The sequence below is a fragment of the Luteibacter sp. HAY1-4A genome (assembly GCF_056755355.1).
On the sequence record NZ_JBNDHZ010000016.1, the window covers coordinates 1 to 56,542 of the forward strand.

Consider the following 56,542-nt stretch of genomic DNA (forward strand, 5'->3'; position numbering starts at 1 on the left):
CCCCGCCGCCGCCCAGACGCACATCGAAGTGCAGGGCGGCCGGAGCTACATGAACAGCTACGGCACCAATGCCTTTTTCGCGGAGGCGGTGTTCGCCCCGCAGCCCCTGGGGCAAAGCCGCTTCACCTGGTCGCCGGACGTTTCCATCGGCTACATCAAGGGACGCGACATCGCCCGCTACAGCAACTCCCATCCGGACGTGACGGACAACCTCTGGATAGGTGCCGCGGGCGCCCGGCTCCACTACGGCAGCGAAGGCGACTGGTACCAGCCGTTCTTCTTCAGCTTCCAGGTGGCGGGCGTCGCCGGCGGACGCACCCAGGCACTGTCGAGCGGCTACGAATTCGTCAGCACCCTCGGCTGGCAGTACAAGAACGTGAGCTTCCAGGTCCGCCACATCTCGAACGGCAGCTTCAAGGAGCCGAACCGCGGCGAGACCATGGCCCTGGTGGGTATCGGCTTCGATATCTGAAGAGCGGGCATTTCCAAGGAAAAGTGGCTCGGGATTTGCCGAGCGCTGCGTCCGACCCTTTAGAGAGAACCTGTTCCCTGACAGACATTTGTCAACGATGCCGTTAACATCGGTCTCCAACAAGGTGACGCGTCGGAAATAGCCGTGAATCCTCGGGCGGCGTGAGGGCAGTTGGCCACACGCCGCTCCTGTCGCTGCACAGCTCGATTTTCGGAAAAATGTCATGGGAATGAGCACAACTCAGCTTTCGGCGCTCTCCCGCCTCTTCTCATCTTCAGTTCTCAAGGAGCTGGCGACTCGAGGTCGTTCACCGAGCTTCGCAAGTTTGCTCGAAACCTCCGGACTGGCTCGGAGCGGCGAGTGTCACCTGAACACCGTTGCGGCAATTTTTGAACTGGCGTTCGCTAAGCTGAGGCGAGCGGGCCTTCGAAATGAGTATGTATACCGGTCTGCGCTGGTCCGGAATATTCTTCTCGGACGACACACGCTTTCTTCCGCGAGCGCTCTCAACGAATTTCGTGCAGGGTCTAGCAAGATCGACTTAGCTATATTGAACGGGACCTCGACTGCATACGAAATCAAATCAGAGCGCGATTCACTTTCACGCCTTGCTATTCAAGTCGCGGACTATCAGAAAGTTTTCGCCCGAACCTACGTAATCGCTTGCGCAACTCATGTATCGAGCATTGAGAGCATTGTGCCGCAAGATGTCGGCATCATGTGTCTCACTCGTTGGAATCGAATTTCAATACTTCGCCAAGCGCAAGACAACTCGGAGCGGCTTTGTTCGGCAACGATGCTTGAGTCCATCCGGGTAGACGAAGCCAAGGAGATTTTGCGCAACTTAAGCATTGATGTTCCCGAGGTGCCGAATACAGTTATCCGTTCAGTTCTTCGCGCGAAATTTAAGCAAATCAGTCCTATAGATGTTCATTCGGAAATGGTCTGCGTCCTGAAGAGGACGAGAAGCCTATCCGCCCTGGATAGGTTTGTCGCAAGCCTGCCTCCAGCACTCCACACGGCAGCACTTTCAATTCCGTTCCGATCAGCGGACCGCGGCCGGCTTGTTGCTGCCCTCCAAACACCACTCAGTATCGCCACGACTTGGGCATAGGACGATATGTACCATCCGTACTTTAGAGGGAAGCAGTACGAGTTGATCACCATTCGGGAAACTGCGGAAGTCCTAGCATCATCGGGTTTTGTGCCGATCATTGAACCCGTGCGTGAGGCGCTAAGCGGCCTGTCAAAAGCACTGGAAGCGATTTGTGAAGCCGACGGTAACGCTATTGTCGTCGTCAATCCGGATTACGGCGACCATTCCAATAGCGGAGCGGAGATCACAGCGCTTCTTCAGAAAGAGTTCCTACAGCGCAAACCCATTGCTGCAGGGATTTTGCTGAAGAGTTCGATGACAGTCGATGACGCAGTAGCGCTCTATGACCAGCACGTCGATCACAATCCGGCATTAATTCACGCTGGGTTCTCTGACGGCAAGGGACTTGCAGAATCTCTTAGATCGCGTAACGAACCTGCAAAACATGTTTTTATCGAGAATGCCTGCGGGAAGTTGTATCGGCGGCATTTCGCCGAGGCCCCGGAGCGGATACTTATTCGTGACGGTTTCACCCGAAGGAAAAACGCTCTCTATGAGCCAGTAGAGCACTTCTCTGACCTTCATCGGACGTACCCTGAAGAGGCAGCCACTGGATTCGGCGATTTTCTGATCGTCGGAGATGACTTCGTAGAAGGCGGTGGCCCTGCATACGCTGTCGCCATCCATCTAACGTTTATTGATCCTACTCAGGATGAGACAATGAACGTATATCATTTTGTCTCCACCGATAAAGACACGCCCACGGATGCTCCCGGGAAATTCAAACAGGCCTTGACGAAGTTGATCGAGAAGCTCGATAGCGGAGACTCTCACCTTTACGAGGGCCCGGCGATAGAGGAATTTCGGGTACTTCATGCTCGAGGACACTTTCCTGGACTTGGATACGTCAAGAAGCTATCGATGAACCACCACATCGAGACCCTGTCTAACTACCTCTCGTGAGATGGAACTATGCGAGCGATGTGCTGTGCGGAGTGTTTCGGTGATCGGCTCCTGCGCCTGTGGATTATTCCGTCGCGAAGCCAGAATAGAGGTGTCTGCTCATATTGCAACGCGGTAGACGTAGACCTAATCGAGCCCGGCCAATTAATAAACGAGTTTCAAGTTCTCCTAGGAGTCTATGAGACTGACCCGCATGGCCGACTGCTGGTGGACTGGCTGAAGGATGACTGGGGAATCTTCCCGCAATTTGATAGCGCACACTCTAAAGAATTGCTTACTGAGATCCTGAACGATGGTGAGATAGTAAGGAAGAAGTTCTCAAGGTCTCCTGCCTATGAAAGTCAGGCGCTCGCACGATGGGAAACGCTTCGCGAAGAGCTCTTGCATACCAATCGCTATTTTCTTGAGAAGGGAATTGACACGGATCGGTTGGAACAACTTCTGTCACACCTCGTGAGTGGCGAGCTTCCTCCTGTCTGGTATCGCGCGAGGATCACATCCGATGGCTTACCATTCAACATTGAGAATATGGGCGCGCCCCCTGCGACCCAAGCGTCATACGGACGAGCGAACCCCGCTGGAATTCCCTATCTCTATCTCGGTTCATTGCCACGAACTGCTGTAGCCGAGATTCGCCCTCATACGGGCGAACGCGCCTGCGTGGCGGAATTCCGGCTTGACGGCCCTATCAAAGCAATAGACCTGCGGAATCCGCGGGAGTTTGTTTCACCATTCGCTCTTGAAGACGCGGGTGCTGTTGGGCAACTCCTGGCTGATATTCCCTTCCTTGAACGGCTTGGTGAAGAATTGACGCGTCCGGTGCTACCCCGGGCTGCAGCTATCGACTACATCCCAAGTCAGTACCTTTGCGAGTTCATTAAGAAGAGCCGATACGACGGCGTGATCTATCGCAGCTCGGTAAGCAGCGGTATGAATCTAGCTCTCTTTGAGCCGGGGCTTGCGACAGGCGGGAACGTGGATATCTACGATGTAGATCGAGTTTCAGTTGAAATCACTCAAGTGTCCTGAGATCAACCGGAACGGAACGACCAATCGTCGCCATTGGTCGTCCACCGACGCATGCGCGTTTCGAGTTTCGAGGGTCTCGGCAGATTGCCTCGCCGCCATAGCGGCTACAGAGCGCCCACGCGCTTACCTCGTGCCCGCTAAGGCCGATACCGTTCGAACTCAAGGCGTATGAAACGTGACGAGGGCAGCTGTCTGCCTAGCGAGATCGAAACCCAAGGTACCCAGCGGTGTCATGTCATTCCCATTGGTGCTCAGTTGTGGACTGTCGCCTTTCTGAGCGGCAATCGAGACATGACGCACTCAGTAACTGAAACGCGGTCAGTCACAAAAGGTGATATGACAACACGCCATGCAGCTGACAACACGAAACCTCACCGTCCGATGCCGGCAGCTGTCCCCCTCGCCGCGATGTCTGGAGTCGAGGGCGACCGGGCGGACAAGGCCCGCAGGGGGCCGGCCTGGATGGCCGGCCGTCTTCGCCGAGGCATGGATGCCGAGTCGAAGACCCCCGCCCGGACGCCCGGGTCCGCCGCGGCGCCAGCCATAAGACACTGAGCCGCGTAGCGGCTCCTCCTTCCGCAAGGAACGACGCAAGTCTTCGCGGCGAGGGGGACGGCTGCCGGCTTCCAAGCCACGCAACAGGCGCCGCGCGCGAGGCTGACAGGCGAGCCTACCCTACGAAGCGGAAATACCACGAAACATTCCGCAACGACGACAGCGCGCACTCCCCGGAATTCCGCGAAGAACAAAAAAAGCCGGCAACGCCGGCTTTTTTTTTCAGTGACCGGACGCCGCCGGCCCTGCCTTCGCGGCGAATGGCGGTTTCGCCAGCCACACCACGAAGATCAGTGCCATGAATACGTAGCCCAGCACGTGGAAGACCTCGTTGAAGGAGATCTGGTAGCCCTGCTGCGTGATCATCTGGTTCACCGCCGCTGCCGCGTACTGCGAGTCGCCCTGGCCGATCTGGGTGAGTGCCTGCTGTGCGGTCGGGTTGAACGGCGTGATGTTCTCCGCCAGCCGTTCGTGATGCACGATCGCGCGGTGGTCCCACATGAACGTGGTGATCGAGGCCGCGAAGCTGCCGCCCAGGGTGCGCAGGAAGGTGGCCAGGCCGGAACCAGCCGCGATCTCGCGCGGTTGCAGGTCGGACAGCAGGATCGTCAGCACCGGCATGAAGAACAACGCCACGCCCAGGCCCTGGATCAGCTGCACCATCGCCACGCTGTAGAAGTCGATGTCGAGGAAGAAATCCGAGCGCATGAAGCAGGTGGCGCCCATGACGATGAACGCGCCCGAGGCCAGCAGCCGCAAGTCGAACTTGTGCGCGTAGCGGCCCACGAACGGCGTGAGGATCACCGGCAGGATACCCAGCGGCGCCGCGGCGAAACCGGCCCATGTGGAGGTGTAGCCGACGTTCCGTTGCAGCCACTGCGGCACGAGCAGGCCGATGGCGAAGAACGCCGCGTAGGCCAGCACCAGGCATAGCGTGCCCATGGCGAAGTTCCGATGCCGGAACAGCTTCAGGTTGACGATCGGATCCTTGTCGGTGAGCTCCCAGATCAGGAACACAGCGAGGCCCACTGCCGCGATGATCGCGGTGACGACGATGAAGGTGGAATTGAACCAGTCCTCGTCATTGCCCTTGTCGAGCACCACCTGCAACGCGCCCACACCGATGATCAGCGTGATGAGGCCCACGTAGTCGACCTTCGGCCGCTCGGTCGTTTCCGGTCTTCCCTTCATCTGGTTCGCCACGACGAAGCTGGCGAAGATGCCGATCGGCACATTGATGAAGAAGATCCACGGCCAGGCGTAGTTGTCGGTGATCCAGCCACCCAGGATCGGTCCGGCGATCGGGGCCACCACGGTGACCATCGCCAGCAACGCCAGCGCCATGCCGCGTTTCGCGGGTGGATAGATGGAGATCAGCAGGCTCTGCGTGATCGGGTACATCGGACCCGCCACCGCGCCCTGGATGGCGCGGAACAGGATGAGCATGCTCATGCTCTGCGCGATGCCGCAGAGGAAGGAGGCGAGCGAGAACAACAGGGTTGCCCACACGAACAGCTTCGTCTCGCCGAAACGGCGGGTGAGGAAGCCGGTGAGCGGCAGCGCGATGGCGTTGCTCACCGCGAACGACGTGATGACCCAGGTGCTCTGGTTGGAACTGACGCCAAGGTTGCCCGCGATGGTGGGCAGCGAGACGTTCGCGATCGTGGTGTCCAGCACCTGCATGAAGGTCGCGAGCGAGAGGCCGACCGTGGACAGCGCCAGGTTCGGCGGTCGAAATTCGGTGCTCATGGAAAAACCTGATCGTTGGAGGACGGGGCGGGAGCGAACGACGGACGCGGCATGGACCGCGCCCGTCGCATGCGCTTACTTCGGCGCCTTTTCCTGCTCGCCCGCACCCGACGACGCGTTGTCGTGGATGACGCGCGCGATTTCATCGTCGACGCCGGCGAGGCGGTTGTCGTATACGTCCGTGGAGAACTCCGGCTTGCTGGGCGCCTGCTGTGCGAGCAGGGCACCGCCCTGGTCATGCAGCGACACCGTCACCTTGGTGGACAGGCCGAGGCGCAGCGGCTTCTCGTCGAGCTGCTTCGGATCGGTGAAGACCACGCGCACCGGAACGCGCTGCACGATCTTGATCCAGTTGCCCGTGGCGTTCTGCGCCGGCAGCAGGGAGAACGCGCTGCCGCTGCCCACGCCAAGGCTGCGGATCTTTCCCTTGTACACAACGTTGCCGCCATACACGTCGGCGGTGACGTCCACCGGCTGGCCGATGCGCATGTGGGTCAGCTGCGTTTCCTTGAAGTTCGCGTCGATCCATACCTCGTGCAGGGGCACCACGGCCATCAGGGCGGCGCCGGGCTGCACGCGCTGGCCGAGCTGCACGCTGCGCTTGGCGACATAACCGTCCACCGGCGCAAGGATCTCGGTGCGCGCCTTGTCCAGGTACGCGGAGCGCAGCTTCGCCGCGGCGGCACGTACGTCGGGATGCGAGGCTACCACGGTGTCGTCCACCAGCACCTTGCTCGTGCTGTAGGCCTGCTTCGCGGAAGCCAGGCTGCTTTCCGCCGAGGTGAGTGTGTCGAGCGCGTGGGACAATTCCTCGGCCGAGATGGCGCCGGACTTGGCAAGGTCGCGGCGACGGTTGTAGTCGGCCCGGGCGCGGTCCACGGCGGTCTGGCGCACGGCCACGTCCGCTTGTGCGGAGCTTACGTTGTTGTAGAGGCCGCGCACGCGGCGCACGGTGTTCGCGAGTTCGGCGCGTGCGCTCAGGATGGCGATCTGGGCGTCGCTGTCGTCCAGCTTCACCAGCACGTCGCCCTTGTGCACGAGGTCGCCGTCGTCGGCCGTGATGGACAGGACGGTGGCCGCGATCTGCGGCGTGATCTGCACGACGTTGCCGTTGACGTAGGCGTCGTCGGTGTCCTCATACCAGCGGCCGTCCACGAAATACCAGACGGTCCAGCCGATGCCGGCCAGGACAAGGATCAGGACGAGAAGCTTGAGGAAGAAGCCGCGACGGCTCTTCGGTGGCGGCGCCACGACGGTGCCGGCAGGGGCGGTGGTTTCTTGGGACATCGTTAGTGCCTCGGGATGTTTTTCTTAGTTGTTCGCCGGCGTGGCGGCGGCGACCGGCTGGTCGCCCGCCTCGGGGCGGAAGCCGCCACCGAGCGCCTGGATGAGTTGGACGGACGTGTCGACCTGTTGCGCACGCAACTCGGCCATCCGCTGTTCGGCAAGAAGCAGTTGCTGGCGCACCACCAACGATTCGAGGTAGCTGCCCACGCCGGCCTTGTAGCGCTGCTGCGACAGGTCGTATGCCTGCTGCGCGGCATCCGTCGCGCGCTGCTGTGCCGCGATCTGGGTGGCGAGCGAGTCGAGGCCGGACAGGTCGTCGGCCACTTCGTTGAGCGCACCCACGAGGACCTTGTTGTACTGCGCCACGGCGAGGTCGTACTCGGCGTCCTTGCCGGCGAGGTTGGCGCGCAGTCGGCCGCCATCGAAGATCGGCAGGCTGAAGGCGGGCAGCACCTGCCAGAAGCGCGCCCGCGAGGCGAACAGGTTCTCGGACCCGCCGGCAACCTGCGCGGCGAGGATGCCGAGGCTCACGTTGGGCAGGAACTCCGTCTTCGCGGCGGCGATGTTCTTCGAAGCCGCTTCCACGCGCCAGCGGGCGGCGACGAGGTCGGCGCGATGGCCGAGCAGGTCGGCCGGCAGGTTGGCCGGTACGGCGACGGCCGACGGCGCCAGCACCGCGGGCCGCGCGATGTCCAGGCCGCGGTCGGGACCCTTGCCCAGCAGCACGCTGAGCGCGCTGCGGGCGCTGTCGATGGCGCGCTGCGCCACCGCCATCTCGCGCTCCGCCGTGGCCACTTCGGTATCGGACTGCTTCACCTGTATCTGGTTGTCCACGCCGGCGGCGACGCGCTGGCGGGTCAGGTCGCGCGAGGCGAGGCTGCGGTCCAGCTCGGCTTTCGCCACATCCAGCTGGGTGAACGCATAGCCCAACTGGACGTAGGCGCGCGCGACGTTGGTCGACAACTCGATGCGCGCGGCACGCGCATCGATTTCACTGGCACGCTGCGAGCCCACGGCGGCTTCCCACGCATCGCGCTTGCCGCCCCAGAGATCGATGTCCCAGCTGAAATTGCCGTAGCCGTACTTCGTCCAGCTGAAATGGTTGCCCAGCGGCGCGGGGAACAACGTGCCGGGCAGGTGCGCGCCGGCCACGCCGCCGCCCACGGCCAGGGTGGGATCGCGCGCCGCGTCGGCCGCGCCGCTTTGCGCCTGCGCCTGACGCACGCGCGCGTCGGCGGCGGCGAGATCCGGGTTGTCCTTCAGCGCTTCCTCGATCAGGGAGGACAGCTGGCTGTCACCCAGCCCTGTCCACCAGTCGGACGCGGGCCAGTTGGCCGGCGACACCTGGCCCTTGGCCAGGCTGCGTTCGGCATGAAGGTTGGCGGGGTCGGCGAGCTGGCCCTGCGGCTCCAGTCCGCGGCTGGTGACACAGCCGGAAAGGATCAGCGCGGCCCCGACGGCCGCCACAAGAGTGTGCAGACGCATGAGTTTTTGCCTCGACGGTAAGGTCAGTCTTTTTCGCGGAGCGCGGTGAGTACGCGTTCCAGGTAGTCGTGCAGCCGTTCGCGCTCTTCGGCCGACAGGCTGCGCTGCGCGCGCTCCAGCGTCGCGACGTTGCTTTCGTGCAGGTGCCGCCACAGGGCTTCGCCGGCCTCGGTCAGTTCGATGCGCAGCGCACGGCGGTCCTGTGCGTGCGGCTGGCGGCGCAGGTATCCCTTGGTCTCGAGCTGGTCGAGCTGGCGGGTCATGGCGCCCCCGTCCAGGTCGACGGCCCGGGCCAGTTCCGAGGCGGACATCGGACCCATCATCGCCAGGCGTTTCAGCACGTGGAACTGGGTGAACTTGAGGTCCGCACCCTGCGCGGCGAGGTCGGACTCGATGGCCCGCACGATCTCACCGCGGACCATGCCGATCAGGGCGCCAAGGCTGTCTCGGCCGTCAGTGGGGCATACGCTCTGGTTCATGACGCATATTCTATTGCCCTCAGTATAGTTGTCAAGGCAAATATGCGCTGGGCAGATAGTTTCAGGTCAGGAAGCGGCGTCCTCGTCGGCCAGGAGGGCGGCGAGGGCTGGATCGCGGATAGCGAAAAGCTCGAGGACGCCCAGCGCCTTGAGGGTCGGCAATTGCGCAAGCAGGCGCGGTTCGAGGACCCGGAGCTGCTCTTCCGGCGTGCCCGGGTCCAGCATCGCGTGCGCGCAAGCGACGAAGGTGACGAGGGCGTCGCCTGCCTGCCGGCCGCCGTCGAGGTCGTTGTAGTCATTGGTGACGAGACGGATCATGGGGAATCTCCGGCGTCGAGGTCCCGGTCGCGGCGAGGGAACGCCACGGGCGGGACATTTGTTTGGGAGTGCAAATGTTAGCCATGGATGCTATCGGCCTGATATCGTCACCGGGCCAACTTATGTCGAGAAATGGCCAAATGCTGGACGATGCCCTGCACGCCGTACTGGAGAGCGCCGACGGTCCGCCCCTTGTTGCCTACGAGGCGACGGGCGAAATTCCGCTCGCCGAAACCGACTGGCACAGCCACGTCCGCGGGCAGTTCTTCTACGTGGAGCAGGGGCTGGTCATCAGCCGCACCGAGCACGGCTCCTGGCTGTTGCCCCCGCACCGCGCCGGCTGGATGCCACCGGGCGAAATGCATACGGTGAGCATCGCGGGACCTACCCGTGCCTGGGGCGTGTTCATCGCACCCTGCGCGGCCGAGGGACTTCCCGATCGTCCCTGCGTCGTCGGTGTGAGCGACCTGTTTCGCGCCATCGTGAAACGCGCGGCGACCTGGCCCATCGACAGTGAGCCGCAGCCGGAGAAGGATCGCCTTCTTGCGGTCCTCCTGGACGAAATGCGCCGTGCGCCCGTGGAAGAACTGCACCTGCCCATGCCGGTCGATCGCCGCCTGCGTCGCATCGCCATGGCGATGTTCGAGCGGCCCGACGACACGCGCGGAATCGACGAGTGGGCAAGCTGGGCGGGCATGTCCGTGCGTACGCTCACGCGCCTTTTCCGCCAGGAAACCCAGTGCAGCGTGGCCCAGTGGCGGCAGCAGGCGAGACTGACCTGCGCGCTGGAACGGCTGGCGGAAGGCGAGCCGGTATCGGTGGTGGCGGATGCGCTGGGCTATGCCTCGCCGAGCGCGTTCGTCGCGATGTTCCGCAAGGCCTTCGGCGACTCGCCGGGACGCTACCTGGCGCGCCAGGCGGTCGGCGCGTGAATCATATCGGCTTGCACATCCACAGGGTCTCGAACGTATAGGCATCGCCGCTATGCCGTTCGACGACGTCCATGGCGATGCGCCCGTATTGCCACTCGCCATGTGTGCCGGGTGAGTTCACGTCGTAGCAGGCGCGTTCCTTTTCGAAGGTGCCCGTATGCGGGTGGGTCAGCGCATGTTCCTCGTTGCGGCATTGCAGCCATGCCTCGTGATAGCTGGGCAGTACGCGCTCGCCGGCGACGAAGCGATCGTTGGCGCACCGCAGGTCGGTGGAAGCCGGCGGCTCGGACGTGGCGATGAGAGACGCGATGAGGATGGATGGCAGACGGTGCACGCGGCGCTCCTGGTTCGAGTGAGCGGGCGAGGCTGCGCAAGCACATCGCGGAAGGGAATCGGACTTGTCTTAGAAATGCCGTCCGTTGGCGGTGCTGTGACCGGGATCACGTCTTCTTGCAGCGCGATGAAGCGAGCGTGACGGACGAAAACGTTTGCGGCGGAATCAGGAGGCAGGGAAGCGGTAGCCCACGCCCGGCTCCGTTTTGAGCCAACGCGGAGACGAGGGGTCGTCACCCAGCTTCTGCCGCAGCTTTCCCATCACGATGCGGAGGTAATGGGTGTCCTGCGCATGCGTCGCGCCCCACACCTCGCGGAGGATCTGCTGCTGACCGACCACGCGACCGGCGTGGCGCACGAGCAGCGACAGCACCGCGAACTCCTTTCGCGTCAGGGCAACGGCGCTGCCGTCGAGGAACACTTCGCGGCGCGCGACGTCGATGGACAGCGAGCCGTCGTCGTAACGCACCGCGGCGCCGGCTTCGCCGCCTTTCGCTCCCGTGCGCAGCAGCACGCGCAGGCGCGCCATGAGCTCCTGGATGCCGAACGGCTTGGTCACGTAATCGTTGGCACCCCGGTCCAGTGCCTTCACCTTCTCGCCCTCCGCATCGCGCACCGAGAGCATCAGCACCGGCACCTCGCTCCAGGCGCGCAGTTCGCGCAACACGTCGTGGCCTTCCATGTCGGGCAGGCCGATGTCGAGGATCACCACGTCGGGCGACTGCGTGGCCGCGAGGCCCAGGCCTTCCTGGCCGCTGGCGGCGAGGAGTACCTGGTAGCCCTCGGCGCGCAGGCCGATGTCGAGGAACCGGCGGATCTGCACTTCGTCGTCGATCACGAGCACGCGCGGCGCGATGGAATTCATGGAGTGTCGTCGGGCGGCGCCGGCAAGGGCAGCGAAACCCGGATGGTGGTGCCAGCGCCCGCCTGGGGCAAGGCCTGCACGCTGCCGCCGTGCGCACCGATCATGCCGCGGCAGATGGCGAGCCCGAGCCCGGTGCCCTGCTTGCCGCGGTCGCCGCGCGCCACCGAATGGAACATGTCGAAGATCCGCTCGCGCTCGTCCTCGGGAATACCCGGTCCCCGGTCGCTCACGTCCACCAGCAGGTGCCCGGGCTCGGCACGGACCACGACACGCACGGGTTCGTCCGGCGGGGAGAAGCGCGCGGCGTTCTCGAGAATGTTGAACAGGGCTTGCTCGATCAAGGCGGGATGGACATGCAGGAGCACCGTACCGGGTGGCAGCTGCATGTCGACGCGCGTGGCGGGAAACTGCTTGCGCATGCGCGCCACCGCCGCGGCGGCGATTTCACCGGCGTCCACCCAGTCGCGCTTGAGCGTCAGCGCACCGTGGCCCAGACGCGTCATATCCAGCAGGTTCTGGATGTAGCGGTCGAGGCGGCGGCCTTCGCCCAGGATGGCCTCGAGCAGTTCGCGCCGCTCGTCTTCGGGCAGCTGCTTCTCGTAGTCGAGCAAGGTGCCGGCCGAACCGATCATCGACGCCAGCGGCGACCGCAGGTCGTGCGAGACCGACGACAGCAGGGCATTGCGCAGCCGCTCGGTCTCGCCTTCCACGCGCGCACCCTCCAGTTCCGCGGCCAGACGCGCACGTTCCAGCGCCTGGCCGATGTCCTGCACCATCGCGAGCGCCATGCCGCGGCGGTCCGCATCCGGCTCGCCGGGCGCGTCCGGGAAGCGCAGGGCCACCACGCCCGCACGCTGGGTCTCGTTGCCCAGCGGCAACATCCAGCTCGACGCGCCATGCAGCGTGTCGGTGAAGCGACCGGCGGGTTCCGCATGCGCGTCGCTCCAATCGGCGGCAGCGGCATCCTGCGTCGACAGTGCGAACGGTTCCGGTGCCGAAGCGACCGGCACCAGCGCACCCGCGGCGTCGCGCGCGAGCACGCTCGCCTGCGCATCCAGTGCGCGTGCCAGCGCACGCGCACCCACCTCGCGAATGGCGGCGGCGTCCGCCGCGGTGGCCAGTTGCTGGCCCAGGGTCACCAGGGCGCGACCACGCACCTGGGCCGCCCGTAGCGAAGCCACCTGTCCGGCCAGCCGCGTCGCCAGCCGACTGCACACCAGCGCCGCCGCGAGGAACAACACCACGGCCAGCACGTCGTCCGCATTGGCGATGACGAGCGTGTAGCGCGGTGGCGCGAAGAAGAAGTTGTAGCCGAGGAAGCAGAGCAGCGCCGTGTAGACCGCCACAGCCATGCGTGTGCGCACCGCCACGAACAGCACGGCGGTGAGGAAGATGAGCGACAGGTTGGCGACGGAAAGGAAACGGTCGGCCACGAAGGACAGCGCCATCGCCACGGCGGTAGCGGCCGTGGCCATGGCGTAGTCGCGGCGCGAACCCTTCGCGTCCCCGGCACGGAGCCTTCGGCGCGCGCTGGCCCGCTCCAGCGGCGTGGCGACGATGGTCAGTTCCAGGTGTGCGCCGCGACGAAGGAGTTGCTGGGTCAGGGACAAGCCAAGGCGTCTCGCGATGGGACGCTCGCGCGTGCGTCCCACGATGATCTGGCCCACGCCTTCGCGGTCGGCCCAGGCCAGCAGTTCGTCCGCGACGGCATGGCCGCGCAGCACGACACCTTCGCCGCCAAGGCGGCGGGCGAGACGCAAGGCCGCGTCCACGCGCTCGCGGCGCGCGCCGTCGGTGCCCCCGCGGTCGACATGGACGACGCTCCAGGGTGCGCCGCGGCGCTCGGCGATGCGCCGCGTGATGCGCACGAGGTATTCACTCTGCGCGGCACCGTCGATCGCCGCCACGACGCGGCGGCGAACGGGCATGGCATCGCCACGCGCGAGCATGGATTCGCGCAGGTCGCTTTCCACGTGCGCAGCAACCGTTTCCACCGCGAGCTCGCGCAGCGCGGCGAGATTGGTGGGCGAGAAGAACGCTTCCAGGGCGACGGCCGCCGTTTCGGGAACGTAGATCTTGCCCTGGCGCAGGCGCGCGATGAGCTCGCGCGGCGGCAGGTCGACCAGCACGATGTCCCGGGCGCGATCGAGGAACGCGTCAGGCACGGTTTCGCGCACGGCCACGCCGGTGATGCGGCGCACCTGGTCGTTGAGGCTTTCCAGGTGCTGCACGTTCATCGCCGTGTACACCTCGATGCCGGCGTCGAGCAGCTCGGCGATGTCCTGCCAGCGGTAGGCATGACGTCCGCCGGGAAGGTTGGTATGCGCCAATTCGTCGACGAGGATCACCGCGGGCTTGCGGGCCAGTGCGGCCTCCAGGTCGAATTCCTGGAAAGTGCGCCCGGCATAGTGCACCGACCGCGTCGGCAGTACCTCGACGCCGTCGAGCAGCGCCGCGGTCTCCGCCCGGCCATGCGTTTCCGCCAAGCCCACCACCGCGTCCACGCCCTGCCCGCGCAGTTCGCGCGCGGCCGAGAGCATGGCGTACGTCTTGCCGACCCCGGGAGAGGCGCCGAGGAAAATCTTCAGGCGCTGGCCGTCCTCGTCCTTCGCCGCGTTGAGCAGCGCATCGGCACGGGCATCGCGGTCGTTGTTCATGAAGGATGGCCGATGGGCTGAAGGATCATTGTAGGAGCCGCCATGGCGGCGAGGAAACGCGCGTGGTGGCGTCATCGCTTCGTTGGCTTCTCGCCGCTATAGCGGCTCCCACAGGGTGCGGGCATCAGTGGCGAGTGTCGTCGAGTGCCAGGTTCAGTTCCAGCACGTTCACGCGCGCCTCGCCCAGCACGCCGAACTGGCGGCCTTTGGTATGGGCATCGACGAGCGCCTGCACGGCGGACGTATCCATGCCGCGGGCGCGTGCCACGCGACCGACCTGGTAGCGCGCCGCCGCCGGGCTGATCTCCGGGTCGAGGCCGCTGCCGGAAGCGGTGACCAGTTCCACCGGCACCGGCCCCGGGTTTTGCGGGTCGGCAGCATGCAGGGCGGCGATCCGCTTCTTCGCCGCGTCGCCGAGGGCGGGATTGGTCGGGCCCTGGTTCGAGCCGCCCGACGAGGCGCCGTTATACGGGTCCGGTGACGTGGCCGAAGGCCGGCTCCAGAAGTAGCGTGGCTCGTCGAACGACTGGCCGATCAGCGAGGAACCGACGGCTCGCCCGCCGGATTGGACCAGGCTTCCGTTCGCCTCGTGCGGGAAGACCGCCTGGGCGGCGCCGGTGACGAGCAGCGGATAGGCCACGCCGGTGATGACGGTCAGGCCGAGGAACAGAACAACGGCCTGGCGAAGAAGGGATGTCATGACGTACTCCTCAGAACGTGCCCTGGACCATGACGAGGCCGCGTGTACCGCCCACGTCGCGGGTGTCGGTCGCGTCGGTATAGCTGGACACGTGGCCGTAATAGCGGTTGTTGGTCGCGCGAGTGACACCGGCACTCACCGACCAGTGCGCGTCGATCGCGTACTTCACGGTGGCCGAGGCGTCGGTGTAGTTCACGTCGCGAACGCCGTACGCCGTCGGCACGGCAAGCGACGCGGTGTAGTGGGTGTGGCCTGCATGGAGCGCGAGCGACCATGCATCGGACAACGTAAACGTGGCGTCGAGCTGGATGTAGCCGGTGCCGCGACTATCGCCGTCATAACCTTGCTCGCGGTCCGCGCCGAAGTAGTCCGTCAACGACCGGTTGTATTTCAGCGTGACGTTGCGCCACGAAATCGCGGCGTTGGCCTCCACCGTATTGAAGGAGCGGCCGCGGTACCCCGCGGCCTGGTCGAGGTTGGCGCCGGGATACACATACCCGTAGATACCCGCGCGCCATGACCAGTCGTCGTCGATGGGCCGGCCGAAGCTTGCGTAGAGGTCGAGTTCCATCGAACCGCCCGCGTAGCTGCGGTCGCTGACGCTTGACGCCCATGCGCCGGCGGCGAAGCCGTTCGCGCAGGCATAGTCGGCCCCGCCCTGGATGGCCGGGTGGCCCCAGGTCTGGGTGAGGCCGCGAAACATGTAGTCCGACACGATAGCCACATTGCCCGTGACGGGCGGCGCATCGGCCGCATGGACGGCGGTGGAGAGGATGAGAGGAAAGGCGGCCGCGCAGGCCGCGAACAGGAAGGTCTTCATGGAATGGTCGTGTGCGTTCATGCCAGTCCGACGAGGACCAGCAGCATGTCGATGAGCTTGATGCCGGCGAAGGGCGCGACGATGCCGCCCAGGCCGTACACCAGCAGGTTGCGGCGGAGGAGCGCGGCCGCGCCGAGCGCGCGATACGCCACGCCCTTGAGCGCCAGCGGAATGAGGAAGACGATGATCAGCGCGTTGAAGATCACGGCCGACAGGATGGCACTCTGGGGGGTGGCCAGGTGCATGACATTCAGCGTGTTGAGCGCGGGATACATCGTCGCGAACGCCGCCGGGATGATCGCGAAGTACTTGGCGATGTCGTTCGAGATCGAGAACGTGGTGAGCGCACCGCGCGTGATCAACATCTGCTTGCCGATGCCGACGACCTCGATCAGCTTCGTCGGGTTCGAGTCGAGGTCGACCATGTTGCCGGCCTCTTTCGCGGCCTGCGTGCCGCTGTTCATCGCCACCGCCACGTCGGCCTGGGCCAGCGCCGGCGCATCGTTGGTGCCGTCGCCGCACATCGCCACCAGGCGGTTCTCGGCCTGCATGTCGCGGATCAGCTTCAGCTTAGCCTCGGGCGTGGCCTCGGCGAGGAAATCGTCCACGCCGGCCTCCGCGGCGATGGCCGCCGCGGTGAGCGGGTTGTCGCCGGTGATCATCACCGTGCGGATGCCCATGCGGCGCATCTCGGCGAAACGTTCCTTGATGCCGTCCTTCACGATGTCCTTGAGTTCGATGACGCCGAGAGTCAGCGCGCCGTCCACGACGATGAGCGGCGTGGCACCGCGGCGCGCCACGTCCTCGGCCATGCGCTTCACCATCGGCGGCATGTGGCTGTCCTGCGCGTCTAGATAGCGCTCCACGGCGTCGATGGCACCCTTGCGGATGTGCCGCGTGCCGGCGTCCACGCCGCTCATGCGCGTCTGCGCGGTGAACGGCACGAAGGTGGCCTCCTTGTCGCGGCGATGCCCGTGCACGCCGAACTTCGCTTCCGCGAGCACGACGATGCTGCGGCCTTCCGGCGTTTCGTCCGCACGGGAAGCAAGGTCGGCGGCCTCGGCCAACTCGCGTTCCTCGATGCCGGGCGCGGCGTGGAACGCGACGGCCTGGCGGTTGCCGAGCGTGATGGTGCCGGTCTTGTCGAGCAGCAGCACGTCCACGTCGCCCGCGGCTTCCACGGCACGTCCGGAAGTGGCGATGACGTTCGCCCGGATCATCCGGTCCATGCCCGCGATGCCGATGGCCGAAAGCAGGGCGCCGATGGTGGTGGGAATGAGGCACACCAGCAATGCCACCAGCACGGTAAGCGTGATCGGGCTGCCGCTGCCAGCCGCCTGCACGCTGTAGATCGAGTAGGGCAGGAGCGTCGCGCAGGCCAGCAGGAAGATCAGCGTGAACTTCGCCAACAGGATGGTGAGGGCGATTTCGTTCGGTGTCTTGCGGCGCGACGCGCCTTCCACCATCGAGATCATGCGGTCGAGGAAGCTGTCGCCGGGATTGCTGGTGATGCGCACCACCAGCCAGTCGGAAAGCACGCGCGTCCCACCCGTCACGGCGCTGCGGTCGCCGCCGGCCTCGCGGATCACCGGAGCCGATTCGCCGGTGATGGCGCTTTCGTCGACGCTTGCCGCACCGATCACGATCTCGCCGTCGCCCGGCACGATGTCGCCCGCCTCCACGAGCACGTGGTGGCCGCTGCGCAGTTCGCTCGAGGGGGTGAAGACGATCTGCGCGTCGTGCCGCGGCGCCGTGAGCTTCTTCGCGGCCACGTCGCGGCGCGAACCGCGCAGCGCGTCGGCCTGGGCCTTGCCGCGTCCTTCGGCCAGGGCTTCGGCGAAGTTGGCGAACAGCAGCGTGAACCAGAGCCACAGGGTCACCCAGAAGATGAAGCCCGTGGGCGCCTCGCCGTGGCCGGCCAGCGCCTGCACCCAGAGCAGGGTGGTCAGGACGCTGCACACGAACACGACGAACATCACCGGGTTGCGGAACTGCGTCCGCGGATCGAGTTTACGGAACGCGTCGACGAGGGCGCGCGTCACCATCGCGCGGTCGAATCCGCGCGCGGCATGGGCATGGGAGGTCATGGATCAGTGCCCCGTGAGAGACGAGAGGTGCTCGACGATGGGCCCGAGGGCCAGCGCCGGGAGGAAGGTGAGCGCGCCGACGACGATGACGACGCAGGTGAGCAGCGTGACGAACAGCGGCGTGTGCGTGGGCAGGGTGCCCGCGGAGGGCGGCACATGGCCCTTCGCCGCCAGCGACCCGGCCATGGCCAGCATGGCGATGGCGAGCGGGAAGCGGGCCAGGAACATGCACACGGCGAGCAGCACGTTCCAGAAGGGCGTGTTCGCCGAGAGGCCGCCGAACGCACTGCCGTTGTTGTTGGACGCGGAACTGACCGCGTACAGGATCTCGCTGAAGCCGTGCGCCCCCGGATTCGCTATACCCGCGACGCCGGCGGGAGTCATCACCGCGATGGCGGTGCACACCACCACGAGGGCGCAGGGGATGAGCACGGCCAGGCTGGCCATCTTCATCTCGTGCGCCTCGATCTTCTTGCCGAGGTATTCGGGTGTGCGCCCGACCATCAATCCGGCGATGAATACCGCGACCACGGCGAACGCCAGCATGCCGTAGAGACCGGAACCCACGCCACCGAAGACCACTTCGCCCAGTTGCATCAGCCACATGGGGACGAGCCCGCCGAGCGGCGTGAGCGAGTCGTGCATCGCGTTCACCGCACCGCAGGACGCGGCGGTGGTGATGGCGGCGAACAGGCCGGACGAGGCGATGCCGAAGCGCGTTTCCTTGCCTTCCATGTTGCCGCCCGCTTGCAGGGCGCTGCCGTGGGCATCGATGGCCAGGCCATGCAAGGCGGGATTGCCTGCCTGCTCGGCGGCGACGAGGCCGACCGCGAGCGGGACGAAGATCACGAGTATCGTGGCGAGGATCGCCCAACCCTGGCGACGGTCGCCCACCATGCGTCCGAACGTGTAGCAGAGGGCTCCGGGAATCAGGAAGATCGCGATCATCTCCACGAAGTTGGAGAACGGCGTGGGGTTCTCGAACGGGTGGGCGGAATTGGCGTTGAAGAAGCCGCCGCCGTTCGTGCCCAGCATCTTGATGGCCACCTGCGATGCCGCAGGGCCCATCGGCAGGGTTTGCTTCCCATGCGCCAGCGTCGACACGTCGAGGTAAGGGGCAATGTTCTGCACCACACCCTGCGACACCAGCAGCAGCGCGATGACGATCGAGAAGGGCAACAGCACGTAGAGCGTGGCACGGGTCATGTCGACCCAGAAATTGCCCACGGCCGACGCACCGCGGCGCGCGAAGCCGCGGACCACCGCGATGAGCACCGCGATACCCGTCGCCGCCGACAGGAAGTTCTGCACCGCGAGGCCGAGCGCCTGGGTGAGGTAGCTCATGGTGGACTCACCCGCGTAGCCCTGCCAGTTCGTGTTGGTGGCGAAGCTGACGGCGGTGTTCATGGCCGAGTCCGGCGTCACGGCCGCGAAATGCTGCGGGTTCAGCGGCAACCACTGCTGCGTGCGCTGGAGCAGGTAGACGAAGGCCACGCCGGCCACGTTGAACACCAGCATCGCCATGGCGTAGCGTTTCCAGCCCATGTCCTCATCGGCACGAATGCCCGCGAGGCGGTACAGCAACCGCTCCGCTCCGCCACCGAAGCGGGTGACGCGGTTCGGCTCGTCGGCGAAGACGAGGGCCATGTACTGGCCCATCGGCTTCACCAGTGCAAGCAGCACGACGAGGAAGAAGCCGATCTGGAGGAAGTCGTTCGTGGTCATTCGAACCACTCCGGCTTCAGCAGGGCCACGCACAGGTAGCCCGTGAGGGCCACGGCGATGGCCGCGGCAACGATATAGGCAAGGGTCATGGCGGCGTCCTCAGCGGCGACCCAGCCGGTCGCAGATCATGAGGAAGCCGATCGTCATGGCAGTGAGCACGACGACTAGGAGAACGTAGAGGATTTCCACGGTTGCGCACCATCGGGAAGGACGGTGCGCATTGTTCGCCCGGGGCGATATTTACGGCGTAAGGCGGCGGGGCGCCGGCGTAACGTTTCCGTAAATTCTTATCGGGTGGAGGCGGGCTCCAGCCGCTCGCGGAACAGCTCGTCGATCCGGCGGTACTCGTCGTACCAGGAGTCCGCATGCACGAACCCGTGCCGTTCCATCGGATACAGGGACATCCAGAAATTCTTCTTGTGCAGTTCGATGAAGCGCTGGTAGAGGCGGATGGAGTCGCTGGCAAGCACGTTGTCGTCGATCAGGCCGTGCTCGATGAGCAGCGGATCGGCCAGCGCCTCGGCGTAATGGATGGGCGAGCTGGTCTTGTACGCCTCGGGATCCAGCTGCGGATCGTTGAGGATGTTCGACGTGTACTCGTGGTTGTAGCTGGTCCAGTCGGTGACCGGGCGCAACGCGGCACCCGCGGCGAATTCGCCGGGTGCGCGCAGCAAGGCCATCAAGGTCATGAACCCGCCGTAGCTCCCGCCGTACATACCGACGCGCTTCGGGTCCACGCCATGGTTCGCCACCAGCCACGCCTTGCCGTCGAGCAGGTCGTCCAGTTCAGGGTGGCCCATCTGCCGGTAGATCGCGGTGCGCCAGTCGCGGCCGTAGCCCTTCGAGGCGCGGTAGTCCATGTCGAGAACGACATACCCGCGCTGGACGAGCAGGTTGTGGAACATCTGCTCGCGGAAGTACGCCGGATACGAGAGGTGCACGTTCTGCAGGTAGCCCGCGCCGTGCACGAAGATCACCGCAGGACGCGAGGCGGCCGCGGCCGCGTCGGCCGGGCCGTAGAACTTCGCCCAGATCGTGCCCGCGCCATGCCTGGACGGCACCTGGACGATCTTCGGCGCGATCCACTCGCGATCCTTGAACGCCGGCTTGCGCGTGTCCGTGAGCTCGCGAGCCGCCGAGCCGTCCACGCCGACGGTCGCAAGCTGCGACGGCACGTACGGCGAAGAATGCAGTACCGCGAGGCGGGTGCCGTCGGGCGACAACGCGAAGTCGTCCAGGCCTTCGAAGGTCGTAACACGTGTTAGCGCCCCGCCCTGCGCCGGCACCGAGTAGATGTCGTAGCTGTACGGCGCTACCTTGTTCGTACGCACGTAGAAGCGCGAGCCGTCGGAGCTCAGCACCGGGTGGTCCACTTCGAAGCGGCCCGAAGTGAGTGCCTTCGCCTTACCTCCCAAGGGACGAACGTAAAGCTGCGCGAAGCCGGACTCCTCGCTCAGGTACCACAGCGTACGGCCGTCGCGGAGCCAGCCGAAGTCGTTGCCATCCCAGTTGATCCATGCCTTGTCGGAGAGGCGATGCTGCGAGACCAGCACGTGGCGTTCGAAGTCCACGGTGGCGATCCAGCGATCCTTGTTGTCGATGGCGCGCAGCTGCACGGCGACTTCGTGACCGTCGTCGCTCCACACGATGCCGGGGCTGTATTCGCCGTTGACGATGACCGGACGCGTCTTCGGCGCAGCCAGTGCGTCGGCGCGATCGCCCTTGCCGTCCTTGCGCAGCGCGGCGACGGTCCTGGCGCGAATGTCGGCCAACGGATCGTCGCCGATACCCGGCAGGGCCGAGGTGTCGAGGTCGAAACTGGCGTGCTTGGCCAGGTCCAACAGGCGCAGCGATTGCGGTGTGGGATCCTTCCGGCCGACATAGCTGCGCGTGGCTTCGCTTTCGGCGTAACCGGAGTCGGTGACGTAGTGGGTCAGGTCGGCGATCTTGCCCTTGTCCGCGTCCTTCGCCTCGGTCACGACGAGCATCCAGCGTCCGTCCGGCGACAGCGACGTGTCCGTGATGCTCACGTTCTTCCCCAGCCAGAAGGGCTCTGGCGAGCGGCCCGGATCGGCAGCGGCCAGTGCGGCGGCATCCGCCTTCATCGCTTCCTCGTCCGCACGCAGGTCGCGCAAGGTCTTGAACAGCGCCTGCTGATCGTCGGTGAGGCCATCGGATGCCTTCACCTTCGGATCGTCCTTCGCTTCCAGGTCGGCCGCCCGCGACACCGGCCCGCCGGTCACCGGATACACGAACCAGTCGTTGTCCGCGCGGAACGTGAGCAGCCGCCCGTCGAGGGAGAAGCGCGGATCGCGCTCCTTCGCGGCCGTGCGCGTTACCTGGACAGTGGCACCGCTGGCGAGGTCGCGGAGGAAGATGTCGCCGTGCCGAACGAAGGCGGCATGGCGATGCGCGCGGTCGAATACCGGCTTGCCGCCGTCCGCCCCGGCCGCCGCCGCGGCATCGAGCCGTTCGGGCGCGCCGCCGTTCGCGGCCACCCGCCAGAGGTCGCGCACCGGCGTGCCGTCCTGCTTCTGGGAGTAGTAGACCTGGCCGCCATCGACGCTCCAGTACGGTTCCTCCACCGGCGGCCCGATCCAGTCCGGGTCCGCCATGATGGTTTCCATGTCGAGCGGAGGTTGTGCGGCAAACGCCGGCGCGGCAGCAAGGGTGGCAAGGAGGGCAGCGGCGAGTACGCGCATGGAGGGGTTCCGGCCTAAAACCCGTGAGCTTACCTGCCAGGCGCCACCTTCTGTAGGAGCCGCTATAGCGGCGAGGGCAATCTTGCCGCGCCGTCGCGAGGTTTCCTCGCCGCTATAGCGGCTCCTACATGGGCGTGTCGCACATCGCTTTGTTACGCTCCGTCATTCCTCCACCGGAGTCCAAACCATGCGCGTCTTCGTTCCTCGCCTGCTCGCCGCCAGCCTGTTCCTCGCCGTCTCGGCGCAGGCCGCCACCGCACCGCCGGCGACGCCGAAGCGAATGGTGTCGGAAACGCTCGCGGGCCAGCCGGTGAACGACCCGTACCGCTGGTTGGAGAATCCCGACGCGGCCGACGTGAAGCAGTGGATCGACGCGCAGAATGCGTACACCGAGGCCGCCATCGGCGCCATGCCGCTGGGCAAGGCGCTCAGCACGCGCATTCGCGAACTGTCGATCACCTCGACCACACGTTCGTCCCCGACGCTGGCCGGTGGCACGCTGTTCTATTTCGAGAACACGCCGCCGCAGCCGCAGCCCGTGCTGGTGGCGAAGGCCTGGCCGGACGGCGAGACGCGCACGCTCGTGGACCTCAACAAGGGTGACGGCAGCACGGCGATCACCGCCTACTGGCCCTCGCCGAGCGGCCGCTACCTCGCCTATGGCACCGCGGAAGGCGGTAGCGAGCTGACGACCATCCACATCCTCGACACGCGCACGGGCAAGCCGCTCGGCGACGTGTTGCCGTTCGCCGGTGGCGGCACCACGCCACAGGCGCTGGCCTGGGACGCGGACGAGAAGGGCGTGACCTATGCGCGCTTCGACGCGCCGTCGGCCGGCAAGCCGCTGCGTGAATTCGACGCTTACCTGGCCCATCACGTCATTGGCCAGCCGGCGGCGAAAGACACCGTGGTCTTCGGCAAGGGCTACTCCCACGTGGCCGAGTACATCCTCAAGGAAAGCGCGAACGGCAAGGCCACCGCGCTGCTGGCGAACGAGGGCGACGGCGGTCCCGCGGAAATCTACCTGCGCCAAGGCCAGGGCAGCTTCAAGCGCGTGCTTGGGCACGAAGCCGACGCGCGCGAAGCCAGCTGGGTGGGCGACAGCTTGTATGTCGTGACGTTCGCAGGGGCGCCGCACGGGAAGATCGTCGCGGTCGCCCCGGAAGGCAAGGCGACCGACGTGCTCCCGGAAGGCAAGGGCGCCATCCAGCACGTGACGGCGCTCGGCGACGGATTCCTCGTGGTACGCAGCGCCGGGCCGGACTGGTGGGCCGATCAATACGATGCGAAGGCAAGCTTCGTGCGTCGCGTGCCGCTGCCTGCCACCGGTATCGCCATCGGCGGCGTCGCCGCCGAGAAGGGCCAGGCCAAGGCGCTGATCACCTATGCAGGATGGACCCAGCCGACGCAGTGGGCCGAGTACGACGGCACCTCCGGCTCGTTGAAGACGATCTTCGAGGTGAAGCCGGCGGCCGACTATTCGAAGGTGCGTGTGACGCGGGTGGAAGGCACGTCGAAGGACGGCAGCAAGATCCCGGTGACCGTCATCGCCATGGACGGCACCACGCCGAACGGCAAGCGCCCGACCATCCTCTACAGCTACGGCGGCTTCGGCATTCCCGTCACGCCGGGTTTCATCGGTGCGAACCTCGCGTGGCTCGAGCGTGGCGGCGTGCTGGCCTACGCCAACATCCGCGGCGGCAACGAGTTCGGCGAGGCCTGGCACGAGCAGGGCCAGAAGACACGCAAGCAGAACGTGTTCGACGATTTCTACGCGGCCTCGCAGGCGCTCATCGACACGAAGTGGACCGACACGAAGCACCTCGGCATCCTCGGCGGCAGCAACGGCGGCCTGCTGATGGGCGCGGCGCTCACCCAGCATCCGGAGCAGTACCGCGCCGTGGTCGGCGCCGTCGGTATCTACGACGTGCCGCGGCATGAAACCGCGTTCGCCAACGGCCCGTACAACGTCAGCGAATACGGCAGCGTGTCCGACCCGGCCATCGCGAAGGCCATGCTCGCGTACTCGCCGTTGCACAACGTGAAGAAGGGCACGAAGTACCCGGCCGTGCTGCTCACCACCGGCGCCAACGATCCGCGCGTGGCGCCGTGGCAGTCGCGCAAGTTCGCCGCCGCCCTCCAGGACGCCAGCGCGTCGGGCCAGCCGGTGCTGCTGCTCACCCGCATGAACGCGGGCCACGGCATCGGCGCGCCCTTCAGCCAGCGCGTGGGCAACCAGGCGCTGTCGATGACGTTCTTCGCGACGGAACTGGGGCTCGGGGAGTAAACGACCGGGCTTCGCCTATATTGGCGGCGCGTCAGGCGGCGCACGCTGCTCGGCGGCTAGGCTTCCGGGAAAGGAATGCCCTGGCCAGCCCGGTAGTGCTGGTGGAACCCCGCTGTGTGGTGGAGCTGCGCACCGTCGCCAGCATCCTCGGTGGTGACGACCCTGCACAGGAAGAACGTGTGCGAGCCGATCGCCTGGCTGTGGACGATGGCCAGTTCCCGCACGCACAGTGCGGACGCCACCGCGGGTATGTCGAACTCGGGTGAGCGGCTGAGCGGAAAGGGAAGCTCGTTCCAGGCCGTCACGGCATCCTTGTGGTGCCGTGCCAGCTGGTAAATCGTCGCCTTCATCGATGCCGCGGGATGCGACAGCACCACTCGACGCACCTCGCGCATCGTCGGCTCCGACACATTGCTGCTGCGCAAGGCCAGCGAAAAGAGCCCGCTGCCTTCCAACGGCCCGATAAGGTCCATGGGAAAGATGTTGCGGTGGCCCTCCGCTTCCACCGACACCAGGACCACGGGGCGGGGCGCAAGGTATGTGATCATGAGCTGCTGCGCGGCCGCGGGCTCCATGTTCAGATGGTTCGTCGCCCGGTTCTTCAGCATGTTTCTGTTCTGCCGCCACGCGGTGAAGACGCGAAACGGCCAGCCGAGGCAGTAATGTTCGCCCTTCTCGACCTGGTACAGGCTAAGCCGCGCTTCGTCGACCGCGATGCTCGCTTCCTTCCTGAGGCGCAATACCCCAAGCATGCGCCCTGTAAGGCGATCGCTGTACTGGAGCAGGGGCCGCGGCCCGGCGTCGATGCTGGTCGCGATGGTCAACGGCTTGAGCGAAGCGATGGTGTGGTCGCGCGTGACGTTCGCATGGCCGCCCTCCCAACACAGTTCGGCGCTGACGAACTCCGCGGAAGGTTCGACGGCAACCGTCGCCCACTGCGGCACGGGTCGCACGATGCGCCGGATCGCGTTCCGCAGCATCATCACGTGCGCCTGAAGAGCAGGAACAGATACGGCTCGGTCAACATGCCGAACCCACGCGGAAGCACGCGTTCCAGGCGGAAATACGGCGCAGCGGCGCGCGCCGGCACGCGGGGTGCGAAGCGGTGGACGCCGCTCTCGGTGGCGAACGAATAGAAGCCATGGCGGAGCAGGTTCAGCAGGTTCCTGCGCCACCAGCCGTATCGCGCATCGCTGAGGAAGTATGGATTGAGCATGCTGGCAAGCACGAAGCCACCAGGACGCACGACGTTGTACAACTGCTCGAACAGCGGCGTGTGATCGGCGATGTGGTTGAGCACGGCGAAATTGGCGGTGACCGCGTCCACCTGGCACGGAAGTTCCGCATCGACTTCGATCGTTCGACCCTTGGCGATCTCGTCGCGGCAATACACCTCGAGATGCCCGCGCATCGAAGGCGACGGTTCGTAGACGTAGGTCCGGTGGCCTTTTGCGACATAGGCCTTGGCATCGATACCCGTCCCGGCGCCAAAATCGAGCAGGTCGGCGCCCTTCGCCAGGAGGCCCAGCGCCAGTTGCTGGAAGCGGTCACGTACCGCCACCTCGCGCCTGGAAGTCAGGAAGAACTGGTGGTACTGCTCCCCGGTATGCATTCGCCGAACACCTCGCACAGTTGAAAGTGAGTGCTTTCCGGCCCGGCAAAGGTTTCGCCCCCTGCTACGATGCGCCCCTCGCGAAGGAGTCCCCACCATGCCCCTGCCCACCGTCGAACACGAAACCGGTCCCTCGCCCGCCTGGTCGGTCATCTGGCTGCATGGCCTGGGCGCCGACGGCAACGACTTCGCGCCCATCGTGCCGGAGCTGGTCGATGCGGCGTGGCCCGCCGTGCGTTTCGTGTTTCCGCATGCGCCGGTGCGGCCGGTCACGGTGAACAACGGCGTGCCGATGCGGGCCTGGTACGACATCAAGGGGCTCGCCATCGCGGACAAACAGGACGCGGAGGGCATCCGCGCCTCCATCGCCGAGGTGGAGGCGTTGATTTCGCGCGAGGAAGAGCGCGGCGTGCCGGCATCGCGGATCGTACTGGCCGGATTCTCGCAGGGCGGCGCGATGGCGCTGGCGGCGGGCCTGCGTCATCGCGAATCGCTGGCCGGCATCCTCGTGCTTTCGGCCTACCTTCCGCTGCACGACACCATCGAGGCCGAGCGCAGCGGAGCCAACCACGCCACGCCGATCTTCTGGGGCCACGGCAGCGCCGACCCCGTCGTGCCGATGGTGCTGGGAGAGCACTCGCGCCAGGCGCTGGAGGCACTGGGTCATCGCATCGAGTGGCATACCTATCCCATGGGCCATCAGGTGAGCCTGCCGGAGATCGCGGATATCCGGACGTGGCTGGCGGAGCGCTTCGCCGACGCGTGATACCCGCTCTTGTGGGAGCCGCTCCAGCGGCGATCCCGCGGCAGCGGGCACGCTTGCCGCGAGCACCCATCGCCGCTGAAGCGGCTCCCACAGCAAGCCACGTTGCTTCCGGCATACTCGCCGCATGTTCGCCTCCCCCGACAACCCACGCCAACCATCGGCACCGCTGCCCGATTTCTGCAGCCTGCCGGTGCTGTTCGCGTTGCTGGTAGTGGGCGCGCTGACGGTCACGCTGATGTGGCTGGCACCCGGCAACGACGGCGACCTGCGCGACTTCAGCATCGCGGTGCTCTTCACCAGTTGGCTGTCGGTGTTGCTGACCGTGGCGCTGTGCAAGTTGCGTCCATGGATGCAGCGCCTGTCGGGACTCTGGCCCTATGCGGCGGTATGGCTCCTGTTGGTGACGACGGTCGGGGCGAGCGCGGCCATCCTGGGCTGGATCGACCACAACCTGGGCGCGGGTCTCAGCCCGGCCTCGCGCTTCGGTTTCGTGCGCGACTGCATGCTCGCCACCGGCCTGCTCGGTGCCGGCCTGCTCCGCTACTTCTACGTCGTGGCGCAATGGCAGATGCGTGTCGCCGCCGCCGCGCAGGCTCAGGTGGCCGCCTTGCAGGCACGGATACGGCCGCATTTCCTCTTCAACAGCATGAATGCCGTGGCCGCGCTTATCCGCGTCGACCCGGATGCCGCCGAACGCACCGTGGAAAACCTGTCCGAGCTGTTCCGCGCGGCGCTCGGTAGCGACCAATCCGCACTCGGTACACTGGGCGAGGAATGGGCGCTGGTCGACCGCTACCTCGAAATCGAGGCGCTGCGGCTCGGCGACCGGCTCCGCGTGGAACGCGACATCGACGTGCCGGAGGACCTCCCGCTGCCGCGCCTGTTGCTCCAGCCCCTGGTGGAGAACGCCATTCGGCACGGCGTGCAGCCGCTGCGCGAAGGGGGCACCATTCGCCTCGAAGGCCGTCGCGTGCAGGGCGGCGTGGAGATCGTCGTGGACAACCCCATTGCCGACATACCGGCCACGCCCGGTAACGGGCACGGCCTGCGCAATGTGCGTGAGCGCGTGCGCTTCCATTTCGGCGAGCGCGCCAGCGTGGTCGCGAACGTGCGCGAGGGCCGCTTCCTGGTGAACGTCTTCCTGCCGGAGGCCGCCCGTGCGCGTACTGATCGCCGATGACGAACCGCTGGCGCGCGTCCGCCTGCGCGGGCTGCTGGCACGGCGTTCCGATGTGACCGTCGTGGGCGAGGTCGGCGATGGCGAAGCCATGCTCGAAGCCTGCGCCGAATTGAAACCTGACCTTGTGCTGCTCGATGTCGAGATGCCCGGGCTGACCGGCACCGCGGCAGCCCGTCGGCTCGGTGCGCTGGCAACGCGACCGCAGGTGGTGTTCTGCACTGCCTACGAGCAACACGCCCTGAGTGCCTTCGACCTCGGCGCCACGGATTACCTGCTCAAGCCGGTGCGCGCGGAGCGGCTGGACGAAGCCCTCGACCGTGCGCTCTCGCGTCGCGCGCCGGCCCAGGGCGTGGAACGCGGCGCGTGGCTGCGCGCACGCAGCGGAGCCGACGAGGTGCGCGTGGCGTTGGCCGACGTGCTTTACCTGCTGGCCGACGAGAAATACGTGGCCGTGCACCACGCCGGGGGCATGTGGTTGATCGACGAATCGCTTCGCCAGCTCGAGGCAGCGCACGGAGAGCGCCTGGTCCGCCTGCACCGCAACTGCCTGGTGCCCCGGGAGCGACTGCAGGGGCTGAAGACGCTGCCGGACGGACGGGTACTTGCGCGGCTGGCAGGCACCGAGGTGGCGCCAGAGGTCAGCCGGCGCAACCTTCCAGCGGTTCGCCAATTGCTGCGGTCGGCGTAAGTCACTGCGTCCCCGCCTGCGCGGGGACGACAAGGGGCGGCCATTCCGCGAAAGCCTTCGCGGGAACGACACGGGTCGTCATTCCTGCGAAGGCAGGAATCCAGCGTCTTGCGCTACGCCGCTGCGCGCGGCGCCGGTTTGCGGGACAATCCTCGCCTTCGTCCGTTTCGTTCCGGCTGGAAAGCAATGACCGCACCGCTCCGCATCGCCACCCGAAAAAGCGCGCTTGCCCTCTGGCAGGCGGAGCACGTGGCCAACCTGCTGCGCCAGGCCCATCCCGGACTGACGGTCGAGCTGGTTCCCCTGTCCACGCGGGGCGACGAGATCCTCGACCGCTCGCTGGCGACGATCGGCGGCAAGGGGCTGTTCCTGAAGGAGCTCGAGATCGCAATGCTGGAGGACCGCGCGGACATCGCGGTGCACTCCCTGAAAGACGTGCCGGCGGAACTCGAGCCGGGCTTCGTGCTGTCGGCGATCCTGCCGCGCGCCGATGCCGCCGATGCCTTCATCAGCAACGACTACGCAACGCTGGCCGAGCTGCCCAACGGCGCCCGCGTCGGCACGTCCTCGCTGCGGCGGCAGGCGCAGGTGCGCGCATTGCGCCCCGATCTGCAGCTGCTCGACCTCCGCGGCAACGTGAACACGCGGCTGGCCAAGCTCGACGAAGGCCATTACGAGGCCATCATCCTCGCCTGCGCGGGCGTCGACAGGCTTGGCCTGAGCGGACGCATCCGCCATCGCCTGGCCAGCCCGGACTGGTTGCCCGCGCCGGGACAGGGCGCCATCGCCGTCGAATCACGCGAGGACGACCTCCGCGTGCGCGACCTGATGGCCGCCTTGACGGACCCGGAAACACTCATAGCCGTCGAGGCGGAGCGGGCCATGAATGAAAAGCTCGGCGGCAGCTGCGCGGTGGCGATCGGCGCCTGGTGCGTGGTGGCCGAGTACGGGCTGACGCTGCACGGCATGGTGGGCAACGCCGCCACCGGCGAACTGCTGCGCGCCCAGGCCGATGCGAACGGCGATACGCCGGTGGCGCTAGGGCACGAGGTGGCCGCGATGCTGCTGGCACTGGGTGCGGAAGCGTTCCTGCAACCGCAGCGCTAGGTTGCTTGTGTGGGAGCCGCTTCAGCGGCGATCTCGCCGGCATAGCCGGCTCCCACACAAAGCAGGCCCCAAGGGTAAAAAGGGGCCGTCTACGATCAGAAGTTATAGACGAGGTTGGTCGTCGTCAGCTTGTCGGTGCTCTGCGTGCCGGGCTGTGTGTCGCTGTTGTAGCGGATCTGGTAGCCGACCTTGAGCGCCATCTTCTTCGTCATGCTGACGGAGAGGCCGATGTCGTTCTGGTAGTACTGATTCTTCGAGCCCGCTTCCACCAGCAGCGTGTCTTCCAACGCGGTGTTGTCGGTGAGGCGGTACTTCGCGTTGACCAGGCCGCGGCCGACCACTTCGCTTTCCGCGTCGGGCTTGTACGTTTCCGACACGGCGTTGCCGCCGGCGTCGACGACGGGCGTACCGTCGGGATTCAGGACGGCGCGTTCCGATTCCGCCGGCTGGTAGCGCTTGAAACCGGGACCGATTTCGAAGGACAGCTCGGCACGCTCGTTCTTCAGCGCGATGTAGCCGTAGCCCACCGAGATGATGCCCTGCCACAAGTTGGCGCCGAAGTCGTCGTGCTCGTAGCGCGCCGCGGTGACGACATAGCTGCGCGGGTCGAACTTGTAGCCCACGGAAGCACCGGTGTCGTATCGGTTGGCGGTGGTGCTGAACTTGTCCACCGTGTTGCCGTTGCCGTCCTCGACCGACACTTCGCCCTTCGAACGCAGGCCGTTGAGGAAGAAGTTGTTCTTCCAGACCTCGTTTTCCTGGCTCAGGCCGAGCTTGGCGTTGGCGTTCTCGGAACGCGAGTTGCCGCGCGAGGAGGCGAAGCCGAACTCGCCCGAACCCGTCCAGCCACCGTTCTGGGAGGCGTCCGAATTCGGGTTGGCGTTGGTGTTGGCATTGGCGTCCTGGGCCGATGCCGTGAAGGGCAGCGCAGCGAGGACGAGCGTGGCGATAAGGAGTTTTTTCATCGTCTACCCGGGAAGTGGAAAGGAAACCGTCATGCGTGGCCCGCAACGAGCCGTCCGTACGCGCGACCGTAGAGCCGCTGTTCGAGGCATTGACCGACAACGCAGCTTAACGCGGCCAGACCGGCGGCCAACGCCTGGGCCGGGCCGCCTGGATGGGAAACCAGCAGCAGGCTGGGCAAGCCTACCGAAAGCATCGCGACCGCGACGCGGCCGCTGAGGAGCGTCATGGCAGCCCGGCCCCCGGCCAGGTGTCCGGCGGCACCGTTGTCCTGGGCCAGCTGCCGCAGTGCCCGCCAGCGCATGCCCTCGACAATGCCGAGCGCCAGCGCCACCGCCAGCAGGGCCAGCCGCCAGGGGTTGAACGGCTCCATGGGGGTGTCCGATTGCAGCGCGACACACAGCCAGAACCACAGCCCCCCGGCGAACAGCGCCCAGGTGGCGCGCCCCAGCGGCAACGCGTTGGCAACCGAGGCCACCGTGACGGAAAGGCCACGGGAAGCGCCCCTCGCGGTGTACACCAGGGTGGTCACGCTGCACAGCATGAGCGCCGCGCCCGCGAGACGCGTGGCCCAGAAGTCGTTTCCCCCGCGGGCCAGTCCCGCCAGGGCCAGCATCGGAAGGAAATTCACCATCGCGATCATGCCTTCGACCGTCGGCATCATCCGTTTGCCCGGATTCCAGCCGTGCCAGTCGACGGCGAACGGCAGGCGCAGCCATGTGGCGACGAGACCGGACGCCACGAAGACCAACCCGATGCTGAGGGGCACGAGCACCTCGCCGCGGCCGTCCGGATAGGTGCCGAGGGCAAGCGCGGTGCCGAGCACCATCCACAGGCCATAGCCGGTCGCGGTGGCCGTCTGGATGACCACGCCCGGGATGGAAAACAGGTCGCGGGCAGCACCGGCGCCGTCGGACGGCCCCGGGGGGACCACGACGACGGAGGGGATGTGTTTCGGTTCCGCCATGGTCGGGGAAGGCCTTCGGCGAATCGCAAAGGCCCATTTTTGCGCCTTATGGCGCCCGGCGCAAACCGAGGGCGAGCGTCCCTTGCGGAGTGGCCCTGCCACCGCCATGCTTCGGGCCGTAGATACGGGCGTCACGCCCACGCGGACACACTTACCTAAGCTCCATCTGCCGGCGACATCCATGGACCGCTACGAGCGCATTCTCACCCTGCACCGCCTGCTGAAGTCCGCCCACTATCCGGTGCCGCTGTCCCGCCTGATGGACGAGCTGGAATGCTCGCGCGCCACGCTGTACCGCGACGTGGCATTCCTTCGCGACGCGCTCGGCGCGCCGGTGCAAAGCGTGGCCGGTGAACAGGCCTCGTTCCGCTACGAAGCAGGCGAGGGCGACAGTTTCGAACTGCCCGGGTTGTGGCTGACCAGCGACGAGCTGGCGGCGCTGATGGCCCTCAACGAGCTGATCGGCCGCTCCGATCCCGGCGTACTCGCCGGCGCGCTCGCGCCGTTCAAGGCACGCATCGAGCGCCTGCTCTCCGACCATGGCAGCGGCAAGGCGCTGCCCGTCGATCGCATCCGGGTCATTTCCTGGGGCGCGCGCAAGATGGACCAGCAGGTATTCCGCATCGTCGCGGGTGCCGTGCTCGAGCGCCGGCAGTTGAGCTTTCGCTACCGTGCGCGCACCACGAATTCCGACACGAAGCGCACGGTGTCGCCGCAGCGGCTCACGCATTACCGCGACAACTGGTACCTCGACGTGTGGGACCACGACCGCGAGGCACTGCGCAGCTTCGCGGTAGACCGCATCGCCGATCCGCAGGCGCTGGACGCCAAGGCGAAGGACGTGGAAGAAGCGGAGCTCAACGACCTGCTCGCCTCCAGCTACGGCATCTTCGCCGGCAAGCCGAAAGCCTGGGCCACCATCCGCTTCTCGTCGCACGCCGCGCGCTGGGTGGCCGACGAACACTGGCATTCGCAACAGAAGGGCGAATGGCTCCCCGATGGCCGCTACGAGCTGAAGGTGCCTTATTCGAACTCCCGCGAACTCCTGATGGACGTGTTGAAGTACGGCCCCGATGCGGAAATCGTCTCGCCGTTGCCCTTGCGCGAGGAAATGAAGATCCTCCTGCAACTCGCGCTTTCCGGTTACCAGGCCAACGGAAACCACCACTGAAGGCTGGCTCGTGAGCGACTTCGACATCGCCGATCCGGGCGCGCTTCCCGCTGCGAACGTGGTGTCGCGCAAGCCGCGCATCGCCCTCGCGCTGGGAGCGGGGGCGGCGAAGGGCCTGGCCCACATCGGCGCGATCGAGGCTCTCGAAGAGCACGGCTACGAGGTCGTAGCGGTGGCCGGCACCTCCATGGGCGCGCTCATCGGCGGCATCTACGCCATGGGCAAGCTCGACATCTACCGCGACTGGGTGTCGACGCTGGCCCGTTTCGACGTGCTGCGGCTGGTGGACTGGAGCTTCTCCGGCGGCGGCTTCATCAAGGGCGACCGGATCATGGCGGCGCTGCGCGAGCTGATCGGCGAGGTGAACATCGAAGACCTCGAACTGGCCTATACCGCGGTGGCCACCGATATCGACCGCGAACGGGAAGTCTGGCTTACCCGCGGCCCGCTGTTCGACGCCATCCGCGCCTCCATCGCCATTCCCACGCTGTTCCGGCCGTACACGCACGAAGGACGGCGCCTCGTCGACGGCGCGCTCCTCAATCCGCTGCCGGTACTGCCGCTGATGCGCGAAGAAGCCGACTATGTGGTGGCGGTGAGCGTGGACGGCGCGGCGGAAATGCAGAAGCCGCCGGAGAAAGACGTCGCGGCCGTGGCCGACAAGGGCTACGCCGCGAAGCTGGGACGCCTTATCGGCCGGGTGCTGCCGCAGGGCGAACAGAAGATCCGCGACCCCGGCGCGTTCGACCTGATGACGCAGTCGATGGACCTCATGCAGGCCAATCTGTCCCGTTTGCGCCTCGCGGCCTATCCACCGGACCTGCTGATCGAGATCCCCCGCAACGTGTCGACGGTGTACGAGTTCTACCGTGCGCGTGAGCTCATCGAGCTGGGACGAGAGCGCACGGCGAAGGCGTTGGAAGCCTGGAGACCGCGCTTGCCCACGGCACGCTGAGTCAGATCCCTGTGGGAGCCGCTTCAGCGGCGATAGGTGCTCGTGGCGAGCTTGCCCGCTGCCGCGGGATCGCCGGCATAGCCGGCTCCCACAAGATCAGACCTCTTCGGTGCGGGTGACCTTCGCCCGGCGCATCAGCCACGCCACGCCGCGCAGGTCGGCCAGGCCCACCCAGAGACGGTCGAGCATGCCGTACTTCGAGGTGCCGGCCGTGCGCGGGCGGTGGCCCACCGGCACGCTCTGGCTGGCGAAGCCGGCGCGCTTCACCAGCGCCGGCAGGTAGCGGTGCATGTGGTCGAAGTAGGGCAGGCGCAGGAAGGTGTCGCGCTCGAACAGCTTCAGACCACAGCCGGTGTCGGGCGTGTCGTCGCGCAGCATGCGCGAGCGCACCGCATTGGCGATCTTCGACGAGATGCGCTTGTTGAAGCTGTCGCGGCGCGTGACGCGCCAGCCTGCGAACAGCTTCAGCCCCGGCGCGGCGCCTTCGCGCGCGGCGAGGAGCTTCGGGATATCGGCCGGATCGTTCTGGCCGTCGCCGTCGAGCGTGGCGATCCACGGCGCACGCGCGGCGCGCACGCCGTTCCACACCGCCGTGCTCTGACCGCTGCGGGTGATGTGACGGATGATGCGGAGTTCCGGGTACTGCGCACGGGCCGCCGTAAGCACGGCCACGCTGTCGTCGGTGCTGTCGTCGTCGACGTAGATGATCTCGAAATCGATCCGTCCACGCAGGGCCGAGGCGATCTCGGCGAGGAGGGGCGGGATGTTGTCGCGCTCGTTGAAGACGGGCACGACCACGGCGAGATCGGTCATCGCGGTTCCGGGGTAGCGGGATTCGGGCGGCATTATCGCCCAAGCCGCCAGCGGGGGACACCGTTCGGCACTTTCCTCAGATCTGACCCACGCTCGGCGCCGCCGGGCCTTCGATGGCGGCGCGCCAGCCGCGCTCCACGGCGGCCATGGTGTGGCGGCTGGCGCCCTGGGCCATGACCACGAGGGTGCCGCCGCTCAGCGGAACCTCGCGGCCGTCCCAGCCATCGCGGTGGAAGTCGTCACCCTTGTCGATCATCTTCCCGGGCATGTAGAGCGCCACCACCGGTTCGTCGTTCATCCGCGTGACCACGTGCACCGCCGGATAAGGCCCCACCGTGCAGTCGTGCACGTAGGTGACACCCGCCGGCGCCGGACCCTTGAGCCGCGTGGCGCGGCCGACGAAACCGGCCTCCACCTGGGCGTCGGTCATGGGCTGGGTAAGGTTCAGCGCCTCCAATTCCTCGGGCATGTGCGCCACGGCCAGCGCGGGCAGCGAACGGAGGTCGGCCTGCCGCCAGAGGACGCCGCCCCCGACGAAGGCGATGAACAGCGAGGCGGCCAGCGCCATCCAGGCGCGGCGCCGGCCGACCTGGCGCTGCCGTTCGCCGGTGGCCTGGGCCAGCAGGATGCGATCGGCCAGGCCCTCGGGCACCGGCACCGCGAGCGCCGCTTCGAGGTCGTCCTCGAAACGCTGGGCCCGCTGCCAGAAAGCCGCGCAGCCTTCCTTGCAGGTGTCACGGTGGGTGAGCAGCTCGGGATCGCGCGAGCGCGGCTCGGCACCGATGCGGCGGCGGAAGTCGAGGCAGTTCATTTCCGGCCCCCTTCGGCCGCGGCGCGTCCGCCGAGCAGGGCCTTCAGGCGCTGGCGGGCACGGAACAACTGGGTCATCACGGCGCCGGGCTGTTGCCCGGTGCTCTCGGCGATTTCTTCGCAGGTCATACCGCCCAGCACCTGCATGGCGAGCGGATCGCGATACTTGTCGGGCAGCTTCAGCATCGCCTCGCGCACCTGCGCGGCGTCGCCGCTGCGCTCGGGGCTGGCGAATGCGGTGTCTTCGGTCACGTTGTCGTCCAGGTCCACCAGGTCGAGGCGCTTGCGCTCGTACAGGCGGGCGTGTTCGCGGCGAAGGATGGTGATGAGCCACGGCTTGGCCGCATCCACCTCGCGCAGGGCGTCGAGGTTCTTCCACGCGCGCAGGAAGGTCTCCTGGACCAGGTCCTGCGCGACGGTTTCGGAGCGCGACAACCAGAAGGCATACCGGTAAAGGTCGGCCGACAGGGCGCGCACCATAGCTTCGTACTGGCGCTGCTTCGGATTCACACCCTCTTTGACCGGCGCCATGGGCTTTCTCTTACACGGCCGCCTCAGCGGACCTTGCTGAGGATGCCATCCAGCTCGTCGAGGCTGTGGTAGTGGATGACCAGCTTGCCCTTGCCGCCACGGCCATGGGCCACTTCCACCCGCGTGGCGAAACGCTCGGCCAGTTCGCGCTCCAGATTGGCGATGTTCGGATCCACCGCGGCCGACTTCGCCTTGCCCTTGGGTGCCAGCTGGGCCTTGCGCGCGGCTTCTTCCAGTTCGCGCACGGTCCAGCCGTTGCGCGCGGCCTCGAGCGCCAGCGGCTCGGCGACCGTGGAGGGTAACGTGAGCAGGGCGCGGGCATGGCCCATCTCCAGCTTGCTCTCGTCGAGCAGCTGCTTGATCGACTGCGGAAGCTCCATCAGGCGCAGCAGGTTGGACACCGCCGCACGGGAGCGGCCCACGGCGTCGGCCGCCTGCTGGTGGGTCAGGTCGAACTCGTCGATGAGGCGCTGCAGTGCCTGGGCCTCTTCGAGCGGGGTGAGTTCCTGGCGCTGGATGTTCTCGATGAGCGCCATGGCGAGCACCGACTGCTCGGGCACGTCTTTCACCAGCGCGGGGATTTCGCTCATCGAGGCGCGCTGGGCGGCGCGCCAGCGGCGCTCGCCGGCGATCAGTTCATAGCTGTTCTTGCCGATGGCACGGACCACCACCGGCTGGATCAGGCCCTGGGCCTTGATCGAGGCTGCCAGCTCGTCCAGCGCCTCGTCGTTCCAGTGGCGCCGCGGCTGGTACTTGCCGGCCTGAATCTGGTGGATCGGCAGCGTGCGCAGCTCGCCCTCCTGTTCGATGACGGAGGGTGTGGCCGCGGGACCCGCGCCGCCGCCGAGCAGGGCGTCGAGGCCACGGCCGAGTCCACGTTTCTTCGCTGCTGCCATGGGTACGGGTGCTCCTTAAGAGGTCGTCGGGGTGGCGCCGGGGGCGGCCTGCGCTGCATCGTCGTTCGCACCCGCCGCGTCGGCACCGGCGGCGCCGTTCATCGCGCGCTCGCGCCGTATGATCTCGCCGGCAAGGCCGATGTAGGCGATGGCGCCGCGCGAGCCGCGATCGTAGAGGTGGATCGGCTGTCCGTGGCTGGGTGCCTCGGCCAGGCGCACGTTGCGCGGGATGATCGAGCGCAGCACCTTCTCGCCGAAATGCTGGGTCAGCTGGGCCGAGACCTCGTTGCCGAGGTTGTTGCGCACGTCGTACATGGTGCGAAGCAGGCCTTCGACCTCCAGCCCCGGATTCAGCCGCAGGCGCACCGCGTCGATGGTGTCGAGCAGGCTCGACAGGCCTTCCAGCGCGAAGTATTCGCACTGCACCGGAATCAGCACGCCGTCCGCCGCGGTCAGCGCATTCAGCGTGAGCAGGTGCAGCGACGGCGGGCAGTCGATCAGGATGGTGTCGTAGCGGTCCGAAACCTTCGCCAGCTGTTCCTTCAGGCGCTGCTCGCGGGCCAGGCCGTCCATCAGCTTGAGTTCGGCGGCGGTAAGGTCGCCGTTGCCCGGCAGGAGGTCGAACCCGGCCTCGGTGCGAACCAGCACGTCGGCTATCTGTGCCTCGCCGAGCAGCACTTCGCAGCCGTTCGGCTTGGCCTCGTGCTTGTCCACGCCGGACGCCATGGTGGCATTGCCCTGCGGGTCGAAGTCGACGAGCAGCACCTTTCGCTTCGCGGCGGCCAGGGCCGCGGCAAGGTTCACGGAGGTGGTGGTCTTGCCGACGCCGCCCTTCTGGTTGGCGACTGCGATGATGCGGGCCATGGGGTACCGGTAGCTGCCGTGCACGGAAAGGGAGCTAGGTTAGCATCGACCGGGCGCCGCGCCCTAGGTGAGCGCCCGCCATCGGTCGCGGTGCGGTAGCAGTCCGTTGCCGGGCGCGATGTCCGGTCGTCGTCCGTCCGGGGTGTCCGCGGACACGGCCATGGCCCAGGGGCGCCTCGCCTGAGCGCACGCTCCCAACGGATTTCCCGACCGGATCCGCATGGCACGACACTTGCTCTTCAGCCTCATCGGACGAGTGCCCGCCCGGCCCGCCATGAGCACGGATAGGGGATGAACATGCTTGTTTACTACGTTGAACTGGCCTTGCGCAGCCTCAAGCGCAGCCGTGGCCTGACGGCACTCATGGTTTTCGCGATCGGTTTCGGTGTCGCCGCATCCATGACCACTTACTCGGTTTTCCGGGCCGTGTCGGGCGATCCGATTCCCTGGAAATCGTCGCGGCTGTTCGTTCCGCAGATCGACGCGTGGGGGCCGAGCACCCAACGCGACGGCGACACCGAACCGGTGAACGCCCTGACCTACACCGACGCCATGGCGCTCATGCGCGATCACCGTGCACGTCTGCAATCGGCCATCTACATCATCTATTCCGCGGTGGTGCCGTCGCGGCCGGGCGAACATCCGTTCAACGTCGGCGGTCACGCGGTCTACGCCGAGTTCTTCCCGATGGTCGAAGCGCCGTTCAAGTTCGGCGGCGGCTGGAGCGACGACGACGACCGGCAGCGCTCGGCCGTGGCCGTGATCAGCAACAGGCTGAATCGGAAGCTGTTCGGCGGAGAGAACAGTGTCGGCCGATCGATCCAGGTCGAAGGCAGGAGTTATCGCGTGGTCGGCGTGCTGGACGATTGGAATCCCCTACCGCGCTTCTACGACATACAGAACACCGACGGATTCTCCACCACGCCCGACGACCTGTTCCTGCCTTTCGCCCGGGCCATCGAATGGGGCGTGCCGAACGACGGCAATACCAATTGTGCCAAGCCGCCGAAGGAGCCGGGTTTCGTCGGATTGCAACGCTCGTCGTGCGTGTGGGTGGGATACATGGCGCAACTGGATGACGCCCCGGCCGTTGCGGCGTATCGGAGCTACCTGGAGAACTACGCGCGCGAGCAGCAGAAGGCAGGGCGATTCGACTGGGCGCCGAACTACCGCCTGCGCGATCTTCCCGCATGGCTGGAAAGCGAGAAAGTGGTTCCGTCGGATACCAAGGTGTCGCTGCTGGTGGCGCTCGGCCTGCTGGTCGTGTGCCTGGTCGATACCTCCGGCCTCCTGCTGGCGAAGTTCCTGCGCCGCAGCGGAGAGATCGGCGTGCGGCGCGCGCTGGGGGCGGCGCGATACGCCATCTACGCCCAGTTCCTCACCGAGGCCGGAATGATCGGACTGGCCGGCGGCGTGCTCGGCCTCGCGCTTACCGGCGTGGGCATCCTGGGTGTCGGCCTGGTACTTCCGAAGGGCATCGCCGAACTGGCGACGCTGGACGTTCCGTTATTGCTCATGACACTCGCGACGGCCGTCGTCTGCACGCTCGTCGCGGGGCTTTACCCGACGTTCCGTGCGGCGCACGTGCAACCCGCCTGGCAGCTGAAGTCGAACTGAGGACAAGGACATGAAACTCCACCCCATACTCGCGGCGTTGCGCAGGCACAAGGCGGGCGTCGTGCTGATCGCGTTGCAGATCGCATTGACGCTCGCGATCGTCTGCAATGCGCTCTTCATCATCGGCCAGCGCTTCCACAACATCAACCAGCCCACCGGCCTGGTCGAAGACGACCTTTTCCTGGTCTCCCAGCAATGGGTAGGTGCGCCCAACGCCGACCAACCCGGCGGTGCGGAAAAGCTCGACGCCATGTTGAAGGAAGACCTGGCGGCCCTGAGGAACATGCCGGACGTGAGTTCGGTGACGTCCACCAATTCCTTGCCGCTGTTTACCTCGTCGCGCGCCGGTTCCGTCGGTATCAATCCGGGTAACGGATCGTACGACAGCAACAGCGCGGGAACCGCGCGCACCAGCTATTTCTTCCTCGACGAGCAGGGCCTGGCGGCACTGGGCCTGAAGCTCGTGGCCGGACGCTACTTCAATGCCGGCGAAGTGCAGCATTACTCCGGGCGCGACGAGCGTACGCCAGTCATGATCGTGATCACCAAGGCCCTGGCGGACAAATTGTTCCCGGACAAGGGCGCCGTTGGGCAAGTGCTCTACGTCGACGGCTCCGCCACGCCATCGCGGATCATCGGCGTCATCGACCGGTTGCAGGGAGCCGTGTGGGCGAAGACGTTCGCGTGGAACGCCGTCGTGATACCCGCGCGCCAGAATGGCAATTATTCCCGTTACGCCGTACGGGCCAAGCCGGGGCGGAGGGACGCGGCGATGAAGGCGGTTCCTTCGTTGCTCTTCGGCGTCAATCCCATGCGGGTGATCGACGACGAGACGGCCGTGATGTCGTTCGAGGCCATCCGCGACAATGCCTACAGGGCGGACGTGGGCATGGCCATCCTGATGGGGGTGGTTTGCATCATCCTGATTGGCGTGACCGCTGCGGGCATTGTGGGCCTCACCAGCTTCTGGGTAGGCCAGCGCCGCAAGCAGATCGGCATCCGTCGCGCGCTGGGCGCGCAAAAGATCGACATCCTGCGTTACTTCCAGTTGGAGAACCTGGCCATCGCTAGCTGTGGCGCCGCGGCAGGCATCGTGCTGGCGCTGGCACTCAACTTCTGGCTCATGCGGGACTTCGGCATGGATCGCATTCCGGTGCCGTGGGTCTTCGTCGGCGTGGCGACGGTTCTCCTCCTGGGCCAGTTCGCCGTGTTCGCACCCGCACGCCGCGCGTCTGGCGTGCCACCGGTCGTGGCGACGCGAACGATCTGAGGCAGAATCCCGGTTCGACGTGAATGGTAACCGCGAGGAATGTCATGCACTCGGTCGATACGGCGAATCTGAGCATCTCTTATCTGGAGCTTGGTCCACCGACGGGCTGGCCCGTCGTGCTGTCGCACGGCTTCCCGTACGACGTACATGCCTATGACGAAGTGGCTCCCATCCTGGCGGACGCCGGGGCGCGGGTGATCGTGCCTTATCTTCGGGGCTTCGGGCCGACCCGCTTCCTGTCCGCCGCAACGATGCGCAGCGGTCAGCAAGCGGCATTGGGCCGCGACATCGTCGAGCTGTTGGATGCCCTCGGTATCGAGCGTGCCCTTCTGGCCGGTTATGACTGGGGCGGCCTGGCTTCATGCGTGGCGAGCGCGCTGTGGCCGGAGCGTGTCACCGGGCTCGTTTCGTACGCAGGCTATGACGTCATCGATGTCGAGCGGCTTGGGCATGCTTATCCCCCGAGCCTCGAGCACGCTGTCTGGTATCAGCACATGTTCCAGCACGAGCGCGGCCGCGAATGCCTCGCCCTGTATCGGCGCGAACTCTGCCGCATGCTTTGGAAGCAATGGTCACCGGGCTGGACGTTCGATGAGGCGACCTTCGAGCGGACGGCCGCTTCCTTCGACAATCCCGATTTCGTCGACGTGGTGGTTCATTCCTATCGCTTCGACTTCGGGCTGGCCGAGGGCGACCCCGCACTTGCTCCTCTCGAAGAACGGCTCGCGGCGAAACCCCTGATCACCGTTCCCGCCATCACGATCGATGGAACGCAAGACCCGCTCAAGCCCGGCGGCACCGCCGACCACGCGAAGATGTTCGCCGGGCGGCAAGAGCACCGCACGGTCGAGTGCGGACACAATCTTCCCTGGGAAGCGCCGCGCGATTTCGCCGACGCGATTCTTACGGTCTATCGTTGGACGCAGGATGTTTGATTGATGACCAGGCTTGTCGGCGTCCCTCCTGGCTGAGCTTCGGAACCGCTTGCGCTCGTTGAGCGGGTCAGTACGTCAAGCGCGGCGGATCACGACCAGGTGCCGCTCGCCTTCGACGTCCGGTACGGTCAGCGTATGGATCGCCTCCACCCGGAAACCCTCCGGCACGCCGTCCAGCTCCTCGGCCGGATGCCGGCCCTTCATGGCCAGCCAGACGCCGTTCGGCGCCAGCAGGTGCCCGCCCCAGCCGAGCATGTCGGCCAGCGAGGCGAAGGCGCGGGCGGTGATGCATTCGAAGGTGCCTTCCACGTCTTCCACTCGGCTTTGCAGGGCGCGTGCGTTGCCGAGCTTCAGCGAGCGGATCGCCTCGCGCAGGAAGCGAACCTTCTTGCCGTTGGAATCGACCATGAGGACTTCGCGCGCCGGTTCCGCGATGGCGAGCGGGATGCCGGGAAGCCCCGGACCCGTGCCGAGGTCGGCCAGCGAACGGCCGTGCACGTAAGGAAGGATGGCCAGCGAATCCAGGAGGTGCCGAGCAACCATTTCGCGGTCGTCACGGACGGCGGTGAGGTTGTAGGCCGAGTTCCAGCGCTCGAGCAGTTCGCGATAGTCGAGCAGGCGTTCCACAGCGCCGTCGGGCAGCGATGCGCCGAGGGTGGCGATGCCACGTTCGAGCTGGGTTTGCAGGGCGTCGCGCGCGGTCATGCCGTACCCGATAAAGGCGAGGGTCGCAAAGTATGGGAGCGCCGGCGCCGTGGCGCCAGCGCGAGGCTCAGGCGGCGTCGAGTTCGACGCGGGTGACGAGCATGCCGCGGGCGCGGAGCGAGCCGTTCACGGCGTGCTTGAGCTGGGTGCCGACGGCGCGGCGGTCGGCCGCGTGCGCGGTAGCCGTGTCGCGCAGGGCGGCGACGACATTCGAGCGGATGAGTTCCGGTGCCTCGTCGATGACCTCGTCGGCCACTTCCGGCTCCAGCACCTGCCAGTACACCGTGCCGCCTTCGAAGCGGAGCACCTGGCCACCGAGGTCGATCTTGTGCGCCACCCGGTCGATGACGGGGAGGACGACATGCGTGCCGGCGGTAAGAAGAGCGGGAGCGCGACCCAGGCGGCGAACCGTGTAGACCTGCCCCTCGGGAATACGCCGGACCGAGATCGCCGCGAAGGCGAAGGCAAGGAAGGTCGTAGCGATGAGGGCGGTGGTCAACATGGCTGCTATATCAACGGGTTATCGGCTTTTCCTGTCGCATCGTGCAACGAAATGTTGCAGGACGATGAATCGATGGGGTGTTAATTGTAATTTAACGAGACGGGTTAACGCAAGTTTTACCCAACCCCGGTATTCAGTTAACGGCCGGGTTGGTCAAGACTTGAGCAGTGTCCAGTTCCGCGCATTTGACCGACCCCCTCCAAATGATAATAATTATCAATCAGTCAATTGCCCGGCCTCGCCCATGGATATCCTCGGCTGCGTGGCGGCCCTCGCCGCCATGGTCCTCGCCTACCTTTCCGCCCGGAACCAGCGCCTGCTTCCCCATGCGCTCGGCAGCCGCGCGAAGCTCGCCGCGGCACTGCTCGCCGTGCTGGCCTTCGTCCTGTGGATCGCGGGCGAGACGTCGCTCCCAGGCGTGTTCTCGGCCCTGACGGCCCTGATGCTCGGCGCCGTGGCCCTGCCTTACGTCACCTGGTTCTTCCGTCCCGCCACCGAACGGACGCCGCGCTGATGCTCGCCAAGACCTTCGCCGGCATCCTGCTCGGCCTGCCGCTGTCCATGGCGCTGGTGTCCCTCGCCATCTGGCTGTGGCCGCACAGCGAGTCGGTGGCCATTCCGATGCTCGTCCTCTTCTTCCCCGTGTGGATCGGCATCATGGCCGCCACGTTCCTCTTCCACAGCGGCCCGCGCGCGTGGGCCTGGCTCGCGGCGGCCAACGCCGGCGCGTTCGCTGCGCTCTTCCTCGCCAAGCACACGCTGACGGGCCTCTGACGATGAAAGCTTCCACGATCCGCACGTTCACGACGGTGCACACCTGGACCGGCCTCCTCGCCGGGTTCGCGCTCTTCATCGCGTTCTATGCCGGCGCGCTGACGATGTTCCACGAAGAGATCGACACCTGGGCGGTTCCGCAGGCGACGATGGCGCGCGCCGACACGATGGACCGCGCGCACGCGATGCTCGACGACATCGTGGCGAAGCATCCCGCGGCACGCGAACAGGTGGGCGTTACCTATCCCGCGGACCATCCGTCGCATGAGGTGGCCGCGTACTGGATGGAGAAGGACGGTTCGTGGAAAACCCAGTCGCTCGGCCAGACTGCTCCGCGCGATTCCGAAGACCATGAGCACGGCCTCGCGGACTTCATCTACGAACTGCACTACGACCTCGGCATTCCCGTCGTCGGCATCTACCTCATGGGTATCGTCAGCATCATCTACGGCCTGGCGCTGCTGACCGGCCTGCTGATCCACCTGCCGAACCTCGTGCGCGAACTGTTCGCACTGCGCCCCGGGCACAACCTCAAGCGCCTGTGGCAAGACGCCCATAACGTCATCGGCATCCTCAGCCTGCCCTTCCACATCATCTTCGCCATCACCGGGGCGTTGCTCTGCCTGACGCTGGTGACCCTGGTCGCGTTCAACACGGTTACCTTCGACGGCAAGCTCATGGGCGCGTTCGAGCGGATGACCAGCTCGCTGCCGGAGACGAAGGACAAGGGTGGCAGCGCGGTGATGCTTTCGCCCGCCGAACTGGGCGCCCGCGCGCGGCAGGCCGCTCTCGCCGCAGGCGCGGCGACGTTCGAACCGGATTACATGCGCTATGTGCATTACGGCCGCCAAGGCGCGACGGCGGAAGTGCGCGGCACCTCGAAGAAGACGCTGGGCGAATACGGATCGGTGGCGCTCGATGCCGTCGACGGCCGCGTACTGAACATGCAGCTGAGCGGCGTACGCGATGCGAACCACGCCACGTATTCCGCGATCTTCGGACTGCACTTCGGCTCCTTCGGCAACCTCTCCCTGCGTTGGCTTTATTTCCTCCTGGGCCTGGCCGGCGCCTTCCTCTTTTATTCGGGCAACTTGCTGTACATCGAATCGCGGCGCAAACGCCGGCAGGCCGACCAGCCGATGAAGGTACGCGCCATGGCCACGGCCACCGTGGGCGTCTGCATCGGCGCCTGCTTCGCCATCTCGATGACCTTCCTCGGCGCCATGTTGCTGCCGTTGTGGGGCATGCCGGCCACGTCGATCGTGCAGCCGGTCTGCTTCGCCAGTTTCGCCGCCGCGATCCTCTGGACGCTCTGGCGGCGCCCCGCACGGGCGGCTGTCGACCTGCTGTGGGCCACGGCTGCCGTGAGCATCGCCGTCGGCCTGCTGGACGTCGTTGTCCATGGCGACCGCTTCCTGCGCACGCTCGGCGAAGGCGATTACGCGGTGCTCGGCGTGGACCTCGTGGCCGTCGCCATGGGCGTCGGCTTCGCCTGGCTCGGCATCGCGACCCGCCGGCGGGCGGTCGACGGCGATCCGTGCAGCGTGTGGTCGTCGCGTAGCGTAGAGAAGCCGGGCGCGGCCAAGCTGCAGGAAGCCTGAGAACTTCCCCAGATGTAACGCGCGTTACGTATTTCCATACGCGACAGGTATTTAGCTGGGTGAAGGTTTTGTGTGCATCCGTTGCGGCGATGCAGCAATTTGCCGAATACCACTCAGCAGCCTGATGCGACACGAATTTTTAACCTTGCCGATCGAGTGGTATTGCGGCTGTCGTGCCTTCTTGCGGCAATGCACCAACCGCTTGATTTCGAACGCTTTACAAGGTCGTGTGAAAACGTTTACGTTCCGCGCCGTCGAGCCCCGGGAGGGGTTGGCTCAAGGGCGAGAACCACGTGAGTGTGACGATCAAAGACGTCGCGAGAATGGCCAACGTATCGGTGGCCTCGGTCTCGCGCGCACTGAATGGGCACGGGGGTGTCACCGCGGAGACGCAGAAGCGGATCCGGGAAGTGGCCGCCCGCCTCCGGTACGTGCCGCATAACGCGGCCCGCAGCCTGATCACCCGCCGCACGCAGACGATCGGCGCCCTCCTGCCCGACCTGCATGGCGCGTTCTTCTCCGAACTGATCCGCGGTATCGACCTGGCCGCACGCGCCCATGGCCTCTACATGCTGGTGTCCAGCTCGCACGGCGACGCCACCGAGGCCGCCATCGCGCTGCGCGCCATGCAAGGCCGCGTCGACGGTCTGCTGGTGATGTCGCCCCATGCGGACGAGGCCTTCCTCGACGAGAACCTGCCGATCGTGCTGCCCACGGTGCTGATCAACAGCCACGTGCGCTCCGACCGGCATGCGGCGCTCGATGTCGACGACTACGGCGGCGCACGCGCCATGACCGAGCACCTGCTCGGGCTCGGCCGCAAGCGCATCGCGTTCATCGCGGGCCCCGAGGTCAACCACGACGTACAGGAGCGCTGCCGCGGTTATCGCGAAGCGCTTGCCGCCGCGGGCCTGGCCGACCGTGCCATCGTGCTGCCGGGCGACTTCACCGAAGAATCCGGTTACCACGCCGGCAAGCAGGCGCTGGCGATGGTGCCGCGCCCTGATGCGATCTTCGCGGCCAACGACATGATGGCCATCGGCTGCCTGTCCGCGCTGTCGGAAGCGAAGGTACGCACGCCGGAAGACATCGCCGTTGCCGGCTTCGACGACATTCCCATGGCGCGCTATGTCACGCCACCGCTCACCACTGTCCGTGTGCGCATCGCCGAATTGGGCGAGGCCGCGCTGGAACGCCTCGTTCGCATGATCGAGGCACCCGACGACGCAGCGCCGGAACCGCGCGCCGTCGTCGGCACCGAACTCGTCGTACGCGCTTCCTGCGGCGGTAACGACGCGGTACGACGACGAGCCTGATCGCTCGTCGGATTCGCGGCTTGCCGGGCCCTGGATGGATTCTTCAGGACGGCGTCTTCACAGGACAACCGCTTTAACGGCTGCGCCGCCCCCAGGGGAGGACGCGACACACGGCAAGAACGTTTGCAGAAGAGTGGCCAGACCACCGCGTCGCGACGAAAGTCGACCACCGTGTTTCGCGTTACGGCCGGGATAAGAAAACACACACGGAACATTTGGGAGAGGGGAACAATGAAAGCCTCGATGCAGTTGAAGAAGAAGATTCTCACCAGCGTCATCACCGCGTCGGTCGCCGCCGCGGTCATGACGCCGTCGGCGTTCGCGCAGTCGGCCATCGCCACCCTGCGCGGCAAGGCCGCACCGGGTGCCACGGTTACCGCGTTCAATCCGCAGACCGGCCTGAGCCGCAAGGCCACTGCGAGTTCCGACGGTACCTACGTGATCAACGGCCTGCCGCCGGCCACCTACCAAGTGGACGCGGGTCCGGGCACGCAGCAGAGCGTGACGTTGACCGTGGCCTCCACCGCGACGCTGAACCTCGCGGCGCCCGCTGCCGCCGCGCCGGCCAACGCTGCCAACGCGGCATCGCTGGAAGGCGTCACCGTGAGCGCGACGACGCTGACCGAAGTGCGCACGCCCGAAGTCGCGAAGACCATCTCGCTGCGCCAGATCCAGACGATTCCCCAGGTCTCGCGCAACTTCCTCGAGTTCGCCGATACCGTGCCCGGCATGGTGTTCAGCGTGGACGAGAAGGGTCACACCTCGCTCCGTGGCGGTGCCCAGAACAACAGTTCGGTCAACGTCTTCATCGACGGTGTGGGCCAGAAGAGCTATGTGAAGGAAGGCGGCGTATCCGGCCAGGTCAACAGCCAGGGCAACCCGTTCCCGCAGCTGGCCATCGGCGAATACAAGGTCATCACCTCGAACTACAAGGCGGAGTACGACCAGGTGTCGTCCGCCGCGATCACGGCCGAGACGAAGTCGGGCACGAACGAGTTCCATGGCGAGACGTTCTTCACCTATACCTCGGATAAGTACCGCAGCCGTACGGCAGCCGAGGAAGACGCCGACAAGTCGCGTTCGTTCGAGAAGGAATATGGCTTCGCGCTCGGCGGTCCGATCATCAAGGACCAGATGCACTTCTTCGTGACGTTCGAGCAGAAAAAGTTCGACACGCCGATCACCGTGACGCCGGGTTCCGACGTGCCGGCCAGGGCCATCGGTCTCCTGCCACCGGGCGTCCAGGCCGAACTTGGACCGTCTAACCTGCCGTTCGACGAGAAGCTGTACTTCGGCAAGATCGACTGGGAATTGACCGACCGCGACCGCATCGAACTCAGCACCCAGGTGCGCCGCGAGACGCAGGCCGACAACATCGGTGCCGGTCAGTCTTACTCGCAATCGATCGTGACGGAGAACCACGACACCCGCGGTACGTTCCGTTGGCAGCACAGCGGCGAGTGGTACTTCAACGAGTTCAAGGCCTCGTATGAGAACTCGTCCAACGATCCGCTGCCAATCAACTACGGCAACGGGTACAACTATACGTGGCGCCCATCGAACGACGCCGCGATCATCGGCGTCGGCTCCGCCGGTCCGCTCGCCACGCAGATCAAGGGCCAGGAAGGTCCGATGATCTCCGACGATTTCACGTTCAACGACCTGACATGGCACGGCGACCACATCGTGAAGATGGGTTACAAGTACAAGGAAGTCACGCTGCATGCGCAGGATTCCCAGAACGTCAACCCCCAGTTCTTCTACAACGTGGACGAGGCCGGCACGAACGCGTTGCCTTACAGTGCCAAGTTCTCGAACCCGGTGCCGGGCCTCAATGCTGTTTCCGAGACCGACAGTAAGCAGTATGGCGCCTACATCCAGGACGACTGGTCCGTCAACGACCACCTGACGCTGAACCTCGGCGTGCGCTGGGACAAGGAGAAGACCCCGTCTTATCTGGATTACGTCACGCCGCAGAATGTGATCGATGGGTTCAATTCGCTGGACGAGAATGCCCAGGCCCAGTTTCCGGGCCAGACCTACGCGCAAACACTCGCGAAGGGCGGCATCAACTATCGCGACTACGTCGGCACGGGCAACAACCGCCACGCGCAGAACCAATGGGCTCCGCGACTCGGTTTCTCCTATGACCTGTTCGCCGATGAGGCGCACGTGATCCACGGTGGCGCAGGTCGCTCCTACGACCGCAATCTCTACGATTACCTGCAGCTCGAGCAGACCAAGTCGGCGCTTCCGTATCAAGAGATCCTGTTCAACATTCCCGGTCGTCCCTGCACCGTCGGCCCGAACACGAACTGCGTGAACTGGGACCCGGCGTACCTCAACGGCCTGGAGAATCTGCAGGCACTGGTCGCCGGTACGAACAAGGGCCAGGAGGTCGACATGCTCAACAACGACCTGAAGGCTCCCTATTCGGACCAGTTCAGCATCGGTATGTCGAACAAGTTAGGTGACTGGAATACGGACGCCACGGTAACGCGTGTGCTTTCGTACGACGGCTTCGCGTTCACCTTGGGCAACCGGTACCCGGACGGCTCGTTCTTCCAGGGCGGCTCGCAGCCGTGGGGTAACGGCATCCCAGGCTTCGGCTCGATGATCATCGGCAATAACGGCATTCGTACCCGCACGACCCAGGTTCTGTTGTCGGCCGAGAAGCCGTATACACGTGAGTCCGGCTGGAGCGCGAACTTTGCGTACACCTATACACGTGCGAAGCAAAATCGCGACATCAAGGAGCATTACTCGTTCGACGAACCCACGATCTTCGACTATCCGTTCGTCACGTCGAACGCGGCATCGAAGCATCGCTTCGTGGCCACCGGCTCGCTCGATGGCCCGTGGGGCTTCACCTTCTCGGCGAAGCTGACGCTGGCCACGCCGCTGCCCTGGAACGGCAACTACGGCTACGGTGCGACCTTCCCGGACGGTTCGCAGAACATTCCCAGCGCCTATACGCCGCCAGGCTCGAAGTTCCTGGTCGGTGGCAAGATCTGGGGTTATCGCGACCTCGACATCCAGGCTACGAAGGACTTCCCGATCGGCGAAGGCGACATGACGAAGTTCTACATCCGCTTCGACATTTTGAACGTCTTCAACTGGAAGAATTTCAACGACTACACCACCGACTTTGGATCGGGCGGCATCGCAAGCAACGCCAGCCACCCGGTGGTGTTCAACAAGACGGGCAACATCCAGTTCGTGCCGCGCACCGCGCGCTTCACGGCCGGCTTCAAGTTCTAAAGCGCTTCACCGGCGCATCCGGTTTGCATGGCCGGATGCGCCGTCATTGGCGCCCGCGCGTCTCCCCGCGGGCGCACTTCTTTCCTCTTGCGTGCGACCGCCATGAGCTACGGCATCACCCATATCGTCGTTGTCGGTGGCGGAACCGCCGGCTGGATGGCGGCGTCCGCGCTGGCGCGGGTGCTCGGCAGGCAGGTCACCGTGCGGCTGGTCGAGTCCGACGAGATCGGCATCGTCGGCGTGGGTGAAGCCACCGTTCCGCACATCAAGTTATTCAACAACCTGCTCGGCCTGAACGAAGCCGAGTTCGTCGCCCGTACCCAGGGCACGTTCAAGCTCGGTATCCAGTTCGAGGACTGGGGCAAGTTGGGCAGCACCTATATCCATGGATTCGGCACCATCGGCCACGACGTTGGCCTGACGCCATTCCATCAGTACTGGCTCAAGGGAAGGCTCGCCGGCGTCGCGGAAGACCTGGACGAGTATTCCGTGAACACCGTGGCGGCCGCGCGAGGCAAGTTCATGCCCGCACCCGTCGACGTACCCGCGAGCAATCCGCTGGCCGGCATCGGCTACGCCTACCATTTCGACGCCGCGCTGTACGCGCGCTTCCTGCGCGCCTATGGCGAGGCCCGCGGCGTGCGCCGCACCGAGGGCAAGGTGCAGCACGTCGAACTGCATCCGGAGTCGGGTCATGTCGCCGCCGTGGTGCTGGCCGACGGCGAGCGTGTCGAAGGCGATCTCTTCATCGACTGCTCCGGCTTCCGCGGGCTCCTGATCGAAGGCGCCTTGCAGACCGGCTACGAGGCGTGGACCCACTGGCTCCCCTGCGACCGCGCATTGGCCGTACCTTGCGAGCGAGTGGCGACGCCCACGCCCTACACTCGTTCCACGGCGCGCGAGGCGGGGTGGCAGTGGCGCATTCCGCTCCAGCATCGCACCGGCAACGGCTACGTCTATTCCAGTGCGCACATCGGCGACGACGAGGCCGCCGCAAAGCTCCTGGCCAACCTCGACGGCAAGGCACTGGGCGATCCTCGCCCGCTGCGCTTCGTCACCGGCGTGCGCAAGAAAGTGTGGAATCGCAACGTGATCGCGCTTGGTCTCGCCAGCGGCTTCATGGAACCGCTGGAGTCGACCAGCATCCACATGATCCAGATGGGCATCTCGCGCCTGTTGCAGCTGTTTCCGGCCAACGGGCAGATCGATCCCGTCCTGGTCGACCGCTACAACACGCAGACGCGCTTCGAGGCCGAGCGGATACGCGACTTCCTGGTCCTGCATTACAACGCGACCACCCGCGACGATTCGCCGTTCTGGAACGACTGCCGCACGATGTCGATTCCCGATTCATTGCAGTCCTATGTGGACCTCTTCCGGCACAGCGGGCGCTTCTTCCGCAACGCCGACGAGATGTTCGGCGCGGTGAGCTGGGTGCAGGTGATGATCGGCCAGGGCATCATGCCGCGCGGCTACGATCCGCTCGTGGACCAGATGCCGGAACAGGACCTGCCGAAGTTCCTCGCCAGCGTGCGCGACGTGGTGTCGCGGAACGTCGACCTGATGCCCACGCACCAGCAGTTCATCGATCGCGAATGCCGCGCCCCGGCGGTGGCGGCTTGATGGCCCCGGCAATTGCCACGCGGCGATTCGGGCCGTATGGTTCCAGACATGACCAAGGCCCTCCGGGGCCTTTATCCGGTCTCGCGACGTAAACGTTTACGCCACCAGGATTACCGCTTCATGCACGCCAAGACGATCAAGCGCCTTTCCTTCGCCCTCGGGCTCGTACTCGCCGCCGCTGCACCGATGGCGACGGCCCAGAAGGTGGTGGCGAAACCGAAGCCGGCCGCCGCGGCCGCCGTGCGTGACATCCACCCGGTGCCGCCCATGATTGCGGACCTGGAAAAGCGCACCTTCCAGTGGTTCTGGGACAGCGGCAACCCCTCGAACGGCCTGGTGCCGGATCACTATCCGACGAACTCGTTCGCCTCCATCGCCTCGGTGGGTTTCGGCCTCACCGCGTATGGCGTGGGCGTCGAACGTGGCTACATCACGCGCGACCAGGCGGTGGAGCGCACGCTTGCCACGCTGCGCTTCTTCCACGACGCGCCGCAGAACGAATCGGAAGACGACGCCACCGGGTACAAGGGGTTCTTCTACCACTTCCTCAACATGGACACGGGCAAGCGCCACGATCGCTGGGTGGAGCTGTCCACGGTGGACACCACGCTGCTGCTGGGTGGCGTGCTCTTTGCGCAGAGCTACTACGACCGCGACGACGCGAAGGAAAGGGAAATTCGCGACCTGGCCGACGACATCTACAAGCGGGTGGATTGGGCCTGGGCGCAGAACCACAAGCCGCTGATCAGCATGGGCTGGACACCGGGCGGCAAGTTCATTCCGCACGACTGGGCCGGCTACAACGAAGGCATGCTCGTGTACATCCTGGCCCTCGGCTCGCCCACGCACGCGGTGGACGACGACGCGTGGGCCGGCTGGACGAAGACGTACGACAAGACCTGGGGTGAATTCCACGGCCAGACGTTCCTGAACTTCGCGCCACTGTTCGGCCACCAGTACACGCATGCGTGGGTCGACTTCCGCGGCATCCGCGACGCCTGGAACAAAGCGCACGACCTCGACTATTTCGAGAACAGCCGGCGCGCCACGTACTCGCAACAGGCCTACGCCATTGCGAATCCCGGCGGCTGGAAGGGTTATGGCAAGAACGTGTGGGGCCTTACCGCAAGCAATGGCCCGGGCGGCCTGATCGTGAAGCAGGGCGACAAGGAACGCACGTTCTATGGCTACACCGCCCGAGGCGCGGGCCGCGACTATATCTCCGACGACGGCACCATCGTGCCGACGGCCGCCGGCGGTTCCGTGGCGTTCGCCCCGGAGATCGCCATCCCCGCGCTGGAGGAGATGAAGAAGAAATACGGCCAGCACATCTACACGAAGTACGGCTTCGTCGACGCGTTCAACCTCAGCTTCGACACGCGCACCGACCTGCGCACGGGTCGCCTCGTGCCGGGCTTCGGTTGGGCGGATACCGTGCACCTTGGCATCGACCAGGGTCCGATCGTGCTGATGATCGAGAACTACCGCAGCGAGTTCGTCTGGAACGTGATGAAGAAGAATCCCTATATCCGCAAGGGACTCGAGCGCGCGGGCTTCAAGGGTGGCTGGCTCGACGACGAAGCGGCGGCCGACCTGTGGTGAAACGCGGCACCCGCGCATTTCGCATGATGGTGGCGCTGGTACTCGCCGGCGCCGCGCTGTGCGGATGCGCGAAGCAGGAAGAGAATGAGCGCACCTTGCAGTTCTGGACCATCGGGCGCGAAGGCGAGGCCGTGGCGAAGCTGCTGCCCGAATTCGAGCGCGAGCATCCCGGCCTGCACGTGGCGGTGCAGCAGCTTCCGTTGACGGCCGCTCACCAGAAGCTGCTGACGGCTTATGCCGGGGATTCCACGCCGGACATCACCCAGCTGGGCAATACCTGGATTCCGGAAATGGTCGCGCTCGGCGCGCTCGAGCCACTCGATGCGCGCGTCGCCGGTTCGAAGGTCGTGGATCGCGACGACTACTTTCCCGCCATCTGGTCCACGAACGTCATCGACGGCCACCTTTATGGCGTGCCCTGGTACGTGGACACGCGCCTGCTGTTCTACCGGAAGGACCTGCTGGCGAAGGTCGGATACGACCACCCGCCGCGCGACTGGGCGGAATGGCAGGCGATGATGGCGAAGCTGTCGCAGCCGCCCGGCAAGACCTACGGCGTGCTCCTGCCGACGAACGAATTCGAGCAATTGCTGGCATTCGCCTTGCAGCAGGAGGATCCGTTGCTGCGTGACGACGGCCGCTACGGCAATTTCCGCAGCCCGGGCTTCAAGAAAGCGCTGGCTTTCTATGTCTCGCTGTTCAAGGAACAGCAGGCGCCGATGATGACCAATGTGGGCATCGGCAATCCCTGGGCGGCGTTCGGACAAGGGTTCTTCACTTTCTATCTTTCGGGGCCCTGGAACATTGGCGAGTTCCGCAAGCGCCTGCCGCCGGAACAGCAGGGCGACTGGGGCACCACCCCGCTACCGGGACCGAACGGACCGGGCGCATCCAATGCCGGCGGCTCGAGCCTCGTGATCTATCGCAAGTCGAAGCACAAGGACGATGCCTGGGCGCTGATCGAGTTCCTCTCGCGTCCTGAAATACAGGACCGGTTCTACCAGATCCTCGGCGACATGCCGCCGAGGCGCTCCTCCTGGAACGCGGCCGCGCTGAAAAGCGACGACAAGGCCCTCGCCTTCCGTGACCAGCTTGAGCGCGTGAAGCCCACGCCACCCGTCGCCGAGTGGGAGCGCATCGTTACCGAGATGCAGCTGGTGGCCGCGCAGGCGGCCCATGGCGACCTCACCATCGACCAGGCCGCGGCGGAAATCGATCGTCGCGCCGATCGTCTGCTCGAGAAACGCCGTTGGATGCTCGACCACGGCCACAAGGCTTTGCCATGACGACTTCCCGTGCCGCCTGGTGGTTCATCACTCCCGCGCTGATCGTCCTCGGGGTGTTCTTCCTGCTGCCCGTGGTGGCGGCGCTGGTGCTGTCGCTCACGGACTACGACCTCTATGCGCTGGCGGACATCCGCAACCTGCGCTTCGTTGCCCTGGAGAACTACTGGGCACTGTTGCAACGGCCGCTGTTCTGGTCGGCGCTGGGCCATACCGTCTACTTCGTGGTGGTGGGCGTGCCGTTGTCCATGGCGGCATCGCTTGGCGCGGCAATGTTGCTTAACTCCCCGCTGGCGCGCTGCAAGGCGTTCTTCCGCACGGCCCTCTTCGCACCCGTCGTGACCACCGTGGTGGCGGTGGCGGTGATCTGGCGCTACCTGTTCAACACCAAGTACGGCCTGGTGAACTATGCCTTCGACTCGCTGGGCATACCCACCGTGGACTGGCTGGGCGATCCGCATTGGGCCATGCCCACGATCATCCTCTTCGCCGTATGGAAGAACTTCGGCTACAACATGATCATCTTCATGGCAGGACTCCAGGCCATCCCCGGCGATCTCTACGAGGCCGCGCGCATCGACGGCGCCTCGGCCATGGCGCAGTTCCGCCACATCACGCTGCCCATGCTGAAGCCCACCATGGTGATGGTGAGCATCCTCACCGTCTCCGGCTATTTCCAGCTGTTCGCCGAGCCCTATGTGATGACCGAGGGCGGTCCGCTCCAGAGCACGACCTCGGTGCTGTACTTGATGTACGAAGAAGGCTTCAAGTGGTGGAACCTCGGTTCCGCCTCCGCGGTGGCGTTCATCCTCTTCGTCATCATGTTCGTCGTGACCGCATCCATCCTTCGTCTCTCGAAGCAAGGGGCCCCGGCATGAGTCCGCGTCTCGCGAAGGCTCTTATCAACGGCCTGCTCATCGGCGGCGCGGCCATCGCCATTGCGCCGCTGCTGTACATGCTGTCGGTGTCCTTCATGCCGCAGGGGCAGGCCAGCTCGCTGCCGCCGCCCGTGCTGCCCACGCATGCCACGCTGGCGAACTATCGCCAGCTCTTCCTGAACGCGGGCATGGGACGCTACCTGTTCAACAGCCTGCTGATTTCCACGTCGATCACGCTGGTCTCTCTCGCATTCAATCTCATGGCGGGCTACGCGTTCGCCAAGCTCGAGTTCAAGGGCCGGCAGCGCATCTTCCAGGTGCTGCTGGGCGCGCTGGTGATTCCGGCCCAGGTGGCGATGCTGCCGCTGTTCCTCCTGCTGAAGTACATGGGCCTGGTGAACACCTATGGCGCGGTGATCGTGCCTGCGCTTGCGACGATCTTCGGCATCTTCCTCGTGCGCCAGTACGCCAGTGGCATTCCGGACGACCTGATGGAGGCGGCGCGCATCGACGGTGCCGGCGAGTTCCGTATCTTCGCCACCATCGTCATGCCCTTGTTGAAACCGATCATGGTGACCCTCGCCATCTTCACCTTCCTGGCCGCGTGGAACGACTTCATGTGGCCGCTGATCGCGTTGACCGGGCAGGAGCACTACACGCTACCCATCGCGCTCGCCTCGCTATCGCGTGAGCACGTGCAGGACAGCGAGCTGATGATGGCGGGGTCCGTCGTCACCATCCTGCCGGTGCTGGTGTTGTTCCTGGCCTTGCAGCGCTACTACCTCGAAGGGCTGCTGATCGGCAGCGTGAAGGGCTGATGGCGATGCGTCATGGAAACGCGCTGTGCGCGCTCCTGCTCGCGCTGTCGTTCGGCGCACAGGCCGGTGTGCTCGACACATTCGACGACACGAATGGATGGCAGGCCACGCATACCGACGACGTCACGGCGAGCCTGCGCACGGTTCCGGGCAAGTCGGGGCAGGCCTTGTGTCTCGACTACGACTTCAATGGCGTCTCCGGCGCGGCGTCCATCCGCAAGACGCTGCCAATCGATTTCCCTGGCGGCTTCGCACTCAACTTCGACGTGCGCGGAAACATGCCGCCGAACACGTTGCAACTGAAGTTCATCGACGACAGTGGCGACAATGTCTGGTGGTATACGAAGCCGTCGTTCGTTCCCACCGACACCTGGCGAACCATCGAGGCGACAAGCCGGCAGGTCGAATTCGCCTGGGGGCCGATAAAGGACCGCACCCTGCGCCACACGCGCGAGGTCGAGTTCGTGATCTACAAAGAAGCAAACGCGCAGGC

At 65.8% G+C, this 56,542-nt stretch carries 51 protein-coding genes (1 of these 51 cut by a window edge); 26 read left to right on the forward strand and 25 right to left on the reverse strand.

The window, feature by feature from the left end:
- The 4 genes from ACPYOD_RS07115 to ACPYOD_RS07130 form a co-directional block, all read left to right on the forward strand.
- A partial coding sequence (locus ACPYOD_RS07115; protein ID WP_481301039.1) for an acyloxyacyl hydrolase occupies window positions 1-472 on the forward strand: 472 nt, incomplete at its 5' end.
- Window positions 473-701: 229 nt separating this feature from the next.
- Window positions 702-1,586: a sce7726 family protein gene (locus tag ACPYOD_RS07120; protein ID WP_481301105.1), complete on the forward strand. Its 885-nt coding sequence runs from the start codon at window positions 702-704 to the stop codon at window positions 1,584-1,586.
- A 6-nt stretch (window positions 1,587-1,592) separates the two neighbouring features.
- The gene (locus ACPYOD_RS07125) at window positions 1,593-2,531 is read left to right on the forward strand and encodes a sce7725 family protein (protein WP_481301040.1); all 939 of its coding nucleotides are present in this window, start codon (window positions 1,593-1,595) and stop codon (window positions 2,529-2,531) included.
- A gap of 207 nt (window positions 2,532-2,738) precedes the next feature.
- Complete coding sequence (locus ACPYOD_RS07130; RefSeq protein WP_481301041.1) at window positions 2,739-3,560, forward strand: RES family NAD+ phosphorylase; 822 nt, start codon at window positions 2,739-2,741, stop codon at window positions 3,558-3,560.
- A gap of 777 nt (window positions 3,561-4,337) precedes the next feature.
- On the opposite strand, the gene ACPYOD_RS07135 is transcribed toward ACPYOD_RS07130, so the two are convergent.
- The 5 genes from ACPYOD_RS07135 to ACPYOD_RS07155 form a co-directional block, all read right to left on the reverse strand.
- Window positions 4,338-5,864 carry a DHA2 family efflux MFS transporter permease subunit gene (locus tag ACPYOD_RS07135; RefSeq protein WP_481301042.1) on the reverse strand — a complete coding sequence of 509 codons (1,527 nt, stop codon included), beginning with the start codon at window positions 5,862-5,864 and terminating at the stop codon, window positions 4,338-4,340.
- A 75-nt stretch (window positions 5,865-5,939) separates the two neighbouring features.
- Entirely contained in the window at window positions 5,940-7,151 is a 1,212-nt protein-coding gene (locus ACPYOD_RS07140) for an EmrA/EmrK family multidrug efflux transporter periplasmic adaptor subunit (RefSeq protein ID WP_481301043.1), read from the reverse strand.
- Between the two features lie 24 nt (window positions 7,152-7,175).
- Complete coding sequence (locus tag ACPYOD_RS07145; protein WP_481301044.1) at window positions 7,176-8,636, reverse strand: efflux transporter outer membrane subunit; 1,461 nt, start codon at window positions 8,634-8,636, stop codon at window positions 7,176-7,178.
- A 23-nt stretch (window positions 8,637-8,659) separates the two neighbouring features.
- Entirely contained in the window at window positions 8,660-9,115 is a 456-nt protein-coding gene (locus ACPYOD_RS07150) for a MarR family winged helix-turn-helix transcriptional regulator (RefSeq protein ID WP_481301045.1), read from the reverse strand.
- A gap of 66 nt (window positions 9,116-9,181) precedes the next feature.
- A complete protein-coding gene (locus ACPYOD_RS07155) occupies window positions 9,182-9,433 on the reverse strand; it encodes a hypothetical protein (protein WP_481301046.1) in 252 nt (83 codons plus the stop codon).
- Window positions 9,434-9,573: 140 nt separating this feature from the next.
- Here ACPYOD_RS07155 and ACPYOD_RS07160 point away from each other — a divergent pair, with 140 nt between their 5' ends.
- Window positions 9,574-10,365: an AraC family transcriptional regulator gene (locus ACPYOD_RS07160; protein WP_481301047.1), complete on the forward strand. Its 792-nt coding sequence runs from the start codon at window positions 9,574-9,576 to the stop codon at window positions 10,363-10,365.
- A 1-nt stretch (window position 10,366) separates the two neighbouring features.
- Here ACPYOD_RS07160 and ACPYOD_RS07165 read toward each other — a convergent pair whose 3' ends face one another.
- From ACPYOD_RS07165 to ACPYOD_RS07205, 9 genes are all read right to left on the reverse strand, one after another.
- The gene (locus tag ACPYOD_RS07165) at window positions 10,367-10,699 is read right to left on the reverse strand and encodes a hypothetical protein (RefSeq protein ID WP_481301048.1); all 333 of its coding nucleotides are present in this window, start codon (window positions 10,697-10,699) and stop codon (window positions 10,367-10,369) included.
- Between the two features lie 165 nt (window positions 10,700-10,864).
- Window positions 10,865-11,563: a response regulator gene (locus tag ACPYOD_RS07170; protein WP_481301049.1), complete on the reverse strand. Its 699-nt coding sequence runs from the start codon at window positions 11,561-11,563 to the stop codon at window positions 10,865-10,867.
- The gene (locus tag ACPYOD_RS07175; RefSeq protein WP_481301050.1) at window positions 11,560-14,220 is read right to left on the reverse strand and encodes an ATP-binding protein; all 2,661 of its coding nucleotides are present in this window, start codon (window positions 14,218-14,220) and stop codon (window positions 11,560-11,562) included. Before ACPYOD_RS07175 ends, ACPYOD_RS07170 begins: the two co-directional genes overlap by 4 nt.
- Window positions 14,221-14,344: 124 nt before the next feature.
- Window positions 14,345-14,920 (reverse strand): potassium-transporting ATPase subunit KdpC, encoded by a 576-nt coding sequence (gene kdpC / locus ACPYOD_RS07180; protein ID WP_481301051.1) that lies wholly within the window; start codon window positions 14,918-14,920, stop codon window positions 14,345-14,347.
- A 10-nt stretch (window positions 14,921-14,930) separates the two neighbouring features.
- Window positions 14,931-15,761, reverse strand: a complete 831-nt coding sequence (locus ACPYOD_RS07185; RefSeq protein ID WP_481301052.1) for a TorF family putative porin — start codon at window positions 15,759-15,761, stop codon at window positions 14,931-14,933.
- On the reverse strand, window positions 15,758-17,827 hold the full coding sequence (gene kdpB / locus ACPYOD_RS07190) for a potassium-transporting ATPase subunit KdpB (RefSeq protein ID WP_481301053.1): 2,070 nt from the start codon (window positions 17,825-17,827) through the stop codon (window positions 15,758-15,760). Before kdpB ends, ACPYOD_RS07185 begins: the two co-directional genes overlap by 4 nt.
- Before the next feature lie 3 nt (window positions 17,828-17,830).
- Window positions 17,831-19,552, reverse strand: a complete 1,722-nt coding sequence (kdpA, locus tag ACPYOD_RS07195) for a potassium-transporting ATPase subunit KdpA (RefSeq protein WP_481301054.1) — start codon at window positions 19,550-19,552, stop codon at window positions 17,831-17,833.
- Window positions 19,549-19,641 (reverse strand): K(+)-transporting ATPase subunit F, encoded by a 93-nt coding sequence (gene kdpF, locus ACPYOD_RS07200; RefSeq protein WP_481301055.1) that lies wholly within the window; start codon window positions 19,639-19,641, stop codon window positions 19,549-19,551. Before kdpF ends, kdpA begins: the two co-directional genes overlap by 4 nt.
- A gap of 198 nt (window positions 19,642-19,839) precedes the next feature.
- Window positions 19,840-22,254, reverse strand: a complete 2,415-nt coding sequence (locus ACPYOD_RS07205; RefSeq protein WP_481301056.1) for a prolyl oligopeptidase family serine peptidase — start codon at window positions 22,252-22,254, stop codon at window positions 19,840-19,842.
- A 187-nt stretch (window positions 22,255-22,441) separates the two neighbouring features.
- On the opposite strand from ACPYOD_RS07205, the gene ACPYOD_RS07210 reads away from it, so the two are divergent.
- A complete protein-coding gene (locus tag ACPYOD_RS07210) occupies window positions 22,442-24,541 on the forward strand; it encodes a prolyl oligopeptidase family serine peptidase (protein WP_481301057.1) in 2,100 nt (699 codons plus the stop codon).
- Between the two features lie 56 nt (window positions 24,542-24,597).
- On the opposite strand, the gene ACPYOD_RS07215 is transcribed toward ACPYOD_RS07210, so the two are convergent.
- Together ACPYOD_RS07215 and ACPYOD_RS07220 are read right to left on the reverse strand one after the other, a co-directional pair.
- The gene (locus ACPYOD_RS07215) at window positions 24,598-25,524 is read right to left on the reverse strand and encodes a flavin reductase (protein WP_481301058.1); all 927 of its coding nucleotides are present in this window, start codon (window positions 25,522-25,524) and stop codon (window positions 24,598-24,600) included.
- Window positions 25,524-26,153 (reverse strand): class I SAM-dependent methyltransferase, encoded by a 630-nt coding sequence (locus ACPYOD_RS07220; protein ID WP_481301059.1) that lies wholly within the window; start codon window positions 26,151-26,153, stop codon window positions 25,524-25,526. Before ACPYOD_RS07220 ends, ACPYOD_RS07215 begins: the two co-directional genes overlap by 1 nt.
- A 97-nt stretch (window positions 26,154-26,250) precedes the next feature.
- Between ACPYOD_RS07220 and ACPYOD_RS07225 the strand changes: the two genes are divergently transcribed.
- The 4 genes from ACPYOD_RS07225 to hemC all read left to right on the forward strand — a co-directional run bounded on the left by ACPYOD_RS07225 (window position 26,251) and on the right by hemC (window position 29,894).
- The gene (locus ACPYOD_RS07225; RefSeq protein ID WP_481301060.1) at window positions 26,251-26,919 is read left to right on the forward strand and encodes an alpha/beta hydrolase; all 669 of its coding nucleotides are present in this window, start codon (window positions 26,251-26,253) and stop codon (window positions 26,917-26,919) included.
- A gap of 124 nt (window positions 26,920-27,043) precedes the next feature.
- Window positions 27,044-28,099, forward strand: a complete 1,056-nt coding sequence (locus tag ACPYOD_RS07230; RefSeq protein ID WP_481301061.1) for a sensor histidine kinase — start codon at window positions 27,044-27,046, stop codon at window positions 28,097-28,099.
- A complete protein-coding gene (locus ACPYOD_RS07235) occupies window positions 28,077-28,787 on the forward strand; it encodes a LytR/AlgR family response regulator transcription factor (RefSeq protein WP_481301062.1) in 711 nt (236 codons plus the stop codon). The genes ACPYOD_RS07230 and ACPYOD_RS07235 overlap by 23 nt, the downstream gene beginning before the upstream one ends.
- 186 nt (window positions 28,788-28,973) lie before the next feature.
- Complete coding sequence (hemC, locus tag ACPYOD_RS07240; protein ID WP_481301063.1) at window positions 28,974-29,894, forward strand: hydroxymethylbilane synthase; 921 nt, start codon at window positions 28,974-28,976, stop codon at window positions 29,892-29,894.
- Between the two features lie 95 nt (window positions 29,895-29,989).
- Here hemC and ACPYOD_RS07245 read toward each other — a convergent pair whose 3' ends face one another.
- Entirely contained in the window at window positions 29,990-30,859 is an 870-nt protein-coding gene (locus tag ACPYOD_RS07245; protein ID WP_481301064.1) for a DUF481 domain-containing protein, read from the reverse strand.
- Window positions 30,860-30,888: 29 nt separating this feature from the next.
- Window positions 30,889-31,824 carry a hypothetical protein gene (locus tag ACPYOD_RS07250; protein WP_481301065.1) on the reverse strand — a complete coding sequence of 312 codons (936 nt, stop codon included), beginning with the start codon at window positions 31,822-31,824 and terminating at the stop codon, window positions 30,889-30,891.
- Window positions 31,825-32,005: 181 nt separating this feature from the next.
- On the opposite strand from ACPYOD_RS07250, the gene ACPYOD_RS07255 reads away from it, so the two are divergent.
- Both ACPYOD_RS07255 and ACPYOD_RS07260 read left to right on the forward strand, forming a co-directional pair.
- Window positions 32,006-32,995, forward strand: a complete 990-nt coding sequence (locus ACPYOD_RS07255) for a helix-turn-helix transcriptional regulator (protein ID WP_481301066.1) — start codon at window positions 32,006-32,008, stop codon at window positions 32,993-32,995.
- 10 nt (window positions 32,996-33,005) lie between these two features.
- Window positions 33,006-33,950, forward strand: coding sequence for a patatin-like phospholipase family protein (locus ACPYOD_RS07260; RefSeq protein ID WP_481301067.1), 945 nt, complete (start codon window positions 33,006-33,008; stop codon window positions 33,948-33,950).
- A 96-nt stretch (window positions 33,951-34,046) separates the two neighbouring features.
- Here the strand turns inward: ACPYOD_RS07260 and ACPYOD_RS07265 are convergent, their stop codons facing one another.
- The 5 genes from ACPYOD_RS07265 to ACPYOD_RS07285 all read right to left on the reverse strand — a co-directional run bounded on the left by ACPYOD_RS07265 (window position 34,047) and on the right by ACPYOD_RS07285 (window position 37,864).
- A complete protein-coding gene (locus ACPYOD_RS07265) occupies window positions 34,047-34,763 on the reverse strand; it encodes a glycosyltransferase (protein WP_481301068.1) in 717 nt (238 codons plus the stop codon).
- Between the two features lie 76 nt (window positions 34,764-34,839).
- Window positions 34,840-35,574 (reverse strand): DUF3379 family protein, encoded by a 735-nt coding sequence (locus ACPYOD_RS07270; RefSeq protein WP_481301069.1) that lies wholly within the window; start codon window positions 35,572-35,574, stop codon window positions 34,840-34,842.
- Window positions 35,571-36,104 carry a sigma-70 family RNA polymerase sigma factor gene (locus tag ACPYOD_RS07275; protein ID WP_413624864.1) on the reverse strand — a complete coding sequence of 178 codons (534 nt, stop codon included), beginning with the start codon at window positions 36,102-36,104 and terminating at the stop codon, window positions 35,571-35,573. Before ACPYOD_RS07275 ends, ACPYOD_RS07270 begins: the two co-directional genes overlap by 4 nt.
- Before the next feature lie 23 nt (window positions 36,105-36,127).
- Window positions 36,128-37,000 (reverse strand): ParB/RepB/Spo0J family partition protein, encoded by an 873-nt coding sequence (locus ACPYOD_RS07280; RefSeq protein ID WP_481301070.1) that lies wholly within the window; start codon window positions 36,998-37,000, stop codon window positions 36,128-36,130.
- 15 nt (window positions 37,001-37,015) lie between these two features.
- Complete coding sequence (locus ACPYOD_RS07285) at window positions 37,016-37,864, reverse strand: ParA family protein (protein WP_481301071.1); 849 nt, start codon at window positions 37,862-37,864, stop codon at window positions 37,016-37,018.
- A 297-nt stretch (window positions 37,865-38,161) separates the two neighbouring features.
- On the opposite strand from ACPYOD_RS07285, the gene ACPYOD_RS07290 reads away from it, so the two are divergent.
- The 3 genes from ACPYOD_RS07290 to ACPYOD_RS07300 are packed head-to-tail and all read left to right on the forward strand — an operon-like array spanning window position 38,162 to window position 41,686.
- Window positions 38,162-39,481, forward strand: a complete 1,320-nt coding sequence (locus tag ACPYOD_RS07290) for an ABC transporter permease (RefSeq protein ID WP_481301106.1) — start codon at window positions 38,162-38,164, stop codon at window positions 39,479-39,481.
- Window positions 39,482-39,491: 10 nt separating this feature from the next.
- Window positions 39,492-40,751 carry an ABC transporter permease gene (locus tag ACPYOD_RS07295; RefSeq protein ID WP_481301072.1) on the forward strand — a complete coding sequence of 420 codons (1,260 nt, stop codon included), beginning with the start codon at window positions 39,492-39,494 and terminating at the stop codon, window positions 40,749-40,751.
- 44 nt (window positions 40,752-40,795) lie between these two features.
- Window positions 40,796-41,686 (forward strand): alpha/beta fold hydrolase, encoded by an 891-nt coding sequence (locus ACPYOD_RS07300; protein WP_481301073.1) that lies wholly within the window; start codon window positions 40,796-40,798, stop codon window positions 41,684-41,686.
- 75 nt (window positions 41,687-41,761) lie between these two features.
- On the opposite strand, the gene rsmG is transcribed toward ACPYOD_RS07300, so the two are convergent.
- Both rsmG and ACPYOD_RS07310 read right to left on the reverse strand, forming a co-directional pair.
- Window positions 41,762-42,391 (reverse strand): 16S rRNA (guanine(527)-N(7))-methyltransferase RsmG, encoded by a 630-nt coding sequence (rsmG, locus tag ACPYOD_RS07305; RefSeq protein WP_481301074.1) that lies wholly within the window; start codon window positions 42,389-42,391, stop codon window positions 41,762-41,764.
- 67 nt (window positions 42,392-42,458) lie between these two features.
- The gene (locus ACPYOD_RS07310) at window positions 42,459-42,893 is read right to left on the reverse strand and encodes an SPFH domain-containing protein (protein WP_481301075.1); all 435 of its coding nucleotides are present in this window, start codon (window positions 42,891-42,893) and stop codon (window positions 42,459-42,461) included.
- Window positions 42,894-43,137: 244 nt separating this feature from the next.
- Between ACPYOD_RS07310 and ACPYOD_RS07315 the strand changes: the two genes are divergently transcribed.
- From ACPYOD_RS07315 to ACPYOD_RS07365, 11 genes are all read left to right on the forward strand, one after another.
- Window positions 43,138-43,407 (forward strand): hypothetical protein, encoded by a 270-nt coding sequence (locus ACPYOD_RS07315; protein ID WP_481301076.1) that lies wholly within the window; start codon window positions 43,138-43,140, stop codon window positions 43,405-43,407.
- Entirely contained in the window at window positions 43,407-43,667 is a 261-nt protein-coding gene (locus tag ACPYOD_RS07320) for a hypothetical protein (RefSeq protein ID WP_481301077.1), read from the forward strand. Before ACPYOD_RS07315 ends, ACPYOD_RS07320 begins: the two co-directional genes overlap by 1 nt.
- Window positions 43,668-43,669: 2 nt before the next feature.
- The gene (locus ACPYOD_RS07325) at window positions 43,670-45,268 is read left to right on the forward strand and encodes a PepSY-associated TM helix domain-containing protein (RefSeq protein WP_481301078.1); all 1,599 of its coding nucleotides are present in this window, start codon (window positions 43,670-43,672) and stop codon (window positions 45,266-45,268) included.
- Between the two features lie 293 nt (window positions 45,269-45,561).
- On the forward strand, window positions 45,562-46,584 hold the full coding sequence (locus ACPYOD_RS07330) for a LacI family DNA-binding transcriptional regulator (protein WP_481301079.1): 1,023 nt from the start codon (window positions 45,562-45,564) through the stop codon (window positions 46,582-46,584).
- A 231-nt stretch (window positions 46,585-46,815) separates the two neighbouring features.
- Window positions 46,816-49,845: a TonB-dependent receptor gene (locus ACPYOD_RS07335; RefSeq protein WP_481301080.1), complete on the forward strand. Its 3,030-nt coding sequence runs from the start codon at window positions 46,816-46,818 to the stop codon at window positions 49,843-49,845.
- 102 nt (window positions 49,846-49,947) lie between these two features.
- The gene (locus tag ACPYOD_RS07340; protein ID WP_481301081.1) at window positions 49,948-51,468 is read left to right on the forward strand and encodes a tryptophan halogenase family protein; all 1,521 of its coding nucleotides are present in this window, start codon (window positions 49,948-49,950) and stop codon (window positions 51,466-51,468) included.
- A 120-nt stretch (window positions 51,469-51,588) separates the two neighbouring features.
- Complete coding sequence (locus ACPYOD_RS07345; RefSeq protein WP_481301107.1) at window positions 51,589-53,070, forward strand: glucoamylase family protein; 1,482 nt, start codon at window positions 51,589-51,591, stop codon at window positions 53,068-53,070.
- A 23-nt stretch (window positions 53,071-53,093) separates the two neighbouring features.
- On the forward strand, window positions 53,094-54,356 hold the full coding sequence (locus ACPYOD_RS07350) for a sugar ABC transporter substrate-binding protein (RefSeq protein WP_481301108.1): 1,263 nt from the start codon (window positions 53,094-53,096) through the stop codon (window positions 54,354-54,356).
- A complete protein-coding gene (locus ACPYOD_RS07355) occupies window positions 54,353-55,231 on the forward strand; it encodes a carbohydrate ABC transporter permease (protein ID WP_481301082.1) in 879 nt (292 codons plus the stop codon). The genes ACPYOD_RS07350 and ACPYOD_RS07355 overlap by 4 nt, the downstream gene beginning before the upstream one ends.
- Window positions 55,228-56,049, forward strand: coding sequence for a carbohydrate ABC transporter permease (locus ACPYOD_RS07360; RefSeq protein WP_481301083.1), 822 nt, complete (start codon window positions 55,228-55,230; stop codon window positions 56,047-56,049). The genes ACPYOD_RS07355 and ACPYOD_RS07360 overlap by 4 nt, the downstream gene beginning before the upstream one ends.
- Window positions 56,049-56,542 carry the start of a glucosidase family protein gene (locus tag ACPYOD_RS07365; protein ID WP_481301084.1) on the forward strand. Its footprint extends 2,317 nt past the window's final position, so only the first 494 of its 2,811 coding nucleotides appear in the window; it begins with the start codon at window positions 56,049-56,051; its stop codon lies beyond the right edge, outside the window. The genes ACPYOD_RS07360 and ACPYOD_RS07365 overlap by 1 nt, the downstream gene beginning before the upstream one ends.

Excerpts from the sequence above, each read along its gene's own strand:
- ACPYOD_RS07225 (WP_481301060.1), top strand. The coding sequence starts at position 26,251 with ATGCCCCTGCCCACCGTCGAACACGAAACCGGTCCCTCGCCCGCCTGG.
- rsmG (WP_481301074.1), bottom strand. The coding sequence starts at position 42,391 with ATGACCGCGCGCGACGCCCTGCAAACCCAGCTCGAACGTGGCATCGCC.
- kdpA (WP_481301054.1), bottom strand. The coding sequence starts at position 19,552 with ATGACCACGAACGACTTCCTCCAGATCGGCTTCTTCCTCGTCGTGCTG.
- ACPYOD_RS07270 (WP_481301069.1), bottom strand. The coding sequence starts at position 35,574 with ATGAACTGCCTCGACTTCCGCCGCCGCATCGGTGCCGAGCCGCGCTCG.
- ACPYOD_RS07300 (WP_481301073.1), top strand. The coding sequence starts at position 40,796 with ATGCACTCGGTCGATACGGCGAATCTGAGCATCTCTTATCTGGAGCTT.
- ACPYOD_RS07215 (WP_481301058.1), bottom strand. The coding sequence starts at position 25,524 with ATGATGCTGCGGAACGCGATCCGGCGCATCGTGCGACCCGTGCCGCAG.
- ACPYOD_RS07160 (WP_481301047.1), top strand. The coding sequence starts at position 9,574 with ATGCTGGACGATGCCCTGCACGCCGTACTGGAGAGCGCCGACGGTCCG.
- ACPYOD_RS07205 (WP_481301056.1), bottom strand. The coding sequence starts at position 22,254 with ATGCGCGTACTCGCCGCTGCCCTCCTTGCCACCCTTGCTGCCGCGCCG.
- ACPYOD_RS07280 (WP_481301070.1), bottom strand. The coding sequence starts at position 37,000 with ATGGCAGCAGCGAAGAAACGTGGACTCGGCCGTGGCCTCGACGCCCTG.
- ACPYOD_RS07230 (WP_481301061.1), top strand. The coding sequence starts at position 27,044 with ATGTTCGCCTCCCCCGACAACCCACGCCAACCATCGGCACCGCTGCCC.
- ACPYOD_RS07170 (WP_481301049.1), bottom strand. The coding sequence starts at position 11,563 with ATGAATTCCATCGCGCCGCGCGTGCTCGTGATCGACGACGAAGTGCAG.
- ACPYOD_RS07120 (WP_481301105.1), top strand. The coding sequence starts at position 702 with ATGAGCACAACTCAGCTTTCGGCGCTCTCCCGCCTCTTCTCATCTTCA.
- ACPYOD_RS07155 (WP_481301046.1), bottom strand. The coding sequence starts at position 9,433 with ATGATCCGTCTCGTCACCAATGACTACAACGACCTCGACGGCGGCCGG.
- ACPYOD_RS07135 (WP_481301042.1), bottom strand. The coding sequence starts at position 5,864 with ATGAGCACCGAATTTCGACCGCCGAACCTGGCGCTGTCCACGGTCGGC.
- ACPYOD_RS07255 (WP_481301066.1), top strand. The coding sequence starts at position 32,006 with ATGGACCGCTACGAGCGCATTCTCACCCTGCACCGCCTGCTGAAGTCC.
- kdpB (WP_481301053.1), bottom strand. The coding sequence starts at position 17,827 with ATGACCTCCCATGCCCATGCCGCGCGCGGATTCGACCGCGCGATGGTG.
- ACPYOD_RS07355 (WP_481301082.1), top strand. The coding sequence starts at position 54,353 with ATGACGACTTCCCGTGCCGCCTGGTGGTTCATCACTCCCGCGCTGATC.
- hemC (WP_481301063.1), top strand. The coding sequence starts at position 28,974 with ATGACCGCACCGCTCCGCATCGCCACCCGAAAAAGCGCGCTTGCCCTC.
- ACPYOD_RS07150 (WP_481301045.1), bottom strand. The coding sequence starts at position 9,115 with ATGAACCAGAGCGTATGCCCCACTGACGGCCGAGACAGCCTTGGCGCC.
- ACPYOD_RS07290 (WP_481301106.1), top strand. The coding sequence starts at position 38,162 with ATGCTTGTTTACTACGTTGAACTGGCCTTGCGCAGCCTCAAGCGCAGC.
- ACPYOD_RS07360 (WP_481301083.1), top strand. The coding sequence starts at position 55,228 with ATGAGTCCGCGTCTCGCGAAGGCTCTTATCAACGGCCTGCTCATCGGC.
- ACPYOD_RS07325 (WP_481301078.1), top strand. The coding sequence starts at position 43,670 with ATGAAAGCTTCCACGATCCGCACGTTCACGACGGTGCACACCTGGACC.
- kdpC (WP_481301051.1), bottom strand. The coding sequence starts at position 14,920 with ATGACATCCCTTCTTCGCCAGGCCGTTGTTCTGTTCCTCGGCCTGACC.
- kdpF (WP_481301055.1), bottom strand. The coding sequence starts at position 19,641 with ATGACCCTTGCCTATATCGTTGCCGCGGCCATCGCCGTGGCCCTCACG.
- ACPYOD_RS07125 (WP_481301040.1), top strand. The coding sequence starts at position 1,593 with ATGTACCATCCGTACTTTAGAGGGAAGCAGTACGAGTTGATCACCATT.
- ACPYOD_RS07335 (WP_481301080.1), top strand. The coding sequence starts at position 46,816 with ATGAAAGCCTCGATGCAGTTGAAGAAGAAGATTCTCACCAGCGTCATC.
- ACPYOD_RS07250 (WP_481301065.1), bottom strand. The coding sequence starts at position 31,824 with ATGGCGGAACCGAAACACATCCCCTCCGTCGTCGTGGTCCCCCCGGGG.
- ACPYOD_RS07175 (WP_481301050.1), bottom strand. The coding sequence starts at position 14,220 with ATGAACAACGACCGCGATGCCCGTGCCGATGCGCTGCTCAACGCGGCG.
- ACPYOD_RS07220 (WP_481301059.1), bottom strand. The coding sequence starts at position 26,153 with ATGCATACCGGGGAGCAGTACCACCAGTTCTTCCTGACTTCCAGGCGC.
- ACPYOD_RS07340 (WP_481301081.1), top strand. The coding sequence starts at position 49,948 with ATGAGCTACGGCATCACCCATATCGTCGTTGTCGGTGGCGGAACCGCC.
- ACPYOD_RS07310 (WP_481301075.1), bottom strand. The coding sequence starts at position 42,893 with ATGTTGACCACCGCCCTCATCGCTACGACCTTCCTTGCCTTCGCCTTC.
- ACPYOD_RS07285 (WP_481301071.1), bottom strand. The coding sequence starts at position 37,864 with ATGGCCCGCATCATCGCAGTCGCCAACCAGAAGGGCGGCGTCGGCAAG.
- ACPYOD_RS07295 (WP_481301072.1), top strand. The coding sequence starts at position 39,492 with ATGAAACTCCACCCCATACTCGCGGCGTTGCGCAGGCACAAGGCGGGC.
- ACPYOD_RS07315 (WP_481301076.1), top strand. The coding sequence starts at position 43,138 with ATGGATATCCTCGGCTGCGTGGCGGCCCTCGCCGCCATGGTCCTCGCC.
- ACPYOD_RS07265 (WP_481301068.1), bottom strand. The coding sequence starts at position 34,763 with ATGACCGATCTCGCCGTGGTCGTGCCCGTCTTCAACGAGCGCGACAAC.
- ACPYOD_RS07245 (WP_481301064.1), bottom strand. The coding sequence starts at position 30,859 with ATGAAAAAACTCCTTATCGCCACGCTCGTCCTCGCTGCGCTGCCCTTC.
- ACPYOD_RS07275 (WP_413624864.1), bottom strand. The coding sequence starts at position 36,104 with ATGGCGCCGGTCAAAGAGGGTGTGAATCCGAAGCAGCGCCAGTACGAA.
- ACPYOD_RS07210 (WP_481301057.1), top strand. The coding sequence starts at position 22,442 with ATGCGCGTCTTCGTTCCTCGCCTGCTCGCCGCCAGCCTGTTCCTCGCC.
- ACPYOD_RS07140 (WP_481301043.1), bottom strand. The coding sequence starts at position 7,151 with ATGTCCCAAGAAACCACCGCCCCTGCCGGCACCGTCGTGGCGCCGCCA.
- ACPYOD_RS07320 (WP_481301077.1), top strand. The coding sequence starts at position 43,407 with ATGCTCGCCAAGACCTTCGCCGGCATCCTGCTCGGCCTGCCGCTGTCC.
- ACPYOD_RS07345 (WP_481301107.1), top strand. The coding sequence starts at position 51,589 with ATGCACGCCAAGACGATCAAGCGCCTTTCCTTCGCCCTCGGGCTCGTA.
- ACPYOD_RS07145 (WP_481301044.1), bottom strand. The coding sequence starts at position 8,636 with ATGCGTCTGCACACTCTTGTGGCGGCCGTCGGGGCCGCGCTGATCCTT.
- ACPYOD_RS07185 (WP_481301052.1), bottom strand. The coding sequence starts at position 15,761 with ATGAACGCACACGACCATTCCATGAAGACCTTCCTGTTCGCGGCCTGC.
- ACPYOD_RS07350 (WP_481301108.1), top strand. The coding sequence starts at position 53,094 with ATGATGGTGGCGCTGGTACTCGCCGGCGCCGCGCTGTGCGGATGCGCG.